Genomic DNA, 57,671 nt, shown 5'->3' with positions numbered 1-57,671 from the left:
GTTCTTGATGTTACAACACCTATACGTTTAGGATAAAAAGGTAATTGTTTTTTATATTTACTATCAAATAAACCTTCATCATTCAATTTATTTTTTAATTGTTCAAAAGCTAATGCAAGTTCACCTATACCTTCAGGCGCTAAACTTTGCACATATAATTGATATAAGCCATCTTTTTCATAAATTGAAATATATCCACTTGCAATTACCTTCATTCCATTTTGCGGAGCAAAACGAAACTTCATAGCATTAAAACGAAATGCTACACATTTTATACTAGCTAAATTATCTTTTAAAGTAAAATAACAATGTCCAGAAGAATGGACTTTAAAATTAGATATTTCTCCCTTTAACATGATATTTTGCAAAATAATATCATCATCAAATTGTTGTCGTAAATATTTATTTAATTGACTTACTGTGTAAATTTTTCCTGCCATTATATCCTCATATAAATAAAAATGCCAGGCTGTAACTAGCCTGGCAAATAAACATTGTTATTTAATCATTGAGCCCAAAATACCATTAACAAAACGGGCAGAATCATCTGTACCGAATTTTTTGGCTAATTCGACAGCTTCATTGATTGCTATATTAGGCACCAGTTTATCTGAACTGAATTTCATTTCAAATATAGCTAGACGAACGATATTTCTGTCAATACCTGACATACGTTCGATTTTCCAGTCTTTAGACTTTTCCGCTATCATTTTATCAATAGACTCTAAATTTTCTCTAGTACCACTAACTAATATTCTTACAAAATCACAATCAGCTTCATGAAGTTTTTTATGTGATAATACATTTTCAATAGCACTATCTACTTCACATTCATTAAAATCTAATTGAAATAATGACTGTAATGCGATTTCTCTCGCTTGTCTGCGACTCATATAAAAAACTAGCTCCTTTTACCAACGACGTGAATAAGGTGGTAAGATTTTTTGGATTTTATATAAGATATTATCTGAAAACTCATCATCTTTATCTATCAAATTACCTACATAAAGACCTATTCCCATACAAATTATTACAAATAAAGTAGTGAATAAACCAAATATGAGTATAGCTAAAGAAATTATAAATCCTAAAATAACACCAATAGTTCTACCACAATGTTCATGTAATTGATATTTGATAAAATTTAAAATATATTCTTTCATTGTGCACCTCAGCTAAAACTTCATACAACACGCTTTTTACTGTTAGTAGAATTATTAGATATGCTCTCTACATTGATATCAATTTTAGCCTTTTCAATACCGATATATTTATTTAAATAAATATCGAGTTGTTGTTTTATTTCATCACTAATTGATACAATATTGCTTTCTTCACCAACAATTAATTTTAGCTTGAAATTAGGTATTAAAGTTTTATCTTTGGTTGGTGCCTTAGTCATTTTCAATCTTACTTTAACATCACGGACTCCTGTAATAGAACGGGCAATCTTATCAGCCATATCTTTTAGTGCTGTTAAGGAGATATTAACCTCTCCCATCTTCCCTTGCACAATTACAGCCTCATTTGTTGATACATCATTACTATGTGTAGATAAACTCTGTATTAATAAATATAGACTACAAATAAAAATGACTACTGCAACCACTACAGTTTCCATGCGACTACATAAATACAAAAACTCATTCCAAATTTGAGCATCAGGAATAAATCTAGCGAATAATACCATAGTCAAAATAGAAACTGCACCAAATGCCAAAGCGTAAAAGAACAGGATGATACGATTTATAACGCTCATACTACTCCTCTTTCTTATACTTAGCGAACGCGTACTTCTTCAGTTTTTACATCTTCTGGGAAACCAACGCCTTGAACATGTACATTAACTTCAACAGTGCTAAGACCTGTCATATTTTCAATAGCTGCTTTTACAGCTTCTTGTACATTTAATGCGATATCTGGAATACGTACGCCGTATTTTACGATGATATAAAGATCAATAGCTGCTTCTTTTTCGCCAACTTCAACTTTTACACCTTTAGAGAAATTTTTACGACCTAAAATTTCTGCGATACCACCAGCGATACCACCACTCATGCCTGCTACGCCTTCAACTTCTGTAGCAGCAAGACCTGCTATAATACTTACTACTTCGTCTGCAATGCGGATAGTACCTAATGCATTATTGATTCCTTTTTTTTCGTCCATGTTAAATCCTCCTTTGAAACTAAAGCAGTCTATATTGTTTTAGTTTTTATTATTAAATCAATTATAACAAAAAATTCATAAATATACAACTAACAGCTTCATTAAGAAGTTATTAAAAAATAACTAGTATTTTAAAATTATAAATCAAAATAAAATATAAAAATTGCACCTTTCTAAAATTAGAAAGATGCAATTCCTATTTTTTAATTTAATTAAGCACGTTCGATATAGTTACCAGTACGAGTATCAATTCTTAATACATCGCCTTCATTAACGAAAAGTGGTACACGAACTTCATAACCAGTTTCAACTTTTGCCATTTTAGTAGCACCAGTTGCAGTATCACCTTTAACGCTAGGTTCACATTCAACAACTTCAAGATTTACAGAGTTTGGTAAAGTAATACCAATGATATTGCCTTTGAAAGACTGTAAGCTAATATCCATGTTTTCTTTTAAGAAGTTTAATGCACTACCTAATTGATCTTTTGTAAGTTCAATCTGATCATAAGTTTCATTATCCATGAAAGTGTACATACCATCTGCTTCATATAAATACTGCATAGCTCTAGTTTCTACATGAGCTGCTGGTAATTTTTCATTAGGGTTAAAAGTACGTTCTACAACTGCACCAGTCTGTACGTTTTTAATTTTTGTACGAACGAAAGCTGCACCTTTACCTGGTTTTACATGTTGGAAATCAACAATCTGCCATACACCGTTATCAATTTCAAGTGTAAGACCTGTACGGAAATCACTGCTGGAAATCATTAAAACATTCCTCCAAAATATATTATCTAATTTTATTTATATAATGTGAAATACCCGACTCTCAATTATTGCGGTCACATTATTTCAACAAGCCGTTTATCACTTTGTGTAAGTGCTTGGCATCCATTTGCAGTAACTAAAACAGTGTCTTCAATACGAACACCGCCAAAGTCAGGCACATAAATCCCCGGCTCATTAGTAACTATCATATTTTCTTTAAGCTTATCTGTTGGACTAAGTGGTGATAAACGAGGTAACTCATGAATTTCAAGACCAACACCATGCCCTAAGCCATGCCCAAAGAAATCACCATAACCTGCATTTTTTATATATTCTCTTACAGGAAAATCAACTTCCCTGCCACTTTTATTCGGTGCAATTTCTTTTAGCCCCAATAATTGTGCTTGCAAAACAATATCATAAATCTCTTTTTGTTTATCACTTGCTTTTCCTACACAAAAAGTACGTGTAATATCTGAATGGTATCCCTTGTAAACAGCACCAAAGTCTATTGTAACAAATTCACCATTATTTATCAACTTATCTGTAGCAACTCCATGAGGTAATGCCCCTCTGACACCAGAGGCTACAATTGTCGTAAATGCAGGTCGTTCACTACCTAATTTACGCATAAAATATTCTAATTCAGTCGCTACTTCTTGTTCGCTCATACCTGCTTTTACAAATTTTAATATATGTGAATATGCTTTATCACTGATATTAATAGCTTTTTTTATTAATTCTATCTCATTTTCATCCTTTATAATGCGAAGTTTAGTTAAATCTAAAGATGTAGAGAAATCAACTTCAATATCATCTAATTTTTTAGCTAAATAATTATATTGATTAAAAATCAAAGCATTACCTTCAAATGCTAAACTATTAATATTTAATTTCTTTATAAGTTCTACAGTTTTGCTAAGTAAGCCAGTTTTTTGTTCAATAATAGTAAATGAAGTCTGTTCACTAGCTTGTTGTGTATAACGTAAATCAGTAATCAAAAAACAATCATTTAAAGTGATTACTAAAAATGTATCATCACCTGTAAAACCACTAAAATAATGTAAATTTTCTTCTTTACTTATAAGCATTGCATCACAATAATTTGCCTGCAATACTTTTCTAAGATTTTCTATACGATTATTTTGACACATAATTTAATCCTCTTTTTGTAGTCTACTAATAGCAATAAATAACGCAGATTTATAACTTTCTAAGCCAAAACCACAAATCTGTCCTTCAACTACAGGTGCAATTACAGAATGATGTCTAAATTCTTCTCTTTTGTGGATATTAGATAGATGTACTTCTATTACAGGTATATCAATAGCAGCTAAAGCATCACGTATAGCAATACTATAATGTGTAAATGCACCAGCATTTAAAATAATATAGCCATATTGACCACGAGCATTATGTAAAGTATCAATAATAGCTCCTTCATGATTACTTTGAAAAAAATCTATTTCGATATTATGTTCCTTAGCCTGTTTTGCTAAATCTTCATTAATATCTTGCATAGTCATACTACCATAAATTTCTGGTTCACGAGTGCCAAGTAAATTTAAATTTGGTCCATGTATAACTAATACTTTATTTATTTTCATAAAAATCACTATCCTTAAGCAAGTTCTAACATCTATATTTTACATATCAATTATAACGAAAATCCTATTAATACGTCAATACTGACAACGATTTCTCATAATTTATTATAAATTTTATGCATCATTTTAGTTTTCAAAGCTCATTTTTATCTATCAATATATTACCAAATTCACTAAAATTTTTATGTATAAATCTTATTCTTGGAAAATAAAAAAATGTCGATAATCTCCATCCTAAAGTTTATCGACATTGCTCTCTCATAATTCCTTATATAACGCATCTTTAATTTTCATATCATTTATCATTAGTATTTAATGATAAATGATGCTTCTTCAACACAGTCAATTTCTGTGCAATCAATATTATCAACTTTAATAATAAAGTTACCTTTTTTTATAGTAGCAAATAACTGATCTAATTTATCTGGATTGCCTTGTGCTTCCATTTCTACAGTTCCATCTGCCATATTTCTTACCCAGCCAGTAATACCAAGTTTGCTTGCATTGTCCACAACAAAAACACGAAGACCTACGCCTTGTACATTGCCTGTGATTACTGCTTTGTAACGTTTAATTTGTTCCATAAAAAAACACTCCTTATTTTTTTATATCAATAAATATATACTTAAAATATATATCACTGATTTAAATTTAGTATAGTTTATTTTTTTTTAAAATACAAGTACATCTATTATTAATTTTTCTTATATATTTTTTTAATTTAATAAAATTTAACATATCGTTTATATAAAAAATTTTTATACCAAAGATATGACTCTTACTTGTTTATTTATAATTTATACTATATAATCAGTATATTAATGGCTTGTGCCAATTAAATACAATTTATTCTAAGTATTTAAATATAAAATTAAGGAAGTGTTTATTTTATGCTAACTGGTTATATTGGTACTTACAATACTGCATCAACAAAAGGAATATATCAATTCTCTTATGAAGAAAATTCTGGCAAAATTTCTGATATCCAATCCTTTTTGAGTATTGACGATGCAAAATGTGTTGACAGATATGAAAATATTCTTATCATCACTACTAGCAAAAACAATAAAAGTGGTATTGCTCTAGTTGATATTTCTACCAAAACTATACTAGATGAAATACTTTTGGAAAACAGTTCTCCATGTTTTGTAAAACATCATGATGATTTCATTTACACTGCAAATTACCATGATGGTGTAGTTATGGTCTATCAAATAGTCAACAACAAATTAAAATTAATCAAACAAATATCTATTCAAAACAAAGCTGGTTGCCATCAAGTAGTATTATATAAAAACTATCTTATAGTTCCTTGTTTACTACTTGACCAAGTACGTATTTTTGATATAAATAATGATTATGATTTAGTAAAAACTTTAACATTCCCTGCAAAAACAGGCCCTCGTCATGGTGTATTTAATCATGATTATTCTCATTTTTATTTAGTAAGTGAATTAAGCAGTGAATTTTTTGATTTTAGCGTAGATAATCTAGAATTTACTTTGAATACAAAATTAAATCTACTACCTAAAGATAAACTTGATAACACTTCTAGTGCTGCTATTCGTATCACAAAAGATAATCGTTTCATATATATCTCCACTCGTGGAGCAGATTTACTCACTGTTATTAGCCTTGAAAATGAACCTAAAATCATTCAACAAATAAACAGTGGTGGTATGCACCCTAGAGATTTTATCTTAAGTGAAGATGAACAATATCTTTTAGTCGTAAATAAAGATACTGATGATATGAGTAGCTTCCAATTAGATAAAACAAATGGAAAAATTGTTAAATTAATCAATACAGATAAAGTACCTCATGCTATAGGTATAATTTTATAATATATATTTATTTTTATTTATGAATTATTTATGAAAGAGAGAGTTAACATGTCTTTAAATAAAGCTTTTACAATTTTTGGTGGTACTGGTGATTTGACTTTTAGAAAACTTATGCCTGCACAGTACAATATGACTGCGGCAAATGCCGAAGAAGCTCAATCCAGAATTATCATCATTGGTAGACGCGATTATACTACAGAACAGTATTGTGAATTAGTTCGTGATTGGGTAAAAAAATTCGCTCGTTTACCATATGAAGAAAAAACTTTTGAAGTTTTTGCTAAACGTATCTCTTATTTTAAAATGGACATCTCCGATTTAAACGAATATGCTCGTTTATCCGAATATTATACTGCTGAAAATATTGATGACCATGTATTTTATCTTGCAGTAGCTCCAAAATTTTTCGGTGTAATTGCAAGTGGATTAAAAGCAGTAAAAGAAGCTTCTTTAGGTAAGGTTATTTTAGAAAAACCATTTGGTGAAGATTTAGAATCAGCTAAAGAACTTAATAAACAATTAGAAACTTTTTTCCCAGCAGAAAATATTTATCGTATTGACCATTATCTCGGTAAAGAAATGGTACGTAATATCCAAACTATTCGTTTCACTAACCCTATATTTGCTAACCTATGGAATTCACAATATATCGAATCTGTACAGATTTCCGCTTTTGAAGATTTAGGTATTGGTACACGTGGTGGCTATTATGATACTAGTGGAGCTTTAAAAGATATGGTTCAAAACCATTTATTCCAAATCTTATCCATAGTAGCTATGGAATGGCCAGAACAATTCTCTACTACAGCTATGCATGATGCTCAATTACGTGTGCTTCGTGCACTTCGCCCTGTAGAAGATATTCGCGATAGTTTAGTTTTAGGTCAATATAAAGGCTATCGTCAAGAAAAATCTGTCCCTACAGATTCTACAACAGAAACTTATGCTGCACTTCGTTTATTTATTGATAATGAACGTTGGTGGAATACTCCGTTTTATATCCGCACAGGTAAAAAACTTCGCTGTCGTGAAATGCAAATAGCAATCGTTTTCCGTCAAACATTTATTTCTGCCCCACGCAATATCTTAATTATAAAAATCCAACCAAATGAAGGTGTACATCTTCAATTTAATGTGAAAACTCCAGGGGATACAGATGAAATCACACAAGCAAAAATGGACTTTAGCCAGAGTAGTTCCATTTCTAGCAGAATAAACACTCCTGAAGCATATGAACGCTTAATTACAGCTTGTATCAAAGGTGAACGTTCTTGGTTCTCTCAATGGGATCAGATAGAAACAAGTTGGGATTATATTGAACACTTAAAGGATTTATATCGTTGGGATAAACTTCCTGTATTCACATATGAACAAGGTTCTTATGGCCCTGCAGAAGCAGATAATTTATTAAAACGCTTCGGCGACGAATGGGTATTTTAATAAAAAACTCATAAAAATAGTCCCTAGTAATTTATACTACTAGGGACTTATTTTTTTATTTATATATTTTTATTTTACCTGAGACATAACATCATCAAGATTGTTTAATAAATCATTGATATTTTCTTCACTGATAACAAGTGGTGGTTGGAAAGCAAGCACATTTCTAGCTATACCATTTTTACCGATGAGGAAACCTCTATCTTTCATTGTTTCTACAATAAATTCCAATTTATCTGGAGCTGGGGATTTATCTGGATTAATAAGCTCTGCACCTACCATTAAACCTAAACCACGAACATCACCGATAAATGGATATTTTTCTTGAAGAGCAATTAATCCATCTTTTAATTGTTTTCCACGAACACGAGCTTTTTCGATAAGATTATGTTCTTCAATATAATCAAGTACAGCAATACCAGCTGTAGAAGAAACAGGATTTCCACCTAATGTAGAAGCACCCGGACGAGTGTATTTATCTGCGATTTCACTGCGAGAAATAAAACAGCTGATAGGAGCACCATTGCCTAAAGCTTTAGCCATTGTCATGATATCTGGTTCAACATCATAATTTTCAATAGCAAACATTTTTCCAGTACGTGCAAAACCTGTCTGCACTTCGTCAATGATCAATAAAATATTGTGTTTTTCTAAGATTTCTTTTAAACGTTTAAAATATCCTTTTGGAGGTACTACAATACCTGCATTACCTTGGATAGTTTCACAAATCATAGCAGAAACATTTCCAGAAGTTGCATAGCTGATAATATCTTCTACAGCATTTGCACAAGCATAATCACATTCTGGGAATTTTTTACCCATTGGGCAACGATAACAATAAGGGTTTGGTGCAAAATGAATACCACCTACAGGATTTGAATCAGTTCTCCACATGCCGATACCTGTCAAATTCATAGTGAGTTTTGTTCTACCATGTAAACCATTGCGAAGAGCTAATAATTCACTTTTTCCATTATAAATATTAGCTAAAAGCAAAGCACCTTCATTTGCTTCTGTTCCTGTAGAACAAAAGAAAGATTTTTGTAATCTACCTGGTGTTACTTGAGCTAATTTTTCAGCTAAATTATAAATATCTTCTGTTAAATAGATATTGCAAACATGTTGTAGAGTCTGTACTTGTTTTGCTACTTTTTGCGTAATTTCAGGATTGCAATGACCACAGTTTATAACAGATACACCAGCAAAACAATCTAAATATTTTTTTCCTTCATGGTCATAAAGATATTGCATTTCACCTTTTACAAATTGAGGAGGATTAGCAAAGAAATGACCTAAACAAGGCATGATATATTTCTTTTTCTTTTCAAGACATTTTTCAGGACCTAAATACTGAGACATAATATACTTCCTTTCATTATTTTTATATTTTCTAATGTTATGTATAAATAATATTGATAATAAACATTAGAAAGAATTGTCATTAATATGATAAGTCATAAAACCTAAAATAAAAATGACAATTCTAAAATGACTATGAATAATTAATAAGATTTTTTATGACGATAAACACCAATACCAACTGGACGAGGACTTACTTCTTTGATTTTTTCGATCATATCATCATTTTTGCCACTATCAATAGCGTCGCGATAAATTTTAGTCAACATACCAGTAATCTCTGGTGTATAATCTTGAGCTTCAATGCGAAGAGTATCTGCTCCCATCAATTTATCAATATAAGGAAGAAGACATAAATCATTAGTAAATAAAATATGAATTCTACCAAATTGATCCATACGCATAGAATGTTTACCGCCAACTGTATCCAATAAAGCAAAATGTTTATCATTAAATTCTGGATTAGTAAGTGGATCATATTTAAGATTTAAAGCTGGAATATTAGTATCAGAAATCATAGCTTCTACATTACCATGAACAGTGATTGTCATTGGTAATTTACTACTTTCAACTAAAGTTTTCACTTGAGCATAAGGCAATTCATAAGAAGCTGTTGCATTTACAATGCCATTTTCTTGTAAAAATTCTGTAGCTACATGATTAAATACATTGAAACTATGGTCAGCATAAATAGGTAAATCTGTAAGTTCACGTACAATAGTAGCTGCACCTAAATTTCCTACCATGATACCATCTGGTTTTATTTCATTTAAATCATGACATAATTGTTCTAATTCACTACATTGATCTTTTAAAGTTGTTCTAGGAGTATTGACTATTACTTTTGCCCCAACATTATGAGCTTCTTGTAAAATAGTTTTTATATCTCCTAAAGTCCATGGAGTATGTGGACGATAAACTTCGCCTGCTACATAAAGAATATTAGCACCATTTGCTAAAGCTTCACGAGCATGTGCTAAAGTTGCAGCTTTAACAGCAAGTTTTGGTTTATTATCAGCAGTTTTAATAGCTTCTAAATCATTGAGCCATTCACAATCTAAATCTGCTTCTTTTGCTGCATAACTGAAAAATCTTGGTTCACGTTTTCCAGTATAACCAATAGCTCTACTATCAGGTTTGTCCATAGCAAAACAAGTGGAATAATCACGTACACGATTTTCAAAAAGATTTTTCCAATCTTCTTCATTTACATGATAACCAGCAGGATCAGCTACATAATTATCAATGGCACGACGATAAATGCTTACAATATTTGCCACGAAATCAGCACTACGCATACGACCTTCAATTTTAAAAGAATATACACCAGCTTGAATTAAATCTGGAATATTTCTATACATACACATATCTTTTAGTGCTAAACGATAATCCCCATCTGTTGTAGTTTCTTGTTCTTGACCTGTTTGTTCATCAATGATTTTATATGGCCAACGACAAGCTTTCATGCAACGACCACGATTACTGCTATTTGCAAATAAAACGCCAGAATGAATACATTGTCCACTTTCGGAAATACACATATCACCATGAACAAAATATTCAAGTTCAAAATCACTATCTACAGCTTTTAATTCGCTGAGTTCTTTTAAAGACATTTCACGGCTAACAACGACACGACGAATGCCATATTCTTTTAATTTTTTTATAGCAGCATTATTATGAGAATTCATCATGATAGATGCATGCATAGTTATATTCAATCCAAGTTTTTTCACAATTTGAGCTACAGCTAAATCTTGAATTAAAATAGCATCTGGCTGTATTTCATTTAAATAAGTCAAATATTCTTCAAGCTCTGGAATTTCTTCATCGCTGATTAAATTATTAATAGTAATATAAAGCATTACTCCATGAGCATGAGCATATTCTACAGCTTTTTTTAACATTTCATTATCAAAATTAGCGTCTGATTTGAGCATACGCATATTAAAATGTTTTCCACCCAAATAAATAGCATCAGCCCCAGCATCAATGGCAGCTACTAATGTTTCCCAATTGCCAGCTGGAGCTAAAAGTTCTACAGACTTTTTATTTAATAACATTAAACAATCCTCCAAATAAATAAACTACTATAAGTATAACATAAAATTTTATGCTTTTAAATTAATAACATTTATTATTAAATAGGCTTAATCCCATTCACGTTCCGCTAATGCTTCTTCTAAATTGATTGGTAAATGAAACCATTGAATAATATATTCTAAATTGCGAATAAGACATTCTCTAGCTATATTATCATATTCGCTGTCATTATCGAGAAATTCATATTGCAAACTATTGGCATTTTGAATTAAATCATAAATTTTATCACCAACATCTGCCATATTTTTTGGTTTTTGTTCCACAAAATTAATAAAATCTTCTAATAAATATTTGATTTTATCAATCAAAAAATCTGGATAAAAACTATCCTCGTATAATTCCTCTAATAAAATATACTGGTCATCAAAACTGTCCATTTAATAAAAAATATCCCTCCAATAAATAATTATATTTGATATTATACAATATATTCTAAATTAAAGCTAATTTTCTTAAAAATAATCCTGTTTATTTTGTTCGGAAATCTGAACATTTTGCTTGATTATTTAGGAATAGATAGAGTATAATTTATATATATTTCTAGATAAGATTTAAAAAGCAGGTGATTTATTCCCATGGATAAAATGGATAAAGTACAAGCACTAGAAAGTGCTTTAAAACAAATTGAACGTGATTTTGGTAAAGGCTCCATCATGAAATTAGGTGATGTTTCTGCTAATATGAATATCGAAGTAATTCATACTGGCTGTTTACCACTTGATGCAGCTCTTGGTGTTGGTGGTGTTCCTCGCGGACGTATAGTAGAAATCTTCGGCCCTGAATCTTCTGGTAAAACAACTGTAGCACTTCATATTGTTGCTGAAGCACAAAAAACAGGTGGTGTGGCTGCATTTATCGATGCTGAACACGCTCTTGACCCAGTTTATGCCAAAAAATTAGGCGTAGATATCGACAATTTATTGATTTCCCAACCAGATAACGGTGAGCAAGCTTTAGAAATTGCCGATGCACTCGTTCGCAGTGGCGCTATTGATGTAGTAGTTGTTGACTCAGTAGCAGCACTTGTTCCAAAAGCAGAAATTGAAGGTGATATGGGCGATTCCCATGTTGGTCTGCAAGCTCGTTTAATGTCTCAAGCTATGAGAAAATTAACAGGTATCATCAGTAAATCTCGTACAACAGCAATTTTCATCAACCAAATTCGTGAAAAAGTTGGCGTTATGTTTGGTAATCCAGAAACTACAACTGGTGGTCGAGCTTTAAAATTCTATGCTTCCATTCGTTTAGATGTGCGTAAAATCGATACAATTAAACAAGGCAATGACCCTGTAGGTAGCAGAACAAGAATTAAAGTTGTAAAAAACAAAGTAGCTCCTCCATTTAAACAAGCTGAATTTGATATCATGTACGGTGAAGGTATTTCTCGTGAAGGTAGCTTAATTGATATGGGTACAGCTTTTGAAATCTTAGATAAGAGTGGTACATGGTATTCTTATCAAGGCACTCGCTTAGGTCAAGGTAAAGAAAACGTAAAAGCATATTTAAAAGAACATGCTGACACAGCATTAGAAATTGAAAATAAAATTCGTGAAAAATTATTTGTTCAAGAAGAACAAACTGAAGAAAAAGTTGAAGAACCAACTAAAAAATCTAAAGTAACGGCTGATAATGAAACAGCAAAATAATACAAAAACAGCACTTATTTATGCTGTTGATTTATTGGCTACAAGACCTTATAGTACCCAACAATTAATTACAAAATTAAAACGCAAAGAATACGCACCAGAAGAAATTCAAGAAGCTATTAATCGCTTAATTGCTCGACATTATTTAGACGATACAGATTTATGCCAACGTCAATATCAAGCATATATCAATGAAAAACATCGCAGTATAAAAGCTATTAAATATAAGTTAATGGAAAAAGGATTTTCTCAAAGTGATATTCAAAATGCTCAAGAAGAGACAGATATTGATGAATTAGATTATGAATATACTGTTTGTTTGCGATTATTAAATAGCCGTTATACTCCTAGCAAAGCTGACAAATTAAAATGTCAAGGCTATCTTTATCGTAAAGGATTTAATTATTCAGCTATCCGCTTAGCAATCGAAGATTTCTTTTATAACCCTTAATATAAATTTATCCCCCAAAATACTTATCTATTTTGGGGGATTTTTAATTGAAAATTATCTTTGTTTGATTGAGTTTTTGCCTAAAAGATTTTTTAGATTATTAACTACAGTTTCACTGCCATCAATCCAAAATTCTCGATTGCCTTTAATCATTTTTTTACTGCTCATAAAATACATATAAACAGGACAAGGACCAGCATTTTCTTGCAATGTTTCTGTTATTTTGCTAAAAAAAGCATTATCTTCTTGCTCTGGTTTTACAATAATACAAAATTCTGGTGTATAATCCTCTAAACCAATCACTTTATCAGCAATGATTTTATTATTATCATCACTTTTATCCAATTTTCCTCTAACTACAACAGGAATATCTGGCACTAAATAATTGATATTATCATAAAATGCCTTTGGAAATACAATGACTTCTACTACACCTAAAAAGTCCTCGATTTCTAAAAAGCACATCATATCACCTTTTTTTGTAGTTACTCTTTTTGCTTTGCGAATAATTCCTGCTACAGAGATATATTTTCCATCTTTTTGCTTTTCTAGACTTTCAATCGTAGTCAAATACTGTATTTTTTCTCTATATTCTTCTAGTGGATGCCCTGTGATATAAAAGCCTGTGATTTCTTTTTCCATATTTAATAATTCTATTTTAGGAAATTCTTGTATTTTTGGCATTTCCAATTTATCAATACTTTCTTCTTCTTCCATAAAATCACCAAATAAATCCATCTGTCCACTAGCTAAATCTTTCTGACGTCTAGAGCCTAAATCCATAGCTTGATCTAAAACAGCCATATATTGAGCGCGATTATAACCTAAAGAATCAAATGCACCACATTTTATAAGATTTTCTAAAGCTCTCTTATTGATACATCTACTGCTAACTCGTGAACAAAAATCCTCTAAAGATTTAAATAGACCATCTTTCTCGCGGATATCTACAATCGTTTTTAAGGCATTTTCACCTACATTTTTTACAGCAGCTAAACCAAAACGAATACTATTTTTATCTACAGTAAATGTATCACGACTAGCATTTATATCTGGTGGTAAAATATCAATTCCCATATGTTTACATTGTTCAATATATTCGCCAATTTTATTACTTGTCATCAAGCTAGTCAAAATAGCCGCCATAAATTCCTGCGGATAATGAGCTTTTAAATATGCTGTTCGCCATGACACAAGTGCATAAGCAGCACTATGAGATTTATTAAAACCATAATCGGCAAAATGTAATAATAAATCAAAAATAGTTTCTGCGAGTTTATCATCTACACCATTATCTTTAGCACCTTTTAAGAAATTTTCTTTTTGTGACATCAAGACATCATGCTTTTTCTTACCCATTGCACGACGTAAAATATCAGCTTGTCCCAAAGTGAAACCAGCTAATACTTGAACAATCTGCATAACCTGTTCTTGATACAAAATCACGCCAAAAGTTTCTTTTAAAATTGGCTCTAAATCTGGATGAATATATGTTACTTTTTTTCTGCCATGTCTACCATTGATAAAATCCGTTACCATGCCACTGCCCAAAGGTCCTGGTCGATACAATGCCATAACAGGAATTAAATCAGCAAATCCCGTTGGTTGCAAATCTTTTACCAAAGTAGTCATGCCGGCAGACTCTAACTGAAATACTGCTCCTGTTTCTCCTCGACAAAGCATTTGCGAAGTCTTTTCATCTTCAAGTGGAATTTCATCTAAATTTATCTCTATACCGCGATTATTTTTTATATTTGTCAAAGCATCAGCGATAACTGTAAGCGTACGCAATCCCAAAAAGTCCATTTTCAATAGACCTAATTCTTCAACACAATCTTTATCATATTGAGTTACAAATGTACCTTCAGATATCTGAATAGGAACATAATCTGTAACAGGATCTTTAGAAATAACTACACCTGCAGCATGAGTTGAAGAATGACGTGGCATACCTTCTACATCTTTGGCAAAATCAATTAATTTACGAACTTCAAGGTTTTCTTGATATAAAGTCAACAATTCTGATGAATCTTTTAATGCTTTATCCAAAGTCATGCCCAATTCTTGCGGAATTAACTTTGCTATCTTATCTACTTCGTTATAAGGCATATTCATGACACGACCGACATCTCGCACTGCACCTTTTGCCGCCATCGTACCAAAAGTAATTATCTGTGCTACATGGTCATCGCCATATCTTCTTTTTACATATTCAATAACTTCATCTCTACGAATATAACAAAAGTCAATATCTATATCTGGCATAGTTACACGTTCAGGATTTAAAAAACGCTCAAAGAGTAAACTATATTTCAATGGGTCAATATCTGTAATTCCCAAAATATACGCTACAATGCTACCAGCTGCTGAGCCACGACCAGGCCCTACCGCTATATTTTGACTGCGAGCAAAATTTATAAAATCCCATACAATCAAAAAATAACTATCATAGCCCATGCGATTAATAATAGACAATTCATAATCTAACCTTTGTTGTATTTCCTCTGTAACTTCAGCATATCTATTATGAATTTTTTCCTTACACAATTTATGCAAATACTGTTCATCAGTCATGCCTTCTGGCAAAGGAAAGTTTGGTAAGTGTAAATGACCAAATTCAAAACTTACATTACAACGATTTGCAATTTCCAAAGTATTTATAATAGCTTCTGGTGTATCTTTAAACAAAGCAAGCATTTCAGCACCAGATTTTAAATAGAAATCATCATTATAAAATTTCATTCTATCTTTATCATCTAAAGTTCTACCTGTTTGTATACACAAAAGCACATCATGAAAATCATTATCTTCTTTTTTTATATAATGTATATCATTTGTAGCTACTAATTTTAAATCATATTTTTGTGCTAAACTGATTAATCCTTTATTTGCCTTAGCTTCTTCAGGAATTTGATGATTTTGAATTTCTAAAAAGAAATTATCTTTGCCAAAAATATCTACATATTCCTGCACTAATTTTTCCGCACGTTCCATATTATCACGAATAATTGCTTGAGGAATTTCGCCCGCTATACAACTGCTCAAACAAATAATACCTTCGTGATATTGACGTAATAAATCTTTATCTACACGAGGTTTATAATACATACCTTCAATATTTGCTAGAGAAACCAATTTAATGAGATTTTGATATCCCTTATTATTTTCTGCTAACAAAATTAGATGATAATAACGAGTGCCTTCCACTTCAAAATTATCAAAACGAGATTTTGGTGCTACATAAACTTCACAACCAATAATAGACTTTATTCCTTGTTTCAAAGCTTCTTTATAAAAAGCAATCGTTCCATACATAGTACCGTGGTCAGTGATCGCTATAGACTTCATGCCCAACTCTTTTGCATGTGCAATTAATTTTTTTACTCTACTAGCACCATCTAATAAACTATATTCTGTATGCACATGCAAATGAGTAAAATCTATATGATTTTCAACTACAGTATTTACATCAGATTTTTCTAAATTCATTATGACCTCTCTTTCTAAAATAATAAAATATCTTCAAAAATAAAATTAAAACTAATATATTAAGTAAAATAATTTTAACATATGATTATTATAAAGAAAATAAATCCATACTAAATATAAAAGCCTCATATAAAAGTCTCTTTTCTTCATTAAAATAACAATATAAAAAAGAAGATAATTTGACCAATTCATCAATTATCTTCCAATATAAAAATTCGTGATTTATTTTCATTTTATTTTTAACTTTATATATAAATCATTAAAAATATATCTTTATCTACTATCAAATATATACATTCTATTTGTGTAATTTTCCATTACACAAACACTTCTTTTCAATATATTTTGTCTTTATTTTATCACAAGTATTATGTAACATAAATCTATTATTACTAATAAAATATATTTCTACCCAAAATATTGTAAATATGTTATTATATACATATTAATTTATAAAGAAGGTGTTTAAATGGAGTTATTGAATTCATTAGTCGGTCAAATTAATGATATCTTATGGAGTTATGTTTTAATTATTTTACTTATTGGTGCTGGCATTATTTTTACTATTCGTACAAAATTTGTACAAATAAGATTTATCAAAGAAATGATACGTCTTATTGCTGGTGATGCAGGCAATAAAATGGAAGGACAACAAATATCTTCTTTCCAGGCTTTCTGTGTAAGTACAGCTTCCCGTGTAGGTGTTGGTAATATCGCTGGTATCGCTATCGCTATTGTTCTCGGTGGGCCAGGTGCTATATTTTGGATGTGGATTATTGCTATATTAGGTTCCGCAACTGGCTTTGTAGAAAGTACTCTCGCTCAGATTTACAAAGTTCCTCGTACTGATAGTAACGGATATCTTGGTGGCCCTGCTTATTACATCAATAATGCACTTCATAGCCCTAAAACAGCCGTATTCTTTGCTATATTAATCAGTATTACTTATGGACTTATCTTCAATTCTGTACAATCCAATACAATTTCTTTATCTTTACAAACTGCTTTTAATTTTGATGCAACTATTATCGGTATTGTAATTGCAATATTATCAGGTATTGTTGTATTTGGTGGTTTACATCGCATTGCTAAAGTTACTGAATACATGGTGCCTATCATGGCTGGTATTTATTTACTTATCGCTTTTGCTATCACTATATATAATATTTCAGAATTACCAACTGTTTTATCTGTCATCTTCAAAGATGCTTGGGGTATTGAATCTGTAGCTGGTGGTAGCTTCGGTGCTGCTATCATGACAGGTATTAAACGTGGATTATTCTCCAATGAAGCTGGTATGGGTTCTGTTCCAAATGCCGCAGCTACTGCTGAAGTAAGTCATCCTGTAAAACAAGGTCTTATCCAAGCTTTTGGTGTATTCGTAGATACATTATTTATCTGTACTGCTTCTGCTTTCATCGTATTATTCAGCAGTGATTATCAAGCAACAGGTTTAACTGGTATTCAGCTCATTCAATACGATTTAAGCTTATATTTTGGTAATATCGCTACAACTGGTATAGCCATTATCGTTTTATTATTTGCATTCACTTCCATTATAGGTAACTACTATTATGGAGAAATCAACATAAAGCATTTATCTGATAACCCATTATATTTAAATATTTTCCGTATTCTTGTTGTAATCATGGTATTCTTCGGCTCTGTTGCTGAATTGAGTTTAGTTTGGAATTTAGCAGACTTATTCATGGCTTTAATGGCAATCACAAATATCATTGCTATTTTACTCTTAGGTAAATATGCTTTTATTGCTTTAGATGATTACACTCAGCAGAAAAAACAAGGTATTAAAGATCCTGTATTTAAAGCTAGTATCTTACCAAAACAAGATGGTATTTATTGGTGGAAAGACGATAATAAATAATTACTAAACATAAAAAGACTTGATTTTAAAATTGATAAATCAAGTCTTTTTTCATATCACAAATAAATACACTTTTACAATTTATTACGCAAATAATAAAAAAGTTATAACATTACAATAATAAAAAATAAAAATAGAGAAAAATGTTTTAAAATCATGCATAAAATTAAAATATTATAGACAATATAAATATTTACCTGTATAATTTATGATAACACATCAAAAGATGGCATTAAGGAGGCTTTCTTTATGGAGAAAGATGTAATATTTAAAGGTGCAGGCGTAGCTATTGCTACTCCATTTTATGAAAACGGAAACGGTATCAATTATGATGAATTAGCTCGTTTAATTGATTTCAACTTAAACAATGGTACAGACGCTATCATAATTGCTGGTACAAGTGGCGAATCTGCTACAATGACAGATGAAGAACATGAAGAAATCATTAAATTTACTGTTGACTATGTAAATAAACGTGTTCCTGTTATTGCAGGTACTGGTTCTAATGATACTAGATATGCTATTAATTTATCTCAACATGCAGATAAAGCAGGTGCTGATGCTTTATTAGTAGTTACTCCATATTATAATAAATGTACACAAAAAGGACTTATCAAACATTTCACATCTATCGCTGATAATGTAAATGTACCTATCATTCTTTATGATGTACCATCTCGTACAGGTGTAGGTATTACACCAGAAACTTACGCTGTTTTAGCAGAACATCCACGCATTGCAGCAGTTAAAGAAGCTAGTGGCAATATCAGTCAAGTTGCTGAAACAATGTCTCTTTGCGGTGATAAACTCACTTTCTATTCTGGTAATGATGACCAAATCGTTCCATTATTATCTTTAGGTGCAAAAGGTGTTATTTCCGTACTTTCCAACGTTATGCCACAAGAAACACATGATATGTGTCAATTATTCTTTGATGGCAAAGTTGAAGAAGCAGCGAAAAAACAAATTGAATATTTCCCATTAATCAAAGCATTATTCTGTGAAGTAAATCCAATTCCTGTAAAAGTTGCACTTCGTTTAATGGGCTTTGATATGGGTCCTTTACGCATGCCACTTTGCGAAATGGAAGATGCTCATCTTGAACAATTAAAAACAGCAATGCGTAAATTTAACTTAATCAAATAATTTTATACTTAACTAAAAAACACTTTCTAACTTAGAAAATATCTAAAATTAGAAAGTGTTTTTTTTAATTTCTATCGCCAGCGGCATATTTACCAGTATCAATATCTAAAACAGGACGAAGTGGTTCGATTAAAGAATCTTCATATCTACAAATCCATTGAACTTCTGGTGTCATTTTGCCCTCATCATTCATGCCATCAATGGTATCGCCATCTTTAATCATGATATCATCATTATTCAAAATATAACGAGCTAAGCTATATGCAAGATTAGCTACTTTATTAGGGTTCATACCTTTGAAATGGAATTGTACATCACTTAAACCAATATTAGCCAATCCTACACTATCTACAATGAATTCATTTGTATTAGGCACATTGAAGAAACGAATATTGACCATACTATATAAATATTTAACTATACCAGTTTCTTTCAAATTCTTAATGGATTGAGCTAATTGTAATTTACCTGCTGATTTTATCCAAATAGCTTGACATTTAGGATATAATTTTAAAGCTACATTAAGCCAATCAACTAACATAATAGCACGTTCTTTAGGAATTTGTCTTTGAGCATTTACATCCCATATTTTTACAGCATATTTATATTTACTCAATAATTCTTCACTGTTAGCTACATTCCAAATCTGTGTGCGTTCAAATTCACTTACAGCTACTTTATCATCAAAATCTGTTATATTTCCCATAGCAAGTATTACTGGAGAAGTTGTATTATCTTCATTATATGCTACAAATTTATCTACGCTAAATTCAATATCATTTTCATCTCTATTGATGATATTTATATCACCAAATATTTTTCTAGCTTCACGAAAAATAGCATTTGCAGTAGGTCTTGTTGGCATTTCTTCAAAAAGCAATTCAATAGCTACTGATTTACTAATATTTTCTACTAAATTTTCCATAAATCTACCTCAAATAAAAATTTATATTCACAAAAAAGAAGATACCATTTTTCTATGGTACCTTCTTTGATACGTATTAAACTTTAAACAAATTCAGATGATTATTCTTCTGCTTCAAGTTTATCCATTAATTCTTCATAAGCTTGTTGAGCAATTTCAAATTCTTCATCTGTTGGTTCAATATATTCAACTTCACCATTTTCATCTTTAACGATTTTTGCTAAGATTACATCTACTTCTTCTTCGCAACCGCATTCTTCATCATGTTCATGGCATTCGCATTCTTCATCGCCATCAATGCTAACTAAAATAGCATATTTATCGCTACCTGCATCGAAAACCATTTCTTCTACATAATTGTATTCATTACCTTCTTCATCAGTAATAACAACTACAGTACCTTCAGTATCTTCTTCAACAACGGAATTGTTTTTTAATTCTTCCATTATATAATCCTCCTAAGATTTAACTTTACTCTAATCATAACATATTTCTTTCTTCTTGCCAAAATATTTATCGTAAAAAGCAGATAAAATTTTCATTAAAAATCTTAGCTAATACCAAAATCCTTGAACAAGCGTTTAACATATCGCCAACCTTTTTGAATTGTATTCATAGCTGCTGGCATAAGTTCTGGATTTTTAACCACAAGATTAATAATTCTACGACGCAATTGTCTATAATCTGCATCAACATCAACAAAGAAGTCTTCCATATCTTTTTCCACAGATACTTGAGGTATATTAGCAGCTTTGATTTCACAAGTATTCTTTGTCATGATAGCTCTATCTGCATAAAATGGAATATACGCATTCCAGCCGAATTCTTCTTCAATCATTTCTTTTACAGCTTTACTAGCAGTAGCTTCACCATGCACTACAAATACCTGTTTAGCATTATACATAGTTAAATGTTGTAACCATTCTTCCATCTGTGAGTAATCAGCATGAGCAGAAAATCCGTCCATATTTACAATTCTAGCTTTTACACTGATTTCTTCACCTAAGACTTTTACTTTTTTAGCGCCTTCTAATAATCTTCTACCTAAACTTCCTTCTGCTTGATAACCTACAAATAAAATTGTAGATTCTGGACGCCAAAGATTATGTTTTAAATGATGAAGTACACGTCCAGCGTCCGCCATACCACTAGCCGATAAAATAATATGTGAACCTTCTTCTGTGTTTAAGGCCTTAGATTCATTTGCACTTTCGCAAAGACGCAACTGTGGCATTTGAGGCAATTTACCATGTTTTCTAATATATTCAGTTGCTTCATCATCAAAATATTTTGTATTCTTGGCAAAAATTCTTGTAGCTTCAACAGCAAGTGGGCTATCCACTACAACTGAATAATCCTCTATGCGATTGGCTTTCCATAATTTGAATAGATAATATAACATTGTTTGTGTACGACCAACTGCAAATGATGGAATAATTAAATTTCCGCCTCTATCCATAGTATCATTTATAATTTCTGCTAATGGAGTTTCTTTATCATAAATTTGATGTTTACGATCACCATAAGTAGACTCAATTACTAAATAATCTGCTTCTTTTATATGTGTAGGGTCTTTTATAATAGGCTGGTCAGGTTGCCCCAAATCGCCTGTAAATACAATTTTAGTTTCTTCGCCATTTTCCGTTACATAAACTTCAATAATTGCTGACCCCATGATATGACCAGCATCTTTATAAATAGCTCGTATTCCATTTACTGGATTGATTTCTTGATCATAATCAATTGGCACAAATTGTTTTAATGAAGCCATAGCATCATCAATAGTATATAAAGGAGCTATTGGTGTTTTTCCCATACGTTGCCCTTTACGATTTGTTATTTGCGCATCAGACTCTTGGATATGTGCACTATCTGGGAGCATGATATTTACTAAATCGCAAGTCGCTTTTGTCGCATATATATCGCCCTTAAATCCTTGTTTACATAACTTAGGAATAAGACCGCAATGGTCAACATGAGCATGAGTTAAAAGTACGCAATCTATATCTGATGGCACAAAACGAAAATCATTGTAGTTTAAATCACGTAAATTTCTCGCACCTTGAAACATACCACAATCAATCAAAACTTTATGGTCATTTGCTTCTAATAAATAACAAGAACCTGTAACTGTATGAGCCGCACCTAAAAATTGTAAATTCATAAAAACCCCTCCTTCATTAAGGATTTCGATTGTTTTTTTTACTGTATATATTCTAAAAATATAAATTAAAACCCTTTAAAACTTTCATTAAAAAATGATTAAATAAATCTATTTGTGCAAAATTAACTTTCACTCTATTTTAGCAAAATTATTTCTAAGCAAAACTCCCAATAATTGATATTTAAATTCAACTATTGGGAGTCTTTATTATTTAAACTAACAATATAAATTTATAAATTATAAAATAGTAGTTACTGTTTTAAATACATCTTTAGCTTCGTTTACTTTATTGCTTCCACCTAAAACACAGATAGCATTTTCCTTCATGCAAGCATCTACTAAATCAGCTAAAGCTCTAATATCTTCTTGAGTTGTAGCTAAAATTTCATCACGCTGTTGCTGACGCATTTCGTCTGTCATTTCAGCAATATACGCAGAAGAAGCTAATTCACCTTTTAATGCAGGAGTAAGTGGCATATCAATATTACTAATTGTACCGATAATATATTTTGTCATTTCTCTATCACTGACATTAAAATTACGTAAAAACTCTGCTGTTTTATCATATACATTTAAAGTTTCTACTAAATTAGGATCACGATAAGAACCAAAATACATATTGCCATCACGACGGAATTTTACAAATGCACCATAAGCTCCGCCAAGAACACGAATATTAGTCCACAAATATTCATAACGCATAATAGTTTCTAATACCTTCATAGCTCCTGTATATTTATATCCTAAGCGTATGAAATTAGCACCTTTGGCAACATATTGTACCTGAGAAGATGTGATAAAACCTTCATTTTTCTTTTCTACTGCAAATGGTATTTCTTGTTTTGAATAAGTTTCATTTGGCAATACTTCTAATAAAGGTTTAATTGCAGATATTACTTTTTCATAATCATTTTTAGATACAGTAATACTTGTCAATAAATTAGCCTTATTAAATATCATTGGTAAAATTTTAGCAAAAGCTGTTTGCATTTTATTAAATTCATTATCAAAATCATTTAAGAAATTCTTAATAAATGCATAAAATTTTAAGTCACCAAAATTATCATAGCGTTCTTTTGGTGTAAAGTATGCCATCAATTCATCAAGAACTAACTGATGACCCGAACGCAATATTGACATTTCAAAATCACTGCGACATTGCATTGCCAAATCTTTAATACGTTCTTTAGAAGTAAAGGAACTATTGAAAATTATTTCTTGTAGTAATTTTATCAATTCTGGCATCTTATCTACCAAAACTTTAGCTTTAAATACAAATTTTGGCATATAAGAGTCAACATCGCCCTCTTTATCATACGTAGCTACAGCAAATCTCATTCCACCAGTATGCAAGTTTACAGCATTAGCCAATGCTTCATATGTGTAATTTTTTGTAGCAGTTCTACCAATAAATTCTTCCAATAAGAATAGATAATTTATATCTTCATAAGCTATATTGCTTATATCAAATAACATTCTTAAATAACAAATTCCATTTGTATCAATATCATGTCTTAAAACTTTTGTATCTGCTATTTCATCTTCAGCAATAATTAATTTATCACATTGTTTAGTGATATCTTCAATTTTCAATAATGGAATTTTTTCTAAATCCTCTGGTTTATCCACAGAACGTTGACGCTCTTTTAATTTTTGAGTATCCGCAATAATTTTTTCAATATCTTCTTTACTCATAGAAGCTTTTTTCTGTGCTAATTTATCAGCTAAATCTTTTTCTTGTTTAGCAATTACATTTTCATCTGGTTCTAAAATTAAAATATGACTATGAGTATTATCCAATAAATATTCTTGAATTAATCCTTCAAACTTACCTTCTTTTGCCCACTGTTTTACAGTTTTCAAAGCTTCTTCATAATGGAGATACATAGTAGCATCACCATCATATAACCAGCTATTCATAAGATTAATATTATAAATCAATCCTTTTGGATATTGACCAAAATCAGCCTCACGAAGCTTAAATTCCATACTATTAATAGAAGCTTGCAGCAATTCATCATCAATGCCATTTTTTACAATATCATTTAAAGTATCAGTTACAACTTTTGTAAATTCATCAACTTTATTAGCCTCAGAACCATTGACGATAATGCTAAACATTGGCTGTAAAATACCATTATCAAATGAAGAAATTACATCACTACCAAGACCAGCTTTAATTAAAGCATTGCGAAGTGGTGCAGCTTCACTTTTTAATAAAGCATGTTCCAATATAGTAAATGCTAGCATTTTTTCTTTTTCTAAAGAAGTTGCAATAGAATAATTCATGCTTAAAAATGTTTTATTTTCTTTTGCTTCACCTGGAGCTATAGGATAAATATCTTTAATCAATTTACGAGCTGTAAATGGTTTTTGTACATCAATATGGGAGTCGATTTCAATTTTATTAAAATTGCTAAGATATTCTTCATCTAAGAAAGATAAAGTTGACATCATATCCATATCCCCATAAAGATAGATATAACTATTAGCAGGGTGATAATATCGACTATGGAAGTCAATAAACATTTCCTGTGTTAAATCCGGAATAGCTACAGGGTCTCCACCAGATTCATATTGATATGTTGTATCAGGATAAAGATTATTTAAAATCTTTCTTTCCAATAATCCATCTGGAGATGATAATGCACCTTTCATTTCATTATAAACTACACCACTATAAGCTAATGGAGCATCTACATTATCAATTTCATAATGCCAACCTTCTTGCATTAAGATTTCAGGTGTTGTACGCATATTTGGATAAAATACTGCATCAAGATAAACGTCCATAAGATTGCGGAAATCTTTTTCATTTCTGCTAGCTATAGGATACATAGTTTTATCTGGAAATGTCATTGCATTTAAAAAAGTATTCAAAGAACCTTTTACTAATTCCACAAATGGTTCTTTAGTAGGAAATTTACGAGAACCACAAAGTGTGGAATGTTCTACAATATGAGCTACACCAGTATCATCAGTAGGAGTAGTGCGGAAAGTTATAGAAAATACTTTATTATCATCATTATTTTCTATAAATAATAATTTCGCGCCACTTTTCTCATGATAAAATTCATATGCATTAGATGAAATTTCAGATATATGGGATATTTTATTTAATCTGAAACCACAATAAATATTTTTCTCTTGTAAATTCAAAATAATATCTCCTTTATTCAAAATAAAATTAATATATTATATTTGCAGATTTTGCTTAATTAATTTATATAAAATTCATAATCCCGATAGAAGAAATGGGATATTTTTAAAAATCATACATATACAATTAAAAGCATATCTATATTATACCTTTAAAATAGCAAACCTTCAATAAACTTAATTAATCCTTAAAAATATCTATTGCAATTATAAAAAATATGCTATTATAATAACTGAACCTCAACCACTTATGTATTTCTTACATTTATTTTTTACATAATATAAAAAAGTACCTATAATAAAAATTATAGGTACTTAAAAATGTCATTACATTTTTTTCCAGTCAATTATTTCTTTTAAAATGCCTGTGATTTTATCCAATTCTTCGTTGGACAAATCTTTTAAGAGATAGTTAATATGCTGAATGCTTGCTTGTCTAACTTCGATTTCACTATCATTGTTAGGCACATCTAAGAACAATTCAGACATAGTAATCCCTAGAGCTCTTGTTATTTTCTCTAATGTTGTAATTGTTGGACTCTTTAAATTACGTTCCAAATGACCCAAGAAGACTGGATTAATTTCAGCTCCTAAAGCTAATTGCTCTTGAGTTAATTTTTTTTGTTGACGAAAAGATCTAATTTTTTCTCCAACGGTCTTCTTCATAACCATTGCCACCACCTATATATTAACATATAGACTTATCATAAGTGTACAAATGCATTGAACACAATATACAATAGATAATAATTGGCTATTTATTAGTACTATATGTTATTTTTCTAATTAACAAAATATTTAAAGTTATCATTATTAAACTAATAGCTTTACAGATATTTTACTATTTAATTATTTTTTTGTAATGCTATTCATTGTCAAATGTATCTATGTTCTCATCAATAAAATCATATAAGTAGTAAAAAAATAATCTAATCTCAATAAAAATAAATCAATAATTAATTAAAAATAAAGGAATAATATCAACCTATTATTCCTTTATTTTTTTATATATACTATTTTAATTATTTACGGTTGAAAGCTCTATGTGCGATATCTTTTCTATAATATACATCTTTAAAATCAATAAGTTTTATATCTGTATAAACTTTATCTACAGCAGTTTTTATATCATCACCTAAAGCTACTACACCTAATACACGTCCACCATTTGTGACAATTTTTCCATCTTTTTTAGCTGTACCAGCATGGAAAACTAAAACATTTTCTTTTTCTGCCTTATCTAAACCTAGAATTTCATTGCCTTTTTCATATTTAGCAGGATATCCACCGGCACTCATAACTACACAAACAGCAGCTTTTTTACTCCATTTTATATCACAATCTGCAAGTGTACCATTAGCACAAGCTAACATGATTTCAGCTAAATCACTTTCTAACAATGGCAATACAACTTGTGTTTCTGGGTCACCAAAACGAGCATTAAATTCTACAACTTTTGGACCTTCTGTTGTTATCATTAAACCAGCATACAAACAACCTTTATACTCATAGCCTTCTTGTTTCATAGCTTTTATAGTTGGCTCTAAAATCTTTGTTTGTACTTGTTTCATTAAATCTTCTGTAATAACTGGTGCTGGTGCATATGTTCCCATACCACCTGTATTTGGCCCCTTATCGCCATCATACGCTCTTTTATGATCTTGAGATGGTATCATAGGGATAATAGTTTCACCATCAGTGAAAGCTAATACAGAAGCTTCTTCGCCAGCCATAAATTCTTCGATAACTACGCTATTACCAGCACTACCAAAAGTCTTATCGCACATAATTTCATCAATTGCTTCTAAAGCTTGCTCTTTTGTTTCTGCAACAATAACACCTTTACCAGCAGCAAGCCCATCTGCTTTAATTACTATTGGTGCACCCTCTTTTTCTATATAATTTTTAGCTTCCACTGCATCTGTGAAAACTTCATATTTTGCAGTAGGAATGCCATATTTTTTCATAATATTTTTAGAAAAAGATTTAGAACCTTCTAATTGAGCAGCAGCTTTTTGTGGTCCAAAAGAAGCAATTCCCACTTTAGCCATATCATCAACAATTCCATTTGTCAATGGGACTTCTGGTCCTACCACCACTAAATCGACCTTTTTCTCTTGAGCTACTTTTACTAAAAATTCATTATCCTCTACTGAACCTGGTATACATTGTGCTATTTTTTCCATGCCTGGATTTCCTGGCACAGCATAAATTTTATCCACAAGTTTACTTTGAGCTAATTTCCATGTAAGTGTATGTTCACGTCCACCACTACCAATAACTAAAATATCCAAAATATAACCCCCTTATTAAACTTATTAAAAGAAAACGCACTTAAATAGTGCCAATTGTTAGCATATCAATAAGTGCGCTAAAATATATTATTTGCTTAACTGAGCTGTAAGATATTCTTGAATGCAATCATCATAATGAGATGTATGACAGAAAGCTTCTTGAGCTAATTGCATACGGAATTTTCCTGTAGTGCAACCATCTTTAGCTATCATTTCAGCAACTTCATCATAATGTTTAGGATTTACTACAACTGTAACAAATTTGAAATTTTTTGCAGCAGCACGAATCATTGCAGGACCACCGATATCGATATTTTCTACTGCTTCAGCAAGAGTTACATTTGGTTTTTCTATAGTTTCACGGAATGGATATAAATTTACAACAACTAAATCAATAGGTTGAATATTAAATTTTTGCATTTGTGCTACATGACTTTGATTATCACGAACAGCTAAAATACCACCATGAATATATGGATTTAAAGTTTTTACACGACCATCCATAATTTCAGGGAATTTAGTTACATCACTAACATAAGTAACAGGTATACCAGCATCGTCAATTGCTTTCATTGTTCCACCAGTAGAAATGATTTCTACACCAGCTTCATGAAGTTTACGTGCAAATTCTACAATACCAGTTTTGTCAGAAACACTTAATAACGCTCTTTTAATAGGCATAATAAAAGCCTCCTCTTAATGTGATTATATAAAATCAATCATCAATCGTCACATGACGACCATTGACATGTATTTTTCCTGCCAAATACAATTCAATAACTTTTGGATATATTATATGTTCTTGTTCAAGCACTCTAGCAGATAAAGTTTCTTCTGTATCATCATCTAAAACAGGCACTGCTTTTTGCATGATAATAGGACCACTGTCCATACCTTCATCTACAAAATGCACAGTGCAACCAGATACTTTCACGCCATATGCTAAAACATCACGATGAGCATGAGCTCCACCAAAAGAAGGTAATAATGATGGGTGTATATTTAAAATACAATTTTTAAATTCATTGACAAAATAAGGGCTTAAAATACGCATAAATCCAGCCAAGACAACTAAACCTACATTGTATTTTTTTAATTGTTCTACAAGTTTTTGTTCAAATTCTTCTTTTGTAGAACATTTTTTTCGGTCAACGCAAACAGCAGGAATACCTGCTTTTCTAGCACGTTCTAATGCCATTGCTTCCGGCTTATCAGTGAGAACAACACCTATTTTAGTTTTAATCTGACCATTTTCAATCGCATCAATGATAGATTGTAAATCACTACCACGACCAGAAGCCAATACACCTAAAATTATTTGGTTATTCATTGAAAACTCCGCCTTTTACTTCTACAGTTTGGTTGCCTTCAACAACTTTACCAATAATATAGGATTTTTCGCCTTTTGCTTTGAGGTCTTCTTGAATTTTAGCTGCTTCTTCTTCAGATACAAGTAAAATCATACCGATACCCATATTGAATACACGGTACATTTCATGCCAATCTACATTACCCCAAGCTTGTAAGAGTTTGAAGATTGCTGGCATTTCCCATGTGCTAGCATCTACTTCAACGCCAGTACCTTCTGGTAAAATACGGGAAATATTTTCATAGAAACCGCCACCAGTTACATGTACCATACCATGAATATCATATTTTTCAATTAATGGTAAGCAAACAGATGGATAAAGACGTGTAGGTGTTAAAAGTTCTTCGCCTAATGTTTTACCATTTAATTCTGGGAATTTTTCTTTACCTGTAAAACCTTTTACATCAAAGCAGATTTTACGAACTAAAGAATAACCATTAGAATGTACACCACTAGAAGGAATACCTAATAAAACATCGCCAGTTTTGATTTTTTCACCAGTGATGATATTAGCTTTATCCACTACACCAACAGCAAAACCAGCAATATCATATTCGCCATCAGCATAAAAACCAGCCATTTCAGCAGTTTCACCACCGATTAAAGCACAGCCAGATTCTTTACAAGCACCAGCTACACCTTTTACTACAGTAGCTACTTTTTCTGGATCTAATTTTCCTACAGCAAGATAATCTAAGAAATAAAGTGGTTCTGCACCTTGCACTAAGATATCATTTACGCACATAGCTACAGCATCTTGACCAATAGTATCATGTTTATCAAGCATAAATGCAAGACGTAATTTTGTACCAACACCATCAGTACCAGATACTAATACAGGTTCTTTATATTTTCCACTATTTAAAGCAAAAAGACCACCAAAACCGCCTAAATCACCTAAAACTTCTGGACGATATGTTGCTTTTACGCTATCTTTTATAAGTTTTACAGAATAATTTCCAGCATCAATATCAACACCAGAATCACGATACGTAAGATTTGTCTGTTTATTATCAGTCATGTTAACCTCCAAAAAGTGCAAATTATTTTGCTCTTTGTTCAAATACGTATTTATCAGCACCAGTTACTGTTTCTTTTGACATTTCAATTGGATAAGCATTGTTAAAGCAAGCATAACACATATCTTCAGGATTAGCTGTTGTCATAGAAGCTTTAAGACCTTCCAAGGAAAGGAAATGTAAAGAATCTGCACCTATAAATTGACGAATTTCTTCAACTGATTTAGTTGCAGCGATTAATTCTTTACGTACAGAAGTATCAATACCATAGTAGCAAGGATAGCCAATGGGTGGAGAACTAATGCACATATGAACTTCTTTTGCACCTGCTTTGCGAAGCATTTTTACGATTTTACCACTAGTAGTACCACGAACAATAGAATCATCTACCATAATAACAGATTTACCACGAACAGCTTCAGATATTGCATTCAATTTCAAGCGAACAGCTGTATCACGTTTTTTCTGTGTTGGTTGAATAAATGTACGTCCAATATAACGATTTTTGATTAAACCTTCGCAAAATGGAATACCTGATTCATAAGCAAAACCTGTAGCAGCTGTATTACCAGAGTCAGGTACAGATATAACAATATCACCTTTGAATTTGCTTTCACGAGCAAGCATACGGCCCATCATAAAACGAGCGGCATGAACACTTTGTCCATCGATTACACTATCTGGACGAGCAAAATATATATATTCAAAAACACATGCAGCTTTTTTCTGCGGAGTTGTGTATTTATAAGATTTTAAACCATCATCACTCATGACAACCATTTCGCCTGGTTCAACATCTCTAATAAATTCTGCACCTACAACATCAAGACCACAAGATTCAGAAGAAACGATCCATGAACCTTCTTCTGTTTTACCAATGCAAAGAGGTCTGAAGCCTTGTGGATCACGCACAGCAATTAATTTATTTTCTGTCATAATAGCTAAACAAAAAGCACCTTTTACTTGCTGTACACTCTCCATGATTTTTTCTTCAATATTTGATTTGCGAGAACGTGCGATAAGATTAACGATTACTTCTGTATCTATAGAAGTTTGAAAAATTGTACCTTGTTCTTCTAAGTAACGACGAAGTTCAGCTGCATTTGTTAAATTACCATTATGGGCTAAACTAATTTTTTCGCCGGAATAATTAGCAATTAAAGGTTGTGTATTTGATAATAAGCTAGAACCAGTTGTTGAATAACGTACATGACCAATAGCAATATATTGATTTTCCATATGAGGTAATTGATGACGAAATACTTCATTTACAAGCCCCATATCACGAGTAACGTCCATCCAAGCGCCATCAGTAACAGCAATACCAGCACTTTCTTGACCACGATGTTGAAGTGCATACAACCCAAGATATGTTAACATAGAAACATCTTCAGTACGAGAAAATACACCAAAGACGCCACATTCTTCTTTCCACTTATTTGACGTAATGTCAACCATTAGTTACATTCTCCTATACATATATTTTAATCATAAACCTACTCAATACATACAATATAAATGAAGAATACTAAGCATAAATATTTTATAATTTATGCTTAGTATTTTATTTAATTATAAAGTTTCGCCTGTTAAACGATGAAGAACTTCTTTATAAGCATCTTCAACATTACCTAAATCACGACGGAATCTATCTTTATCAAGTTTTTCATGTGTCTGACTATCCCAGAAACGGCAGTTATCTGGAGATAATTCGTCGCCTAAAAGAATTTCACCATGATATTTACCAAATTCTAATTTAAAGTCAATGAGGTCAATATTTTTTGTAGCAAGATATTTTGTCATAACATCATTGATTTTAAGAGACATAGCTTCAATCTGATCAAGTTCTTCAGCTGTTGCCCAACCCATAGCTGTGATATGATAACGGTTAACCATAGGGTCACCTAAATCATCACATTTATAGCAATATTCAATTACAGGTTTAGACATTTTTACGCCTTCTTCAAGACCAAGACGTTTTGCTAAACTACCAGCAGCTACATTACGGATAATAACTTCAAGAGGAACGATATCTAATTTTTTTACAAGAACTTCACGGTCATTGAGAACTTTAATGAGGTGATGTTTAATACCTTCTTTTTCTAATAAACCAAAGAAGAAATTAGTAATTTTATTATTTAAAATGCCTTTATCTGCAATAGTACCCTTTTTAGCACCATTACCAGCAGTTGCATCATCTTTGTAATAAACTAATAATTCATCAGGATTTTCTGTTGAAAAGATTTTTTTTGCTTTGCCTTCATATAATAATTTGTTTTCCATTATTAATTGACCTCCCAAGTCATTAACTAAAATCTAAATAAAAATAAGTTATACGATTTTATATTAATTTTAGATGAATTTTTTCGTTAATTATGCTTGAAGTTGTTGTGCAACTTTTGCAGCTTTAGCTTCAACTTCTTCAACCATTTTTTCACGATATTCTTTAAGTTGTTTTCTTAAATTCATATCGCTTACAGCAAAGATTTCTATAGCAAAAATAGCAGCATTTTTAGCACCATTAATTGCCATAGTTGCAACTGGAATTCCAGATGGCATTTGTACAGTACTTAATAAAGCATCCATACCATTTAATGGAGTTGCATTAATTGGTACTCCAATAACAGGTAAAGTAGTATAAGATGCGATAACTCCACCTAAATGTGCAGCAGCACCAGCGGCAGAGATGAATGCGCCAACACCTCTTTCTTCCGCAGAAGAAACTAGGCCACGGACTTTGCCAGGGGTACGGTGTGCAGAAGCTACGATTACTTCTGTTTCTACATTAAACTGATGTAATAAATCAACAGCCGGTTTTAAAATGGGAAAATCAGAATCACTGCCCATTACTACAGCTACTTTCATTTAAATCATCAACCTCCTGAGTAGTTTTATTTAATTAGTACAATAATTACTATAACAGAATAAACTTAAAACTTCAATGTATATAGCTTATAAAAATTTTACATATTTTTTATAAAAAGGATAGAAATTTTCACTATAAGATAATTTTAAATTTTGCAAAAATGTAACCTTGAAAACTTCTAGATAAAAATTGCTAAATATAAAGAAATAAAATTTTTTTATATTCTTATTGTATCTTTTTTAATTTGACAAATTACTTATTTACGCTATTTTCACCAAAAATTTTCTTCTTATTTCCTATTATAATAAATAAGAAATTTTCATTTAACAAAACTAAATAGAAGTATTTTTATAAAATCAAATAATTATATAGATTATAATTATAATTATGATAGACACAATAAACATAAACTGCTATAATAAAAGCATTATATATGGTTTGCATTGTATAATAAATGTAAAAGGCAAACTTAATTTATACACTATGTAAATACATAAATACTTTAGGAGGGTAACAATGGCACTAATTGTAAAAAAATTTGGTGGCAGCTCTGTTGGAAATATTGATAAAATCAAAGCTGTTGCAAAACGTATTTTAGATGAAAAACAGCCAGATGATAAAATTGTAGTAGTTGTTTCCGCTATGGGGGATACAACAGATGACTTAATTCAATTGGCAAAAGGGATTACTAAAGATCCATATCAATATACTCGTGAAATGGATATGTTACTTACTACTGGTGAACAAGTTTCAATTTCTTTATTGACTATGGCATTTAAAGCTTTAGGACAAAAAGCTATTTCTCTTACTGGAGCATTAGCTGGTGTAAAAACTAATTCTGTTCACACAAAAGGTAAAATCAAAGATATCCAACCTAAACGTATTTTTGAAGAATTAGATAAAGGCAATATTGTTATTGTAGCTGGCTTCCAGGGTTGTGATGATTTAGGCGATCCTGTTACTTTAGGTCGTGGTGGTTCTGATACTTCTGCAGTTGCTCTAGCTGGTGCTATGAAAGCTGATGTTTGTGAAATTTACACTGATGTTGATGGCGTATATTCTGCTGACCCACGTATTGCTAAAGGCGCTCGTAGAATGAAAGAAATCACATATTATGAAATGTTAGAAATGGCTCGTTTAGGTGCTGGTGTTATGCAACCACGTTCCGTAGAAACTGGTCGTTTATACAATATTCCAATTCATGTAAGATCTACATTCACTAACAAACCAGGCACAATTATTAGGGAGGAATATACAATGGAAGAGAAAGAGTTTATTATTAGAGGGGTAGCTCATGATACTAATGTAGCTAAATTCGCTGTATTAGGTATTCCAAATACTCCAGGTATTGCACATGCAATTTTCTCCAAACTTGCTGAAAATAATGTTGATGTTGATATGATTGTACAAAGCATTCGCAATATGGAAAAAAATGTTACTGATATGGTATTTACTGTTACTGCTGATGACCTCGGTCAAGCAAAACAAATTGTAGATAAAGTTGCTGATGAATTAAATGCTGTTGCAGTATTAATCGAACAAGACGTAGCTAAAGTTTCTATCGTTGGTGCAGGTATGCTCGGTAACCCTGGTATTGCTGCTAGAATGTTCAAAGCTTTATCTGATGCTAATATCAATATTGATGTAATCAGTACATCTGAAATCAGTATCTCTTGCTTAATTAAAGCTGATAAAATCAAAGAAGCTGTAAATGCTATTCATGATGAATTCTTTAAAGACTAATCATTAAATCGAATATAAATAGATATTTATAAACTAAGGGGGCATTCTATGAATTATATAAGTACACGTGGTCATAATTGTGCTGTTACTTCTGCACGTGCCATCATAAAAGGATTAGCAGAAGATGGTGGATTGTTTGTTCCTGAAAATATACCTATTATTGATGAAAAATTTTTAACTTCACTTCTTGATTTATCATATCAAGAACGTGCAAAAAAAATTCTTTCTTTATATTTAACAGATTTTACTGCTGAAGAAATCAATCAATGTGTTGATAACGCTTATACTACAGAAAAATTTGACACTGATAAAATTGTCCCTACAGTAGAAGTCGAAAAAAATAATTATCTTTTAGAACTTTGGCATGGTCCAACAAGTGCTTTTAAAGATATGGCATTACAATTATTGCCACAATTCATCTCTACTTCATTAAAAAAATTAGGTGATAAAGATGAATTAGTTATTTTAGTAGCTACTTCTGGTGATACAGGTAAAGCAGCCTTAGATGGCTTTAAAAACGTTGACCAAACAAAAATTCTTGTCTTTTATCCACAAGAAGGCGTAAGTAAAATTCAGCGTTTACAAATGCTCACACAACAAGGTGATAATGTATCTGTATTTGCTGTTAAAGGTAATTTTGACGACGCTCAAAGCGGTGTTAAACAAATCTTTAGTGATAGTAAATACAATGAATATCTAAATGAAAAAGGTTTTAAACTCTCTTCTGCAAACTCCATAAATTGGGGCCGTTTATTGCCACAGATAGTTTATTACTTCAGTGCATATGCTGATTTAGTTAATGATAAAAAAATCACTATGGGCGATAAAGTCAACTTTACTGTACCAACTGGTAATTTTGGCGATATTTTAGCTGGTTTTTACGCAAAATGCATGGGTCTTCCTGTCAATCGTTTAATTTGTGCTTCTAACTCTAATAATGTATTGACAGATTTCTTGAAAACTGGCACTTATGACCGCAATCGTGAATTTTTCAAAACTATATCTCCATCAATGGATATTCTAATTTCCAGTAATTTAGAACGTTTGCTTTATCATATTACAAATGATGCAACTAAAGTAAAATCCTATATGGAAAAACTTCAATCAACAGGTTGCTATCAAGTTGATGAAGCAACATTAAAAGCTATTCAAGAAACTTTCTCTGCTGGATATTTAGATGATAGCGCTACTAAAAAATGTATTCATGATATTTATCAACAAGATAATTATGTAGCAGACACACATACTGCTGTTGCATGGCAAGTAGCTCAAGATTATCAAAAATCTACACAAGATAAAACACCTATGATTATATTATCCACTGCTAGCCCATATAAATTTAGTGATAGCGTTTTATCTGCTCTTGGTGAAGATATCTCCAATAAAGATGAATTTGCTTTATTAGATAAATTATCCACATTGAATAAAGATAAAATTCCTCAAGGCTTAGCTCAATTACAATCTTTACCTATTTTGCATAATAATTTATGTGCAAAAGAAGATATGATTAAAGCTGTAAATACATTTTTAAATATCTAATATCTTAATGAATATTTCATAAAAATTTTACAAATAGGCGATAAATTTTACATTTTACTAGTAAATTTATCGCCTATTTTTTTCTAATATGGTATAATTATTTACAGATTTATGGAAAACGTATGATTTAATTTCAGATGTAAAGAAAAAGTAAAATTATATTTATCCATATTTTACATTTTCTTTACTTTAAAATTAAAATATATGTATCTCCATAATAATAATCGCATTCACTTTAAATATAAGTGAAGTATATATTTGATGAATAACAAGGAAAGGATAAGAGTTACTGGTATTACTATTTAGTAATATTGTACCGGAAATCGCCGGGATGTTAAGCCTTGGGAGTATTGCATCAAACATTAATAATTTTAGTGGATACTATGAACAAGGAATATTCTCTAGCTTGATTTTAGTTTAGAGATTTACAGTAACAAATGGGCATGTTCAGCTTTTTTACAAAAAAGGATACGGAATTTTATGATTTATTTTTAGCTAGTGCAAAATACTTTAACAGTAGTGCAAAATTAATCAATGATGTTATGTCTGGCAACAATAAAGCAGAAGCTAAAATATCAGATATCATTAATATCGAACATGAAGCTGATGCTGTTAACGACAAAATCATTGATAAACTAAACAAAACATTCATCACTCCTATTGACCGTGAAGACATTTATGCATTAGCTAATGGTCTTGATGATGGGGTTGACTTTCTCCAAGGAACACTCCAAAGAGCTGTTATGTATCATTTAGTAGATACAAGCAAAGCAGCTATCGCTTTATCTGAATTGTTAGTATCAGCAACAGATGAAATCTTAAAAGCGTTTTCTATGCTTCATGAAGTTACAAAACATGAACACGAAATTTTAGAATGTACTTATAAAATTAGCAAGCTTGAAAGCGAAGGCGACCGTATTTATCGTGAAGAGGTTGCTTACTTATTTGAACATATCACTGACCCAATTGAGCTTATCAAATGGAAAGATATTTTGACTTATATGGAAGATACTTTAGACCATTGCGAAAAATTATCTGATTTGGTGAGAGGCGTGGTAATGAAATATGCATGAGTTACAATTTCTTATCATAGCAGTTATTATCCTAGCTTTAGTATTCGATTTTATTAATGGGTTTCATGATACAGCTAATGCTATTGCTACATCTGTATCAACAAGAGCTTTAAAACCTAGAACAGCTATCATAATGGCAGCTTTCTTGAATTTCTTTGGTGCTATGTATAGTACAGGTGTTGCTAAAACAATTGGTGGCGATATTGTAAAATCAGCAGAACATATTGATGAACATATCATTGTTGCTGCTTTAATTGGTGCTATTGTTTGGAATTTATTCACTTGGTGGATAGCAATGCCAAGTAGTTCCTCCCACGCTTTAGTTGGTGGTATCATTGGTGCTGTACTCGTTTCCACAGGTGCTATTGGCTTGAATTTCTGGGGCATTGGTAAAATTGTATTATCCTTGATTTTATCACCTATTATTGCTATCGTTGTCGGCTTTATCATTATGAATATATTTTATTTATTATTTGGTAAATTTAGGCCCTCGTCGCTCAATAATAAATTCAAACGCATGCAGATTATAACAGCTGCTACTATGGCTTTTTCTCATGGCTCAAATGATGCTCAAAAATCTATGGGTATTATCACACTTGCTCTTTTAAGTGGTGGTTATATCGATGTTTTTGAAGTTCCTTATTATGTAAAAATCTTGGCTGCAACAGCTATGGCTTGTGGTACTGCTATTGGTGGTTGGAAAATCATCAAAACTGTAGGTGGTCGTATTTTTAAACTCCAGCCAATATCTGGTTTTGCTGCCGATTTAAACTCTTCTGTCATAATTTTCTCTGCTACAGTACTTTCTTTACCAGTAAGTACTACACATGTCGTTTCTGGCTCTATAATGGGTATAGGTAGTGCAAAACGCATTGGAGCAGTTCGTTGGGGAACAGCTCAACAAATGCTTATGGCATGGGTTTTAACAATTCCTTGTACAGCCATTGTTGGTGCATTAGTTTATTCCTTAATGTGCTATGTATTTGGTTTATGATGACCAATTGAAAATCAAAAAAACAACTGCACCCTGAAAGTTGGATAAAAACCAACTTTTGGAGGTGCGTTTTTTGTTTATAAAAGTATAAAATCATTGCCTTATTTTTTAAAATAATATTATCGTTTCTATAATGTTTTTGTTATAATATATTTAAGAAAAATTAGGAGGTGTTCTTTATGGATTGCCAAATAAAATACTCATTATTAGATACTGTCTTAAAAGAACAGAAAAATCACAAAAATTTGATAACAGCAGTAAAAATAAATAATGTCCTACGTGATGTACAAACGCAAGTTACACCAGAAGACAAAGTAAAATTCATTGATATGACCACTGAAGATGGTGTCCAAGCCTATCAACGAAGTATTTTATTTATCATGATGGCTGCTGTAAATATGCTTTATCCTGATAAAGAGGTAGTAGTAGAACATTCCGTAAATAATGGTATTTATTGTGAATTATTGCCTAAAGGTGATTTAACACTTGAAATGGTAGGCAAAATTCAAGAAAAAATGTTTGAATTTGTTTCTAAAGCAAAAGATATAAAAAAATGTATTTTACCTCGTGAAGATGCTGTTGCTTTATTTAGAGAATCTCAACAAATCGCTAAATCAAAACTTCTTGAATCCTTAAAGCAAGACTATGTAAGCCTTTATTACTGCGCAGGCTATTATGATTATCTTTATGGTCCAATGCTTTATAACACTTCATTATTAGATAAATTCGCTATAGACTTTTATGAGCCAGGATTGATTGTTAGAACACCTTTAATCAGCAATCCTAATGTAATTCCGCCAAAGATGAAACAAAAGAAACTATCTATGATATTAAGTGAAGCCGATAGATGGTCTTACATTTTAAAATGTAATTATGTGACCAATTTGAATGAATATATTCACTCAAATAAAATTAGTGAATTAATTCGTATTTCCGAAGCATTGCATGAAAAGAAAATCGCTCAAATTGCCGATCATATAGTTGAATCTATAGAAGACCTTCGTTTAATTTTAATAGCTGGTCCATCATCTTCTGGAAAAACAACATTTGCTCAAAGATTGCGCATTCAATTACTTGTCAATGGTATAAATCCTCTCTCCATATCTTTAGATGATTATTTCTTAGATAGAGATAAAACTCCTAAAACACCTGAAGGTCAATATGATTTTGAATCTATAAACGCCTTGGATTTGCCATTATTCAATAAACATATGATGGCATTATTAAAAGGAGAAAGCGTTGAATTACCTGTTTATAATTTCACCACAGGCTACCGTGAATGGAAAAATCATGTTGTAAAATTAGAACCTAATCAACCTATCATCATCGAAGGTATTCATGGTTTAAATGATGAATTAACAAGAGATATTCCTTCTCATGTAAAATATAAAATTTATGTCAGCGCCTTAACTCAATTGGCTATAGATGCACACAACCGCATTCCTACTACAGCAGCTCGTATTATTCGTCGTATTGTTCGCGATAATCAATTCAGAGGTGCTTACGCTTTAAAAACGATTAAACAATGGCCTGATGTGCGCAAAGGTGAAGATAAAAATATTTTCCCATTCCAAGAAAATGCAGATGTCATGTTTAATTCTGCTCTAATTTATGAATTAGGTATTTTAAAGAAATACGCTAAACCTTTATTAGAAAAAATTACGCCTAATTTACCAGAATATAATATATCTAAACGCTTAATTGATTTTCTTGATTACTTTGAAGATATTTCAAATGATGATGATGTACCAAATAATTCTATACTAAGAGAATTTATCGGTAAGTCATGTTTCTTCTAATAAAATAAATTACTCCATAAAAAATAAGCACTATATCAATTAGTGCTTATTTTTATTTATGCTATTTAATTTTAAAATCTCATCGCTCCAGGTCCTTTTGGGCCTTTAATCATGCCTAAATCCAATATTTCCATTTTTTGATGTATTTCATCTAATTCTTCTTGAGTAATACCCAAATCATCTGCCACCACTTCCCAATTAGATGTTGGTGGATTATGCATTTCTATAATATCAGCTGGAGATTTATCTACATACATAGAATAAAGTATACCATGAATAACTTCATCTACTTCATAATTTTGTTTAACTAAAAAAGTTACAATACTTTTATTTATATCTAATTTATTAGCTATCTGTGTTGATATAATATCATCTTGTGTTGCCTTTAAATCATTTGGTGTAAGCCCAATCAAATATTCTACACGGCCCCAAGAATTATTCTCTCTTAAATTCATAACATCATCAAAAGATTTATGTGAAGCATATGCTAAGAAGGCACCTCTACGAAGTTCAGGCATTTCCCAACCATTATTATAATACGTTACTAATGTTTGCTTATCTACCCCAAAATATTCACTTATATTTTGCATTTCATTATTAATACGCATTTGTGGTGATATTCTTTCAGCTCTAGGTAATGGTCTTGCCTGTGCTGTATTATCCATAGGTAATTGATAACTTGCACCTGTTAAAATTAAACCCATAGCACTAAGAGCTAAAACTTTTTTCCATTTTTTCATATTTATCGCCTCACTTTGAATAATTATTAGTTATATTATATCATATTTTTATATAAATTTATTTGTTTTCAATAGCATCAATAGCGTCAATCACTGCACTTCTAAAGCCTTTACGTTCTAAAGTTGCTACACCTACAATAGTAGTACCAGCTGGAGAACATACTGCATCTTTCATTGCACCTGGATGATTATTTGTAGCTAATTGCAATTTACCAGTCCCTACTATCATTTGACTTGCTAATTTATAAGCTACAGGGCGAGCAAGTCCATGCATTACACCAGCATCAGCTAAAGCTTCGATAAACATACTAGCAAAAGCAGGGCCACAACCTGCTACAGTTCCGCCAATGGATAATTGTTTAGTTTCCACAAATTGAACTATAGAAATTGTGGAGAATAATTTTGTAAATAAATCCAATTCTTCATCACTCAAAGAATGTGTATTTTCACAAATAAAAATACCTTCACCTATGGCTACTGGCGTATTTGGTATTGTACTTAAATGATGTGTATTTGGTAAAAGAATTTGTTCATATTTAGCAAAAGGAAAATTTGCTGCAATAGAAATAACAATTTTTTCTTGTAATTCTTTTTTTATCGGTGTGATAACTTCTTCTATCATATATGGTTTCACAGCTATGATGACCATATCTACATTATCAACAACTTCTTTTGCACTTTTACAAGGATTGATTTGTTTTTCTTTCGTATTTTTACAAAGCTTATCCCAATTCTTAGCACAAGCAAAAATTTGATTTCCCTGTATAGCTCCTTGATTAATTAAACCTGTAGCTATAGCTTGTCCCATATTGCCAAAACCAATAAAACCTAATTTTAAATTATCAAACATATAAATACCTTCTTTATTTATTTTTTTACATTATTTAACTTATATTTTATCATAACAATTAATTATAAAAAACTCCTATCAGCATCAAAACTAATAGGAGTTTTTCTATCATTTATTCATTTTTTCTTCAATTGTATCTAAAATCAATTTAGCAAGTTCTGCCTTTTGCATAAGTGGAGCTTGTTTTATTTCTCCATCACGAGTGATGATTTTAGCTATATTAGTATCTACATTAAATCCAGCCCCAGCTTGGCTTACATCATTTGCTACAATCATATCAAGATTTTTGCGCTGTAATTTGCCTTTAGCATATTCTTCAACATTCTGTGTTTCAGCAGCAAAGCCAACTAAATACTGTTTATCTGATTTTTTCTCGCCTAAACCTTTCAAAATATCTGGGTTTTTCACAAGTTCAATAGTCATGACTTCATCAGATTTTTTTATTTTTTGACTAGCTACTTCTTTTACACGATAATCTGAAACAGCTGCTGACATTATTGTAATATCACAATCTGCAAAATGTTCTTCAATATATTTTTGCATTTCACGTGCAGACTCTACTTTTATTAATTTTACATTTTCAGGTGCTTTAATATTTGTAATACCTGAAACTAAAACTACTTTAGCACCTCTACTAGCAGCTTCTGTAGCAATAGCATATCCCATTTTTCCACTAGAACGATTACTGATATAGCGAACAGGGTCAATAGGTTCTCTTGTACCTGCTGCACTTACAATCACTTTTTTGCCTTTTAAAGACTGATTATTTTGTTTTTCAACATAATCTTTTATAGTCTCTACTAAAGTAATAGGTTCTGGAAGTCTACCTATACCATTTACACCACAAGCTAAATGACCACTTGCTGGCTCAATAATATGATAATTATATTCACGAAGAGTATTTATATTTTTTTGTGTTATTGGGTTTTGATACATATTACTATTCATTGCAGGAGCGACAAAAACAGGTGCTTTAGTCGCCATAATCACAGTGGATAACATATCATCAGCAATACCATTTGCTATTTTACCAATAATATTTGCTGTTGCAGGTGCAATCAAAACTAAATCCGCCAAATTAGCAAGAGCAATATGTTCTACATTCCAATTTGTAACTTTATCCCACATAGAAACATTTACAGGATTTCCACTGATTTCTTGAAATGTAAGTGGTGTAACAAAATTTGTAGCTTCTTTAGTCATTACTACATGTACATTAGCGCCTAATTTTCTTAATCTGCTAGCTACATCTACAACTTTATAAACTGCAATACCACCACAAACTGCTAATAAGATATTTTTGCCTTTTAACATAATAAACCTCTTATATAAAATAAATTAATATTTACCGTCTTAATTAGCAAAAAAGGCAAGTATTAGCTTGCCTTTCATTTTAAATTAAATGCTTTTTTTCACACGTGCAAAAGTAATTTTATCTTCTGCAACTTCTTCTAAAGCATTTGTAACATCTTTATGAGATTGAAGTACGGATTTTACAGGAGAACCTGCTAAAATTTGTCTAGCTCTTTTAGCTGCTAAAACTACTAAAGTATATTTGCTATCAACTTTTGGTAAAAGTTGGTCCATAGAAGGATGTACTATATCCATTATAAATCGCTCCTTTGCAATATTTTAATTTAAACTTTTTCATTTTCAAGTTGAACAAGTTTATCTAAATTATTATACACTGCACAGCGTTCAGCTTCAATAATATGCAAAATTTTATTTACAACATCACTGACAACTTCATTAGTGATGATATAATCATAATTATTTCCGCGTGGAATTTCTTCAATAGCAGCGCTGAGGCGACGTTTTATTGCTTCTTCAGTTTCAGTACCACGTCCGCGAATGCGTTTTTCAAGTTCTGCAAGAGAAGGAGGTAATAAAAAGATAAATGTACCTTCTTTTAAAAACATTTTCTGTACATTTAAAGCACCTTGAGTATCGATTTCAAGTAATACATCTTTACCACTTTCCAATACTTCACGTACTTTATCTGCTGGAGTTCCATAATAATTTCCATAAACTTCAGCCCATTCTAACAAACGATTTTCTGCTATCATTTGCTGAAATTCTTCTTTAGATAAGAACCAATAATCCTTACCATTCACTTCGCCTGGTCTAGGTTTACGTGTTGTTGCTGATATGGAAAATACAATTTCTGGCTGTGCTTTTAATAATTCTTTGCAAACAGTCCCTTTTCCTGTACCAGATGGTCCAGAAATAACGATTAAATTACCCTTATTCTTCATTTACTCTACCCTTTTCTTTTATAATATCCATATTTACTCTATTTGTTATTGTTTCTGGCTGTACAGCCGATAAAACAACAGTCGAATTATCCATGATAATCACTGAACGTGTACGACGTCCATAAGTGGCATCGATTAAAATTTTTAACTCTTTTGCCTCTTGGACTATACGCTTTATTGGTGCTGATTCTGGAGCGACAACTGCGATAATTCTATCTACAGCTATAATTGTACCATAACCAATATTAACTAATCTTGCCTGCATAACTTTTACCTATTTTTACCTATTCAATATTTTGAATTTGTTCACGAATTTTTTCTAATTCGCCTTTAATCTCTACTACTAAATTAGCAATTTCAGCATTATTAGCCTTAGAAGCCATTGTATTTGTTTCACGGTTCATTTCTTGGACAATAAAGTCTAATTTACGACCAATATTGCCTTCCATTTCCAAACTAGCCTTAAACTGCTGTAAATGACTTCCCATGCGTACAATTTCTTCTGTAATATCCATTTTATCTGCCATTATCGCACATTCTTGGATTATTCTATTCTCATCAATATTTTGCTCACTCAATAAAGATTTAAGTGTTTCTATCAATTGAGTTCGATAATTTACTAAGCGTTCAGGAGCTATTACTTTTATTTTTTCTGTATGCTTAGCAATGATATCTAAACGGCGAAGTAAATCTTTTTTTAGATTTTCACCTTCAATACATTTCATTTTAACAAATTCTTCTGTAGCTTCTTCTACAGTAGCCACTAATAATGGTTTTATCGCTTCTAAATCTAAACTATCATCAGCTAAATTTATCACGCCTTGAAAATTTGCCAAATCTATTAAAGATATATTTTTTAATTTTGCTTTTTTATCTACACTTTTAATAGTTGTATTGATTTCCTGTAAGCTTTTATAATAAGCAATCAATAAATCTTTGTCAATGGCTAACTTTTTATTTTCTTCATTGTTATTTACAAAATTAATGTAAATATCTATTTTTCCACGAAGAGCATATTTATTTAAAGCCTCAACTATACTTGCTTCTAAAGCACGTAGTCCACTTGGCATACGAATAGAAATATCGCGATATCTATTGTTTACCGCTTTCATTTCTACGCCGATTTTATATATTCCATTATCAAAAGTTGCTGAGCCAAAGCCCGTCATACTTCTTATCAAAAAAATACCTCCCCAAACCTAATTAAGATTATTACTCAACCCATGTTGCTGTGAAAACTTTTGTAGCAGGGCCAGTCATATAAATACGATTATTATCAGCCCACTGTATTGTTAAAATACCGCCATCTAATTCAATTTGAGCTGTTCTTTGTGTACGTTTATTTAATACACAAGCTACTAATGTAGCGCAAGAACCAGTACCACAAGCCCAAGTGATACCTGCACCACGTTCCCAAACACGCATACGAACATATTTATCATTTTTTACTTCTACAAATTCTGTATTTGTTTTCTTAGGAAATACTGGATTAGTTTCAAATTTTGGACCAATTTTTTCAAGTTCTACACTATTAATATCATCAACAAAAACGATACAATGAGGATTTCCCATAGATACGCAAGTCATTTTATAAGTTTGACCATCTACGGTAATATCTTCATTTACTACTTGATTATTGCCAAAGCCAGATACTGGAATTTTATCGCCTTCTAAAATAGGTTCACCCATATCTACATGAACAGTGCCATCTTCCATAATTTCAGGAACGATTATACCAGCACCAGTTTCTACAGTGAATTTATTTTTATCTGTAAGATTAGCTTCTTTTACACATTTGGCAAAGCAACGTATACCATTGCCACACATTTCAGCTTCACTGCCATCACTATTGATGATTTGCATACGAAAATCTGCTATTTTAGATGGCAAAATAAATATAACACCATCAGCGCCTACACCAAAATGACGATCACAAATTTTTTCTGCATTTGCGATTATTTCACTGATATCTTCATTATTGAAAGCATTTACTAATACAAAATCATTTCCACAAGCTTGCCATTTAGAAAAATTAAATTCCATGATAAAATCCTCCTTAAACACATTATTGAAACAATGTATTTATTTTTACAAATTTAAAATCTATTCAGGCTCATTATAGATAATAACTAAATTATTATATTATAACTATAACTAATATTAATTCGCTATTAAATATCAACAATCCTGCTCATATTATTATAATTATTCATCTTTTTAAAGAAAATACTAATTAATGACAAAAAACTTAGCAAAAACTGCTCAATTAATAATTTATCAAATAAAAATACCTATGATATAATATTTTAGATATTAATTTCTTAACCTAAGAAATTAACGAAAGGAATGAATTAAACTATGAGCTTAGATGGATTTTCATTAAATCCTTTAATAAATGAACTAAACGACAAATTAGCAGGTGGTAGAATAGATAAAATCTGCCAACCAAACAAACAAGATATTTATTTATATATTCGCCAGCCTGGACAGACATATATTTTATATCTTTCTATAAATCCTCAAAATCCTATGGCAAATATAACTGAATTTCAACCAGATAATCCACCTGAACCACCAGTTTTCTGCATGGTTTTACGTAAACAATTAGAAGGTGGTCGCATCGCCTCTATTTCTCAATATGGTTTAGACCGCATGATTTTAATAGATATTGATACCTTAGGGTCAAAAAGTCTTATCATTACAAAAACTTTAATAGCTGAACTTATGGGAAAATATAGCAATCTTATTTTAATGCAAGACGGAACTATTATTGAAGCTTTTCGCCGTGTAGGTGAAAATAGCAACCGCGTGCGTACTGTCTTACCTGGTCAAAATTATGAAGTCCCACCTATTCAAGACAAAATAAATATTTTAACTACCGATACAAATTCATTTATTGAACGCTTAAAAACATATCAAGAAGCGACGTTATATCAAGCAATCATCGCTAGTGGATTGGGCTTTGGACCAATAACAGCAAAAGAAATCATTTTTTTAGCTGGCTTTAGCAACGATTTATTGATAAAAGATATGGACGAAATGGATTTTTCTTCTATAACTAATATCATTGATGAATTAAAACTCATGTATCAAGAAAAAAACTTTTCACCAACATTAGTCTTAGATAAAAAACGTAAAATTAAAGCTATGGCACCATTTACTCTGCATATTTTCAACGAAAAAGATTTCACCCTTAAAACATATGCAGATATTAATGCTCTATTAGAAGACTCCAAGAACTATACTAACAGTTATTATAATTTGCCAGAAAAAGATTTCTATCGTAAAACAATCCATAATGAAATTAATCGTTTAACTAAAAAAGAAAAAATTCTTACAGAAGAATTAGCTAAAGCACAAAAAGCTGAAAAATATAAAATAAAAGCTGATAACTTAATGACTTATCAATACCAATTTAAAGACCATCAAGACAAAGAAATTTCTGTAGCTAATATTTATGATGAAAATTATGCACCTATAACTATTGCATTGGATACGAAATTAACTCTAATTCAAAATATGCAAGCTTACTATAAAAAATACGATAAGTTAAAACGCTCTACACAAATGTTAGAAATCCAAATAAAACGTTGCCAAAAAGATAGAGAATATGCTCTAACCATAGAAACTGCTATAGATGCTTGTACTACTATAGCCGATATTGAAGATATCAAAGCTGAAATGATTAAAGCCGGATTTTTACCACCTGAAAATAAGAAAAAAGCTTCTATTGCTCCATCTAAACCATTTAAATTTGCTCTACCTAATGGAATGTTTCTATTTGTCGGCAAAAACAATTATCAAAATGATAAACTCACTTTTAAAACAGCACACAGTGATGATATTTGGTTGCATACAAAAGATATCCCTGGCTCTCATGTCATTATTGATACTAAAGGCGATGAAGTAGATGAGGATACTCTATTTTTAGCTGCCCAAATCGCAGGATATTTCAGCAAAGCTCGTGGTTCTTCTAAAATTCCTGTTGATTATGTAGAATGTAGATATCTAAAAAAACCATCAGGAGCTAAACCTGGTTTTGTTATCTTTACAAATAATAAAACTTTATATGTAACACCTGATGAAGATGAAATCATGCCAATCATCAATAAAGATTTAAATAAAAAATAAGTAAAAAAAAGACTACCATATTTATTTTTGGTAGTCTTTTCTCATTAATTAAATTATCGCCATTAAATTTATTTATTGCCTAAAAACTTTAAAATCATATTTATAATTTTTCTACAAAAACCAAATTCATCTCAGTCTTCAAGTCTTGGTCCAGCATTTAAAATTTCTTCTGGCATTTCGCCTGCAAATCGTTTAACATTTTCAGCGAACAATCTTACTAATTTTTCAGCTTGATTTTTATATGCTTTTTTATCCATCCAAGTATTTTCTGGATTTAATACTTCACTTGGTACACCTGGGCAGCTATCTGGAATATTTAATTGGAAATATTCATGTTTAGTCCAAGTAACATCATCTAATTTACCATCTAAAGCAGCAGAAATCATAGCTCTAGTGTATTTTAATTCCATACGTTTACCAACGCCATATGGACCACCAGTCCAACCAGTATTAACAAGATATACACTAGTATTATATTGATTAATTTTTTCACCTAATAATCTAGCATATTGTAATGGTGGTAATGGGAAGAATGGTTCACCAAAACCAATGGAGAATGTTGCTTGTGGTTCTGTAATACCACGTTCAGTACCAGCAACTTTACTTGTATAACCAGATAAGAAGTGATACATAGCTTGTTCTTTAGTGAGTTTTGCAATAGGAGGTAATACACCAAAAGCATCTGCAGTCAAAAAGATAATTGCATTTGGATGACCTGCCATACTTGGTACAATAGCATTTGGAATATTTTCTATTGGATAAGCTGTACGCGCATTTTGTGTAAATCTAGCATCAAAGAAATCTGGTTCACGAGTATATGGATTGATATAAACATTTTCCAAAACAGTTCCATATTGAATTGCATTATAAATTTCAGGTTCACTTTCAGGTGTGATTTTTATAGTTTTTGCATAGCAACCACCTTCAACATTGAAGATACCATGTTCACTCCAACCATGTTCATCATCACCAATTAAGGAACGATTAGGGTCAGCAGATAAAGTTGTTTTACCTGTACCACTTAAACCAAAGAATAATGCAGAATTTCCATCTTTACCTACATTTGCAGAGCAGTGCATGGATAAAACACCACGTTGAGGAAGAATGAAGTTCATAACAGAGAAAATAGCTTTTTTCATTTCACCTGCATAAGCACCGCCACCGATTAATACCATTTTTTTGCTGAAATTAACAATAATAAAAGTTTCAGAATGTGTACCATCTTCAATTGGATTAGCTTTTACACTAGGCATACAAATAAGTGTAAATTCAGCAGGTGTAGTAAGTTTAGTTTTTGGTCTAATGAATAATTGTTTTAAGAATAAATGATGCCAAGCATGCTCATTAATGCATTTTATTTGTAATTTGTATGCAGGGTCTGCACCAACTAAAGCATCAGTTACAAATAATTGATGATCTTTAGCATATTCTTTCATTTTTTCATAAAGACGATTAAATGTATTTTCCGAACATGGTTGATTTGTATTTGACCAATGTATTAAATCATGAATATCTGGAGTATCGACAATAAATCTATCTTTAGGTGAACGACCTGTATGTTTACCAGTAGTTACACAAATTGCACCTTTATCAGATAAACGTCCTTCATGATTTCTAACCGCTTCTTCAAGTAATTCAGGAATTGTTGCATCATAAGTTATTCTTCTTGCTACAGATAAGAAATCTTGGCTAGAATAGTTATTCATCATTGTAATCAACCTCTCTTTTATCTATGTTAATTTTTCATAGTATTTATTACTTTGATTTACCATATGAATATATAATTCTATAAAAATTTCCTTATTCCTCCAAATCTTCCGAAATTTTTATATATTTTTATATAAATTTAACATAATAGATAAAACTTATGGCAAAAAACATTTATAATAAATAAAATATTGGATATATGCTATTTTTATGCTATAATATCTATGTGTTAATTAATAAAATTTATTATACATAAGATATTTTCAATAGGAGGATTATATGGAACTTAAACAACTAGAATACTTTCAAATGACTAGCCGTTTGAAAAATATTACTAGAGCAGCCAAACGGCTTTCTGTTTCTCAACCAAATATTACAGTTGCTATAAAAAAATTAGAAGCAGAACTTGGCATACAACTTTTTGAACGTAGCCAAAAACAATTATCACTCACACCAGAAGGAGCTGTATTTTTAAATCGCATTGAACTTGCTTTGCGTAATATTCAAGATGCCGTTTTAGAAGTTAATGACTATAAACAACTTCAAAAAGGCACTATCAAAATTGGTATTCCTTCTATGATCGGAGCATATCTTTTCCCAAAAATTTTCTCTGGTTTCCAGAAAAAATTCGCTCATTTAGATATTTATCTTTATGAAAAAGGCTCTATGTCTATTCGTGAATCCTTAGAACGTGATGAATTAGATTTTGGTATTGTCATCATCTCCAATGCTTCTCCTAGTTTACAGTTATTACCAATGTCTACTAACCAAGTAGTAGCTTGTGTTCCTGAAGATAGCCCACTTGCTCAAAAAGAATCTTTATCTTGGAGCGATGTAAGTAATATTGATTTAATTATGTTAAAAGAAGGTTCTTTTATCCGTAATTTAATTCAACAAAAACTCAAAGAACATAATATTCAACCAAATGTTATTTTAGAGTCAAATCAAATTGAAACTATAAAAGGTCTTATCTCTAGCAATGTTGGTATGGCATTTCTCTTAGACTTCGTAGTTCAAGATACACCTCATCTTAAAACATTACCAATAGAAGATCCTATATTTGTAGATGTTGGTCTTGCATGGAAAAAAGATAGATACATCTCTAAAGCAGCTCAATCTTTTATCAATTTCTGTCAAGATACATTAAATAAATAAATTATAAAATAAAAAGGATAATCCACTTATTTTAGGATTATCCTTTTTTCTAATTTTTATAATTTATTTAATGATATTTTAGCGATGAGCTAGTAAAGTTTGTTTTAATTTGTCTTCAATTTGTACAAGTTCAGCTTCTGCTAATTTACGACGTTCACGTCCATCTTTTTGAATTTTAATAGTTTCTTCAATAGTAGAAATCAAATCTTCATTTACTTTTTTTACAGTTTCGATATCTACAATTCCACGTTCTGTTTCACGTGCTGTCTCTATTGTATTTTGTTTCAACATTTCAGCATTGCGTCGCAATAATTCATTTGTAGTATCTGTTACTTCACGTTGCATCTGTAAAACTTTTTGCTGTCTAGATAAACCAAGCGCAATTACAATCTGACTTTTCCATAATGGAATAGTATTATAAATAGCACTTTGTACTTTATCAACTAAAACTTTATCATTATTTTGAATAAGACGTATCTGTGGTGCTGTCTGTATAGCTATTGTTTTACTCAATTTCAAATCATGAACTTTTTTCTCAAAACGACTGACAGCATTTTCAAAATCACTGACTACTTGCACTGCCATTTGATTTTGAGAATTTACAGCTTCCATGCGTAATTTAGGAATAGTATGCTGTTGCAATTCTAAGATTTTTTCTTCGCCAGCTTTAATATATAACTGCAATTCTTTAAAATACTCTAAATTTCGTTGATACATAGTATCAAACATTACAATATCTTTCATCATGCTCATGCGGGCTTTATCTAATTCGCCTTGTATCTTATCAATCTGTACAGATAATTTATCATATTCTGCCATCATACTTTTAGCACTGCCAACTAATGAGCCTAAAATAGGTATTTTCTTTATAAAACCGCCACTATTTTTACTATCTACATCAAAACCTTTTACTTTTACTACTAAATTACTTAATAAATCGCCAACATGCCCACTATCTTTACTGCGAATATTATTCAAAATACTATCTGAAAACTCCGCTATATTTCGTTGTGCATTTATGCCATATTGTACAGAAGTCTGCGAATTCGTCAAATCTATATTTTCTTTTATTTCATCAATACGTTTTCTATCTTCTGGTGAAATCAATTCTGTTTGCTTTGTAACCTGCTCAATCTCTTCTTTTTTTGTCATTACTTGCCAATTTTGAGCATCAGCATTATTGTCCATTGTCTGTGTTTTTGCTTTGATTAAATCATCTAAACTAATATCTGCCATAAGTTTCACCCTCTATTCATATTATCAAAAAATTTGCGATAAAAATCATCTTTATCCATAAATAAATAGCGTATACCTTCTATAAATCCCGCAATAAAAGGTATGCCTGTCCATGAAAATAATAAATAAAAAATTCCCATAAAAGTTTTGCCTAAATAAAATTTATGTGCGCCAAAACCGCCAAATAAAATTCCTAGACCTCCAGCAATTAATTTTTTACGCAAAACTTCATCACTATCAAAAAATTTTTCTGGTAAATGTTTTAATTGCCAACGCATTCTCTGCATAGGTTTATCATGCATACAATTTTTACGTCTATAGCTAAAGCCAGATTTTATCTCTTGGGTGCGGTCTTGCTTTTTCACATCAAAACCATCTGCTTTTATTGTATTTTCCATGACTTTTAATTCCGCGTCCATATCTAATAACTGGTCATTTATCAATTTTTCAAATTGCTCTGTATAAGCATTACTCAATCCATATAAAGTATTTTTTGTTCTTTCCTTTATATCATTTACACTATCTGTATTTAACTGCGTATTTTCTATTTCTACATATTTTTCAATTAAACCAGCCACAGTATCCTGATAATAATCGATAAATCTTCTAGCTAAAGTAATTTTTTCTGGATGTTTTTGTAGATATTGTAAAATATTCAAAGATACCTTTTGCATATCTTGCACATGCATTTTTAATTCACTATCTCTGATATATTTCAATGAGCCTTTTATATAATTATAATCCTCTAACGCTTTTTGATAACTTTCCTGCAATAATTTACTATTTTCACTATCATCTAAATCTAAACTAATCTGCTTTTTCTTATTTGGTTTAAATGTCAAAAAGACGCCTACACCTAAAGCCACCGCTCCTATCAAATTCACAATATCACTAAAATGTGTTATCATATCAAACCCAATAAAAGCCAAAATAGTCGTTATAACTGCTAAAAACATAATAAAACTAAACATAATTTTTATTCTCCTATATTTTATTATACTTATTAAATTCTAATAAACCCTTTTAAAATCCTGCACTACAAAAATAATTATACAAAATTTATACTGATTATGCTTGTATATCATATTAAAATTGTATTAAAATAAAATTAAAAATTTTACTCAACATTTATTCTTAAAACAAAACCATACTTAGGAGGCTTTTATTATGACAAATATAAATAATGTATTACTAGAAATGATTAATTATTATCAAGGCGACCCTAAACGCATTCAACATTTTCTTAAAGTACATAGCTTTGCAAAATTCATAGCTGAACAAGAAAACTTACCTTCAGATAAATTGTATATTTTAGAAATCGCTGGTTTAATGCATGATATCGGCATAAAAATTGCTGAACAAAAATACAATAGTAGCAATGGAAAATATCAAGAATTAGAAGGCCCTGCACCTGCTAAAGAAATACTTAGAAAACTTCAAGTAGATACTGCTGTAATAGATAGAGTATGTTTCTTGATTGCCCATCATCATACTTACAATAATATTGACGATTTAGATTACCAAATCCTAATAGAAGCAGATTTCTTAGTAAATCTTTATGAAGATAATTGTTCAAAACAAACTATAGAAAATGCATTAAATAGAATTTTTAAAACTAAAACAGGCATTAATTTATGTAAAACTATTTATGGTATTTAATCATATTCAACTAATAGAAAGGAATTTTTTATGTCCCCAAACCTTGATATTGAATTAAAACCAGTAATTCCCAAAGAATATCCTACATTTATCAAAAATTTACAAGAGGCTTTTTCTCCTGCAATTATTGAAAAATTTGGCACAAATGAATATCTTCCATCTAAAAACGATATATTATTCTCACTTACTGCTAAAAATGCAGAAATTTTCCACATTATTTATAATAATCAATGTGCCGGCGGTGTTGTTCTCATGATAGACAAAAATACTCATCATAATTCTTTAGATTTATTCTTCATATCACCAAAATATCATGGAGACGGCTTGGGTCTTGCAACATGGAAAACCATTGAGAAAAAATATCCCGATACAATCACATGGAGAACAATTACGCCATATTTTGAACAAAGAAATATACATTTTTATATAAATAAATGCGGATTTCATATAATAGAATTTTTCAATAAATATCACAAAGAAAAAAATATGCCCAATCATATAAATGATAAACCCAATCCATGTATAGATAATTATTTTCTCTTTGAAAAAAAGATGAAATAATCCAAAGAAATGCTACTTGCCAAAGATATTTTATCTCTAATTTTACCAGTTAAATTCTTAAAAAAGCTTTTCATTACCTGAAAAATAAGGCTTTTTATAAAATCTTTAAAATTACCATTATCGCTGGTAAAAAATATCAATATCCTTGTATATCAATACTTTTAATAGTATAATGAAAATCACAAATACTGATTTTTCTAGCATTTAACTTTAACAAGAGTTGTATTTGAATTTCCGTCTATAAGGTCGCTAGAATAAACATCTATAAGTATTTAACTTTAACAAGAGTTGTATTTGAATAACGGATAAAAAAGGTAATATTAAAATAACAGCTTAATTTAACTTTAACAAGAGTTGTATTTGAATTGTATGAATGTACTTATACAGATGATGAAAAAGTTGATTTAACTTTAACAAGAGTTGTATTTGAATGAAAACCGAACAACTTGAAGAATTAGGTTTTAAACGATTTAACTTTAACAAGAGTTGTATTTGAATCTGTAAGAAGCAGGTAACCTATCTATTCCATAATATTTAACTTTAACAAGAGTTGTATTTGAATGTTCTTTCTTCAACTTGTTTAGCTTCTACAATAGCAATTTAACTTTAACAAGAGTTGTATTTGAATGACCGCCAATCGACTACATTAAAGAGAAATAACTCTATTTAACTTTAACAAGAGTTGTATTTGAATATTTGTTTAGTAATATCATTAACAATAGTAGGTTCAATTTAACTTTAACAAGAGTTGTATTTGAATATTATAGCAACACCGTCTTTTGATGGTTTATTAGGATTTAACTTTAACAAGAGTTGTATTTGAATCGTTTTTATAAAAAAGTAAATAAAATTTTATAAAAAAATTTAACTTTAACAAGAGTTGTATTTGAATGCGATTACTGATGAAAAGATATATACTTCTGTATTATTTAACTTTAACAATTGTATATTTCTAAAATAACTTTTCCACTATTTGATAAATATGTAGATAATTATAAAAATAAAAACTCATGGATTAAAATACCCATGAGTTTTTATTTTGCTTTATTCTTTATTAGCTATACCTAATTTACCAAAAACATAAAACGATAAGCTGAGAATCATGCCACAGACAACAGCAAGGCCCATACCTTTTAATTGTACAGGACCAATATTTACAGCAGCTCCACTAAGACCACTTATCATAGTTACGGCAGTAAGTATCATATTTCGCGTACTAGTATAATCAACTTTTTTCTCTATAAGCATACGTATACCAGAACAAGCGATAACACCAAATAACAATACAGAAATACCGCCCATTACTGGTACTGGAATAGCATGAATAATAGCAGCAATTTTACCAATAAAAGAGAAAAGAATAGCAAAAACAGCAGCTCCACCGATTACCCACACACTATAAACACGAGTAATAGCCATAACGCCCATATTTTCACCATAAGTAGTATTAGGAGTTGAACCTACAAAACCAGATAAAACATTAGAAACACCATCAGCAAATAAAGAACGATTAAGTCCTGGATTTTTAATTAAATCTCTATCAACAATACTACTTGTAACAACAACATGCCCAATATGTTCAGCAAAAACTACAAACAATGCAGGCATGATAATCATGATAGCGTGAATATTAAAAGTTGGTTCATAGAAAGTTGGTACTTGTACCCAACTAGCAGCTTCTACACCAGACCAATCTACAATACCTAAACAAAAAGCCATGATATATCCTGCAATTACACCAATTAATACAGGAATTACACTTAAAAATCCTCTACCAATTACAGAAGCTAAAATTGCCACAGCTAATGTAAATACAGAAGTAATCATTGCAAGCTCATTTGGAATGCCTTGCGATTGCATTGTATCACTGATAAAACCAGACATATCCAAAGCAAGTGGTGCAAGTTCAAGACCAATTACTGCTACTACTGCACCCATCGCAGCTGGTGGCAAAATAATGTCAATCCAAGCTGTACCTAATTTACCCACAACAAAAGATAAAATAATAAAAGATAAACCAAATGCTATAAATCCACCTTGAGCGTCGCCATAACTAAGTCCACTAGTAGCAAGTACTGCTAAAACTGGAGAAATAAATGCAAAACTAGAACCTAAATAAGCAGGTAATTTCCCTTTACAAATGATTAAATACAAAATTGTACCTATACCATTCATAAATAAAGCTGTTGCTGGATTTACATGAAGTAAAAAAGGAACTAACACTGTAGAACCAAACATAGCAAACAAATGTTGTAAACTAAGTGGAATTCCTTGCAACAAAGGCACTTTTTCTTCTACGTCATAAAACTTTTTCATTTTGTCCTCACTTTCATAAATAAATAGAAAATTCCTTAGTTATTTTATCATAAGAAATCATATCTATCTATTTAAAAATAAAAATATCTATTAAAAACCAAAAGATTATTGCATATTTACCGCTTTTAACCATACTGAGCAAGAAGTCTCCTACCTCTAAGGTAGTGAGATGAATTGCTCCTTAGAAGATTGACTGGATATATGTTTT

Annotated in this window: 52 protein-coding genes and 1 CRISPR repeat array (1 of these 53 running past the window's edge); of the genes, 15 read left to right on the top strand and 37 right to left on the bottom strand. The window is 30.8% G+C overall.

Translation table 11 applies throughout. From position 1 onward, the window contains the following. The 9 genes from xseA to AC5LAX_RS09080 form a co-directional block, all read right to left on the bottom strand. Positions 1-440, bottom strand: partial view of an exodeoxyribonuclease VII large subunit gene (gene xseA, locus AC5LAX_RS09120; protein ID WP_288909619.1) — the 5' portion only. The gene continues 763 nt to the left of window position 1, outside the view; the window shows 440 of its 1,203 coding nt (coding positions 1-440); it begins with the start codon at positions 438-440; its stop codon lies beyond the left edge, outside the window. Between the two features lie 57 nt (positions 441-497). Continuing rightward, positions 498-893, bottom strand: a complete 396-nt coding sequence (gene nusB / locus AC5LAX_RS09115; protein WP_008537854.1) for a transcription antitermination factor NusB — start codon at positions 891-893, stop codon at positions 498-500. Positions 894-911: 18 nt separating this feature from the next. Continuing rightward, positions 912-1,163 (bottom strand): DUF2273 domain-containing protein, encoded by a 252-nt coding sequence (locus AC5LAX_RS09110; protein WP_015562229.1) that lies wholly within the window; start codon positions 1,161-1,163, stop codon positions 912-914. A 20-nt stretch (positions 1,164-1,183) separates the two neighbouring features. After that, the gene (amaP, locus tag AC5LAX_RS09105; protein ID WP_117585521.1) at positions 1,184-1,759 is read right to left on the bottom strand and encodes an alkaline shock response membrane anchor protein AmaP; all 576 of its coding nucleotides are present in this window, start codon (positions 1,757-1,759) and stop codon (positions 1,184-1,186) included. A 20-nt stretch (positions 1,760-1,779) separates the two neighbouring features. Then, entirely contained in the window at positions 1,780-2,169 is a 390-nt protein-coding gene (locus AC5LAX_RS09100; protein ID WP_008537850.1) for an Asp23/Gls24 family envelope stress response protein, read from the bottom strand. 212 nt (positions 2,170-2,381) lie between these two features. Next, positions 2,382-2,939 carry an elongation factor P gene (gene efp / locus AC5LAX_RS09095; RefSeq protein ID WP_015562232.1) on the bottom strand — a complete coding sequence of 186 codons (558 nt, stop codon included), beginning with the start codon at positions 2,937-2,939 and terminating at the stop codon, positions 2,382-2,384. Between the two features lie 74 nt (positions 2,940-3,013). Next, a complete protein-coding gene (locus AC5LAX_RS09090; RefSeq protein ID WP_288909621.1) occupies positions 3,014-4,093 on the bottom strand; it encodes a M24 family metallopeptidase in 1,080 nt (359 codons plus the stop codon). Between the two features lie 3 nt (positions 4,094-4,096). Beyond that, positions 4,097-4,546 carry a type II 3-dehydroquinate dehydratase gene (aroQ, locus tag AC5LAX_RS09085; protein ID WP_117585523.1) on the bottom strand — a complete coding sequence of 150 codons (450 nt, stop codon included), beginning with the start codon at positions 4,544-4,546 and terminating at the stop codon, positions 4,097-4,099. A 305-nt stretch (positions 4,547-4,851) separates the two neighbouring features. Continuing rightward, on the bottom strand, positions 4,852-5,130 hold the full coding sequence (locus AC5LAX_RS09080) for an acylphosphatase (protein ID WP_224168947.1): 279 nt from the start codon (positions 5,128-5,130) through the stop codon (positions 4,852-4,854). A 306-nt stretch (positions 5,131-5,436) separates the two neighbouring features. On the opposite strand from AC5LAX_RS09080, the gene AC5LAX_RS09075 reads away from it, so the two are divergent. Continuing rightward, positions 5,437-6,390, top strand: a complete 954-nt coding sequence (locus tag AC5LAX_RS09075) for a beta-propeller fold lactonase family protein (protein WP_008537843.1) — start codon at positions 5,437-5,439, stop codon at positions 6,388-6,390. A 48-nt stretch (positions 6,391-6,438) separates the two neighbouring features. Further along, the gene (gene zwf, locus AC5LAX_RS09070) at positions 6,439-7,830 is read left to right on the top strand and encodes a glucose-6-phosphate dehydrogenase (protein ID WP_204921259.1); all 1,392 of its coding nucleotides are present in this window, start codon (positions 6,439-6,441) and stop codon (positions 7,828-7,830) included. 69 nt (positions 7,831-7,899) lie between these two features. Here zwf and AC5LAX_RS09065 read toward each other — a convergent pair whose 3' ends face one another. The 3 genes from AC5LAX_RS09065 to AC5LAX_RS09055 all read right to left on the bottom strand — a co-directional run bounded on the left by AC5LAX_RS09065 (position 7,900) and on the right by AC5LAX_RS09055 (position 11,669). Further along, on the bottom strand, positions 7,900-9,189 hold the full coding sequence (locus AC5LAX_RS09065) for an aspartate aminotransferase family protein (RefSeq protein ID WP_288909622.1): 1,290 nt from the start codon (positions 9,187-9,189) through the stop codon (positions 7,900-7,902). Positions 9,190-9,332: 143 nt separating this feature from the next. Then, the gene (locus AC5LAX_RS09060) at positions 9,333-11,252 is read right to left on the bottom strand and encodes a peptidase U32 family protein (RefSeq protein ID WP_288909623.1); all 1,920 of its coding nucleotides are present in this window, start codon (positions 11,250-11,252) and stop codon (positions 9,333-9,335) included. Positions 11,253-11,339: 87 nt separating this feature from the next. After that, positions 11,340-11,669 carry a DUF5713 family protein gene (locus AC5LAX_RS09055; RefSeq protein ID WP_018999317.1) on the bottom strand — a complete coding sequence of 110 codons (330 nt, stop codon included), beginning with the start codon at positions 11,667-11,669 and terminating at the stop codon, positions 11,340-11,342. 198 nt (positions 11,670-11,867) lie between these two features. Here AC5LAX_RS09055 and recA point away from each other — a divergent pair, with 198 nt between their 5' ends. Next, entirely contained in the window at positions 11,868-12,938 is a 1,071-nt protein-coding gene (gene recA / locus AC5LAX_RS09050; protein ID WP_008537837.1) for a recombinase RecA, read from the top strand. Continuing rightward, a complete protein-coding gene (locus tag AC5LAX_RS09045) occupies positions 12,922-13,389 on the top strand; it encodes a regulatory protein RecX (protein ID WP_266287024.1) in 468 nt (155 codons plus the stop codon). The genes recA and AC5LAX_RS09045 overlap by 17 nt, the downstream gene beginning before the upstream one ends. A 54-nt stretch (positions 13,390-13,443) precedes the next feature. Here AC5LAX_RS09045 and AC5LAX_RS09040 read toward each other — a convergent pair whose 3' ends face one another. After that, on the bottom strand, positions 13,444-16,878 hold the full coding sequence (locus tag AC5LAX_RS09040) for a DNA polymerase III subunit alpha (protein ID WP_288909624.1): 3,435 nt from the start codon (positions 16,876-16,878) through the stop codon (positions 13,444-13,446). A 469-nt stretch (positions 16,879-17,347) separates the two neighbouring features. On the opposite strand from AC5LAX_RS09040, the gene AC5LAX_RS09035 reads away from it, so the two are divergent. After that, positions 17,348-18,763 carry an alanine/glycine:cation symporter family protein gene (locus AC5LAX_RS09035; RefSeq protein ID WP_278849267.1) on the top strand — a complete coding sequence of 472 codons (1,416 nt, stop codon included), beginning with the start codon at positions 17,348-17,350 and terminating at the stop codon, positions 18,761-18,763. 249 nt (positions 18,764-19,012) lie between these two features. After that, on the top strand, positions 19,013-19,909 hold the full coding sequence (gene dapA / locus AC5LAX_RS09030) for a 4-hydroxy-tetrahydrodipicolinate synthase (RefSeq protein ID WP_008537833.1): 897 nt from the start codon (positions 19,013-19,015) through the stop codon (positions 19,907-19,909). 64 nt (positions 19,910-19,973) lie between these two features. On the opposite strand, the gene AC5LAX_RS09025 is transcribed toward dapA, so the two are convergent. The 12 genes from AC5LAX_RS09025 to purE form a co-directional block, all read right to left on the bottom strand. Then, a complete protein-coding gene (locus AC5LAX_RS09025; protein ID WP_288909625.1) occupies positions 19,974-20,834 on the bottom strand; it encodes a DUF4261 domain-containing protein in 861 nt (286 codons plus the stop codon). Positions 20,835-20,935: 101 nt separating this feature from the next. Next, on the bottom strand, positions 20,936-21,280 hold the full coding sequence (locus AC5LAX_RS09020) for a DUF1292 domain-containing protein (protein WP_008537831.1): 345 nt from the start codon (positions 21,278-21,280) through the stop codon (positions 20,936-20,938). Positions 21,281-21,384: 104 nt separating this feature from the next. Further along, positions 21,385-22,998, bottom strand: a complete 1,614-nt coding sequence (locus tag AC5LAX_RS09015) for an MBL fold metallo-hydrolase RNA specificity domain-containing protein (RefSeq protein WP_115151453.1) — start codon at positions 22,996-22,998, stop codon at positions 21,385-21,387. A gap of 237 nt (positions 22,999-23,235) precedes the next feature. Beyond that, the gene (locus AC5LAX_RS09010; protein WP_288909626.1) at positions 23,236-26,157 is read right to left on the bottom strand and encodes an insulinase family protein; all 2,922 of its coding nucleotides are present in this window, start codon (positions 26,155-26,157) and stop codon (positions 23,236-23,238) included. A 327-nt stretch (positions 26,158-26,484) separates the two neighbouring features. Next, on the bottom strand, positions 26,485-26,823 hold the full coding sequence (locus AC5LAX_RS09005) for a helix-turn-helix domain-containing protein (protein ID WP_115152401.1): 339 nt from the start codon (positions 26,821-26,823) through the stop codon (positions 26,485-26,487). Positions 26,824-27,179: 356 nt separating this feature from the next. Then, positions 27,180-28,451 carry a phosphoribosylamine--glycine ligase gene (purD, locus tag AC5LAX_RS09000; RefSeq protein WP_167624418.1) on the bottom strand — a complete coding sequence of 424 codons (1,272 nt, stop codon included), beginning with the start codon at positions 28,449-28,451 and terminating at the stop codon, positions 27,180-27,182. A gap of 87 nt (positions 28,452-28,538) precedes the next feature. Continuing rightward, positions 28,539-29,132: an IMP cyclohydrolase gene (locus tag AC5LAX_RS08995; RefSeq protein WP_008537823.1), complete on the bottom strand. Its 594-nt coding sequence runs from the start codon at positions 29,130-29,132 to the stop codon at positions 28,539-28,541. Positions 29,133-29,166: 34 nt separating this feature from the next. Further along, the gene (gene purN, locus AC5LAX_RS08990; RefSeq protein WP_008537822.1) at positions 29,167-29,781 is read right to left on the bottom strand and encodes a phosphoribosylglycinamide formyltransferase; all 615 of its coding nucleotides are present in this window, start codon (positions 29,779-29,781) and stop codon (positions 29,167-29,169) included. Next, entirely contained in the window at positions 29,774-30,841 is a 1,068-nt protein-coding gene (purM, locus tag AC5LAX_RS08985) for a phosphoribosylformylglycinamidine cyclo-ligase (RefSeq protein WP_288909628.1), read from the bottom strand. Before purM ends, purN begins: the two co-directional genes overlap by 8 nt. A gap of 22 nt (positions 30,842-30,863) precedes the next feature. Next, positions 30,864-32,297, bottom strand: coding sequence for an amidophosphoribosyltransferase (purF, locus tag AC5LAX_RS08980; protein WP_288909629.1), 1,434 nt, complete (start codon positions 32,295-32,297; stop codon positions 30,864-30,866). A 114-nt stretch (positions 32,298-32,411) separates the two neighbouring features. Next, a complete protein-coding gene (gene purC / locus AC5LAX_RS08975) occupies positions 32,412-33,122 on the bottom strand; it encodes a phosphoribosylaminoimidazolesuccinocarboxamide synthase (protein ID WP_115151707.1) in 711 nt (236 codons plus the stop codon). 90 nt (positions 33,123-33,212) lie between these two features. Further along, positions 33,213-33,704 (bottom strand): 5-(carboxyamino)imidazole ribonucleotide mutase, encoded by a 492-nt coding sequence (gene purE, locus AC5LAX_RS08970; RefSeq protein WP_008537818.1) that lies wholly within the window; start codon positions 33,702-33,704, stop codon positions 33,213-33,215. Between the two features lie 517 nt (positions 33,705-34,221). Here purE and AC5LAX_RS08965 point away from each other — a divergent pair. The 5 genes from AC5LAX_RS08965 to AC5LAX_RS08945 all read left to right on the top strand — a co-directional run bounded on the left by AC5LAX_RS08965 (position 34,222) and on the right by AC5LAX_RS08945 (position 40,853). Beyond that, positions 34,222-35,448 carry an aspartate kinase gene (locus AC5LAX_RS08965; protein ID WP_008537816.1) on the top strand — a complete coding sequence of 409 codons (1,227 nt, stop codon included), beginning with the start codon at positions 34,222-34,224 and terminating at the stop codon, positions 35,446-35,448. Between the two features lie 48 nt (positions 35,449-35,496). Then, positions 35,497-36,987: a threonine synthase gene (thrC, locus tag AC5LAX_RS08960; RefSeq protein WP_288909630.1), complete on the top strand. Its 1,491-nt coding sequence runs from the start codon at positions 35,497-35,499 to the stop codon at positions 36,985-36,987. Between the two features lie 443 nt (positions 36,988-37,430). Then, positions 37,431-38,060, top strand: a complete 630-nt coding sequence (locus AC5LAX_RS08955) for a DUF47 domain-containing protein (RefSeq protein ID WP_026296977.1) — start codon at positions 37,431-37,433, stop codon at positions 38,058-38,060. Further along, complete coding sequence (locus AC5LAX_RS08950; protein WP_018999686.1) at positions 38,053-39,054, top strand: inorganic phosphate transporter; 1,002 nt, start codon at positions 38,053-38,055, stop codon at positions 39,052-39,054. The genes AC5LAX_RS08955 and AC5LAX_RS08950 overlap by 8 nt, the downstream gene beginning before the upstream one ends. A 179-nt stretch (positions 39,055-39,233) precedes the next feature. Continuing rightward, positions 39,234-40,853: a nucleoside kinase gene (locus tag AC5LAX_RS08945; protein ID WP_288909631.1), complete on the top strand. Its 1,620-nt coding sequence runs from the start codon at positions 39,234-39,236 to the stop codon at positions 40,851-40,853. Between the two features lie 71 nt (positions 40,854-40,924). Here AC5LAX_RS08945 and AC5LAX_RS08940 read toward each other — a convergent pair whose 3' ends face one another. The 8 genes from AC5LAX_RS08940 to dapF form a co-directional block, all read right to left on the bottom strand. Further along, complete coding sequence (locus tag AC5LAX_RS08940; protein WP_288909632.1) at positions 40,925-41,593, bottom strand: hypothetical protein; 669 nt, start codon at positions 41,591-41,593, stop codon at positions 40,925-40,927. A 58-nt stretch (positions 41,594-41,651) separates the two neighbouring features. Then, positions 41,652-42,443 (bottom strand): pyrroline-5-carboxylate reductase, encoded by a 792-nt coding sequence (proC, locus tag AC5LAX_RS08935; protein WP_117584744.1) that lies wholly within the window; start codon positions 42,441-42,443, stop codon positions 41,652-41,654. 108 nt (positions 42,444-42,551) lie between these two features. After that, positions 42,552-43,757 carry a bifunctional phosphopantothenoylcysteine decarboxylase/phosphopantothenate--cysteine ligase CoaBC gene (gene coaBC, locus AC5LAX_RS08930; RefSeq protein ID WP_288909633.1) on the bottom strand — a complete coding sequence of 402 codons (1,206 nt, stop codon included), beginning with the start codon at positions 43,755-43,757 and terminating at the stop codon, positions 42,552-42,554. 84 nt (positions 43,758-43,841) lie between these two features. After that, positions 43,842-44,051 carry a DNA-directed RNA polymerase subunit omega gene (rpoZ, locus tag AC5LAX_RS08925; RefSeq protein ID WP_015562278.1) on the bottom strand — a complete coding sequence of 70 codons (210 nt, stop codon included), beginning with the start codon at positions 44,049-44,051 and terminating at the stop codon, positions 43,842-43,844. A 29-nt stretch (positions 44,052-44,080) separates the two neighbouring features. After that, positions 44,081-44,698: a guanylate kinase gene (gene gmk, locus AC5LAX_RS08920; RefSeq protein ID WP_008537807.1), complete on the bottom strand. Its 618-nt coding sequence runs from the start codon at positions 44,696-44,698 to the stop codon at positions 44,081-44,083. After that, positions 44,688-44,963: a DUF370 domain-containing protein gene (locus AC5LAX_RS08915; protein WP_266287223.1), complete on the bottom strand. Its 276-nt coding sequence runs from the start codon at positions 44,961-44,963 to the stop codon at positions 44,688-44,690. The genes gmk and AC5LAX_RS08915 overlap by 11 nt, the downstream gene beginning before the upstream one ends. 19 nt (positions 44,964-44,982) lie before the next feature. Continuing rightward, on the bottom strand, positions 44,983-45,879 hold the full coding sequence (locus AC5LAX_RS08910) for a YicC/YloC family endoribonuclease (protein WP_018999680.1): 897 nt from the start codon (positions 45,877-45,879) through the stop codon (positions 44,983-44,985). A 31-nt stretch (positions 45,880-45,910) separates the two neighbouring features. After that, positions 45,911-46,741 carry a diaminopimelate epimerase gene (dapF, locus tag AC5LAX_RS08905; protein ID WP_288909634.1) on the bottom strand — a complete coding sequence of 277 codons (831 nt, stop codon included), beginning with the start codon at positions 46,739-46,741 and terminating at the stop codon, positions 45,911-45,913. A 315-nt stretch (positions 46,742-47,056) separates the two neighbouring features. On the opposite strand from dapF, the gene AC5LAX_RS08900 reads away from it, so the two are divergent. Beyond that, positions 47,057-48,829 carry an Rqc2 family fibronectin-binding protein gene (locus AC5LAX_RS08900; RefSeq protein WP_288909635.1) on the top strand — a complete coding sequence of 591 codons (1,773 nt, stop codon included), beginning with the start codon at positions 47,057-47,059 and terminating at the stop codon, positions 48,827-48,829. A 131-nt stretch (positions 48,830-48,960) separates the two neighbouring features. On the opposite strand, the gene pckA is transcribed toward AC5LAX_RS08900, so the two are convergent. Next, positions 48,961-50,538, bottom strand: a complete 1,578-nt coding sequence (pckA, locus tag AC5LAX_RS08895) for a phosphoenolpyruvate carboxykinase (ATP) (protein WP_117584747.1) — start codon at positions 50,536-50,538, stop codon at positions 48,961-48,963. Between the two features lie 277 nt (positions 50,539-50,815). Between pckA and AC5LAX_RS08890 the strand changes: the two genes are divergently transcribed. After that, on the top strand, positions 50,816-51,691 hold the full coding sequence (locus AC5LAX_RS08890; RefSeq protein ID WP_204921536.1) for a LysR family transcriptional regulator: 876 nt from the start codon (positions 50,816-50,818) through the stop codon (positions 51,689-51,691). A 78-nt stretch (positions 51,692-51,769) separates the two neighbouring features. Here AC5LAX_RS08890 and AC5LAX_RS08885 read toward each other — a convergent pair whose 3' ends face one another. Both AC5LAX_RS08885 and AC5LAX_RS08880 read right to left on the bottom strand, forming a co-directional pair. Continuing rightward, the gene (locus AC5LAX_RS08885; protein WP_008537718.1) at positions 51,770-52,927 is read right to left on the bottom strand and encodes a toxic anion resistance protein; all 1,158 of its coding nucleotides are present in this window, start codon (positions 52,925-52,927) and stop codon (positions 51,770-51,772) included. A 5-nt stretch (positions 52,928-52,932) separates the two neighbouring features. Further along, on the bottom strand, positions 52,933-53,898 hold the full coding sequence (locus tag AC5LAX_RS08880) for a 5-bromo-4-chloroindolyl phosphate hydrolysis family protein (protein WP_193525687.1): 966 nt from the start codon (positions 53,896-53,898) through the stop codon (positions 52,933-52,935). A 196-nt stretch (positions 53,899-54,094) separates the two neighbouring features. Between AC5LAX_RS08880 and AC5LAX_RS08875 the strand changes: the two genes are divergently transcribed. Both AC5LAX_RS08875 and AC5LAX_RS08870 read left to right on the top strand, forming a co-directional pair. Continuing rightward, a complete protein-coding gene (locus tag AC5LAX_RS08875; RefSeq protein WP_288909636.1) occupies positions 54,095-54,586 on the top strand; it encodes an HD domain-containing protein in 492 nt (163 codons plus the stop codon). A gap of 30 nt (positions 54,587-54,616) precedes the next feature. Beyond that, positions 54,617-55,147, top strand: a complete 531-nt coding sequence (locus AC5LAX_RS08870; RefSeq protein ID WP_115151723.1) for a GNAT family N-acetyltransferase — start codon at positions 54,617-54,619, stop codon at positions 55,145-55,147. A 202-nt stretch (positions 55,148-55,349) separates the two neighbouring features. Beyond that, positions 55,350-56,039: a CRISPR direct-repeat array (repeat unit 30 nt; unit sequence ATTTAACTTTAACAAGAGTTGTATTTGAAT). Between the two features lie 152 nt (positions 56,040-56,191). Here AC5LAX_RS08870 and uraA read toward each other — a convergent pair. Then, positions 56,192-57,463: a uracil permease gene (uraA, locus tag AC5LAX_RS08865; protein ID WP_204921702.1), complete on the bottom strand. Its 1,272-nt coding sequence runs from the start codon at positions 57,461-57,463 to the stop codon at positions 56,192-56,194. Positions 57,464-57,671: the final 208 nt, after the last annotated feature.

It is taken from the genome of Megamonas sp. (assembly GCF_986095205.1).
The sequence above is the reverse complement of the archived record's forward strand: the minus strand, read 5'-3'. Positions and strand labels throughout refer to the sequence as shown.

What these genes read in the sequence shown, in the direction of transcription:
- rpoZ (WP_015562278.1), bottom strand. Translation starts at nt 44,051, where the DNA reads ATGGATATAGTACATCCTTCTATGGACCAACTTTTACCAAAAGTTGAT.
- thrC (WP_288909630.1), top strand. Translation starts at nt 35,497, where the DNA reads ATGAATTATATAAGTACACGTGGTCATAATTGTGCTGTTACTTCTGCA.
- AC5LAX_RS08915 (WP_266287223.1), bottom strand. Translation starts at nt 44,963, where the DNA reads ATGCAGGCAAGATTAGTTAATATTGGTTATGGTACAATTATAGCTGTA.
- AC5LAX_RS09055 (WP_018999317.1), bottom strand. Translation starts at nt 11,669, where the DNA reads ATGGACAGTTTTGATGACCAGTATATTTTATTAGAGGAATTATACGAG.
- AC5LAX_RS08950 (WP_018999686.1), top strand. Translation starts at nt 38,053, where the DNA reads ATGCATGAGTTACAATTTCTTATCATAGCAGTTATTATCCTAGCTTTA.
- AC5LAX_RS08945 (WP_288909631.1), top strand. Translation starts at nt 39,234, where the DNA reads ATGGATTGCCAAATAAAATACTCATTATTAGATACTGTCTTAAAAGAA.
- dapA (WP_008537833.1), top strand. Translation starts at nt 19,013, where the DNA reads ATGGAGAAAGATGTAATATTTAAAGGTGCAGGCGTAGCTATTGCTACT.
- AC5LAX_RS09100 (WP_008537850.1), bottom strand. Translation starts at nt 2,169, where the DNA reads ATGGACGAAAAAAAAGGAATCAATAATGCATTAGGTACTATCCGCATT.
- purM (WP_288909628.1), bottom strand. Translation starts at nt 30,841, where the DNA reads ATGACTGATAATAAACAGACAAATCTTACGTATCGTGATTCTGGTGTT.
- coaBC (WP_288909633.1), bottom strand. Translation starts at nt 43,757, where the DNA reads ATGTTAAAAGGCAAAAATATCTTATTAGCAGTTTGTGGTGGTATTGCA.
- purC (WP_115151707.1), bottom strand. Translation starts at nt 33,122, where the DNA reads ATGGAAAACAAATTATTATATGAAGGCAAAGCAAAAAAAATCTTTTCA.
- dapF (WP_288909634.1), bottom strand. Translation starts at nt 46,741, where the DNA reads ATGGAATTTAATTTTTCTAAATGGCAAGCTTGTGGAAATGATTTTGTA.
- AC5LAX_RS08995 (WP_008537823.1), bottom strand. Translation starts at nt 29,132, where the DNA reads ATGCCTATTAAAAGAGCGTTATTAAGTGTTTCTGACAAAACTGGTATT.
- purF (WP_288909629.1), bottom strand. Translation starts at nt 32,297, where the DNA reads ATGGTTGACATTACGTCAAATAAGTGGAAAGAAGAATGTGGCGTCTTT.
- nusB (WP_008537854.1), bottom strand. Translation starts at nt 893, where the DNA reads ATGAGTCGCAGACAAGCGAGAGAAATCGCATTACAGTCATTATTTCAA.
- proC (WP_117584744.1), bottom strand. Translation starts at nt 42,443, where the DNA reads ATGTTTGATAATTTAAAATTAGGTTTTATTGGTTTTGGCAATATGGGA.
- purN (WP_008537822.1), bottom strand. Translation starts at nt 29,781, where the DNA reads ATGAATAACCAAATAATTTTAGGTGTATTGGCTTCTGGTCGTGGTAGT.
- zwf (WP_204921259.1), top strand. Translation starts at nt 6,439, where the DNA reads ATGTCTTTAAATAAAGCTTTTACAATTTTTGGTGGTACTGGTGATTTG.
- recA (WP_008537837.1), top strand. Translation starts at nt 11,868, where the DNA reads ATGGATAAAATGGATAAAGTACAAGCACTAGAAAGTGCTTTAAAACAA.
- AC5LAX_RS09020 (WP_008537831.1), bottom strand. Translation starts at nt 21,280, where the DNA reads ATGGAAGAATTAAAAAACAATTCCGTTGTTGAAGAAGATACTGAAGGT.
- aroQ (WP_117585523.1), bottom strand. Translation starts at nt 4,546, where the DNA reads ATGAAAATAAATAAAGTATTAGTTATACATGGACCAAATTTAAATTTA.
- AC5LAX_RS09015 (WP_115151453.1), bottom strand. Translation starts at nt 22,998, where the DNA reads ATGAATTTACAATTTTTAGGTGCGGCTCATACAGTTACAGGTTCTTGT.
- AC5LAX_RS09040 (WP_288909624.1), bottom strand. Translation starts at nt 16,878, where the DNA reads ATGAATTTAGAAAAATCTGATGTAAATACTGTAGTTGAAAATCATATA.
- amaP (WP_117585521.1), bottom strand. Translation starts at nt 1,759, where the DNA reads ATGAGCGTTATAAATCGTATCATCCTGTTCTTTTACGCTTTGGCATTT.
- AC5LAX_RS09060 (WP_288909623.1), bottom strand. Translation starts at nt 11,252, where the DNA reads ATGTTATTAAATAAAAAGTCTGTAGAACTTTTAGCTCCAGCTGGCAAT.
- AC5LAX_RS09065 (WP_288909622.1), bottom strand. Translation starts at nt 9,189, where the DNA reads ATGTCTCAGTATTTAGGTCCTGAAAAATGTCTTGAAAAGAAAAAGAAA.
- AC5LAX_RS09075 (WP_008537843.1), top strand. Translation starts at nt 5,437, where the DNA reads ATGCTAACTGGTTATATTGGTACTTACAATACTGCATCAACAAAAGGA.
- AC5LAX_RS08890 (WP_204921536.1), top strand. Translation starts at nt 50,816, where the DNA reads ATGGAACTTAAACAACTAGAATACTTTCAAATGACTAGCCGTTTGAAA.
- AC5LAX_RS09045 (WP_266287024.1), top strand. Translation starts at nt 12,922, where the DNA reads ATGAAACAGCAAAATAATACAAAAACAGCACTTATTTATGCTGTTGAT.
- AC5LAX_RS09090 (WP_288909621.1), bottom strand. Translation starts at nt 4,093, where the DNA reads ATGTGTCAAAATAATCGTATAGAAAATCTTAGAAAAGTATTGCAGGCA.
- pckA (WP_117584747.1), bottom strand. Translation starts at nt 50,538, where the DNA reads ATGATGAATAACTATTCTAGCCAAGATTTCTTATCTGTAGCAAGAAGA.
- AC5LAX_RS08940 (WP_288909632.1), bottom strand. Translation starts at nt 41,593, where the DNA reads ATGAAAAAATGGAAAAAAGTTTTAGCTCTTAGTGCTATGGGTTTAATT.
- AC5LAX_RS09080 (WP_224168947.1), bottom strand. Translation starts at nt 5,130, where the DNA reads ATGGAACAAATTAAACGTTACAAAGCAGTAATCACAGGCAATGTACAA.
- efp (WP_015562232.1), bottom strand. Translation starts at nt 2,939, where the DNA reads ATGATTTCCAGCAGTGATTTCCGTACAGGTCTTACACTTGAAATTGAT.
- AC5LAX_RS08880 (WP_193525687.1), bottom strand. Translation starts at nt 53,898, where the DNA reads ATGTTTAGTTTTATTATGTTTTTAGCAGTTATAACGACTATTTTGGCT.
- purE (WP_008537818.1), bottom strand. Translation starts at nt 33,704, where the DNA reads ATGAAAGTAGCTGTAGTAATGGGCAGTGATTCTGATTTTCCCATTTTA.
- AC5LAX_RS08885 (WP_008537718.1), bottom strand. Translation starts at nt 52,927, where the DNA reads ATGGCAGATATTAGTTTAGATGATTTAATCAAAGCAAAAACACAGACA.
- AC5LAX_RS08965 (WP_008537816.1), top strand. Translation starts at nt 34,222, where the DNA reads ATGGCACTAATTGTAAAAAAATTTGGTGGCAGCTCTGTTGGAAATATT.
- AC5LAX_RS09035 (WP_278849267.1), top strand. Translation starts at nt 17,348, where the DNA reads ATGGAGTTATTGAATTCATTAGTCGGTCAAATTAATGATATCTTATGG.
- AC5LAX_RS08900 (WP_288909635.1), top strand. Translation starts at nt 47,057, where the DNA reads ATGAGCTTAGATGGATTTTCATTAAATCCTTTAATAAATGAACTAAAC.
- AC5LAX_RS08955 (WP_026296977.1), top strand. Translation starts at nt 37,431, where the DNA reads ATGTTCAGCTTTTTTACAAAAAAGGATACGGAATTTTATGATTTATTT.
- AC5LAX_RS08875 (WP_288909636.1), top strand. Translation starts at nt 54,095, where the DNA reads ATGACAAATATAAATAATGTATTACTAGAAATGATTAATTATTATCAA.
- AC5LAX_RS09025 (WP_288909625.1), bottom strand. Translation starts at nt 20,834, where the DNA reads ATGGAAAATTTAGTAGAAAATATTAGTAAATCAGTAGCTATTGAATTG.
- gmk (WP_008537807.1), bottom strand. Translation starts at nt 44,698, where the DNA reads ATGAAGAATAAGGGTAATTTAATCGTTATTTCTGGACCATCTGGTACA.
- AC5LAX_RS09005 (WP_115152401.1), bottom strand. Translation starts at nt 26,823, where the DNA reads ATGAAGAAGACCGTTGGAGAAAAAATTAGATCTTTTCGTCAACAAAAA.
- AC5LAX_RS08870 (WP_115151723.1), top strand. Translation starts at nt 54,617, where the DNA reads ATGTCCCCAAACCTTGATATTGAATTAAAACCAGTAATTCCCAAAGAA.
- uraA (WP_204921702.1), bottom strand. Translation starts at nt 57,463, where the DNA reads ATGAAAAAGTTTTATGACGTAGAAGAAAAAGTGCCTTTGTTGCAAGGA.
- AC5LAX_RS09110 (WP_015562229.1), bottom strand. Translation starts at nt 1,163, where the DNA reads ATGAAAGAATATATTTTAAATTTTATCAAATATCAATTACATGAACAT.